This window comes from Paraburkholderia guartelaensis, from assembly GCF_004353905.1.
In the GTDB taxonomy this organism is placed as follows: domain Bacteria; phylum Pseudomonadota; class Gammaproteobacteria; order Burkholderiales; family Burkholderiaceae; genus Paraburkholderia; species Paraburkholderia guartelaensis.
Window position 1 is genome coordinate 171,198 of the sequence record NZ_SMOD01000011.1, and the last position, 57,671, is coordinate 228,868.

Annotated in this window: 48 protein-coding genes (2 of these 48 cut by a window edge); 31 read left to right on the plus strand and 17 right to left on the minus strand. The window is 65.7% G+C overall.

Going from position 1 to position 57,671, the window contains the following annotated elements; translation table 11 throughout:
- Nucleotides 1-51, minus strand: the 5' end (the start) of a protein-coding gene (locus tag E1N52_RS16690) for a malate dehydrogenase (RefSeq protein WP_069261397.1). Its footprint begins 936 nt before the window's first position; 51 of the gene's 987 nt are visible here — the first part of the coding sequence; the start codon lies at nt 49-51; the stop codon falls past the left edge of the window.
- A gap of 602 nt (nt 52-653) precedes the next feature.
- Between E1N52_RS16690 and E1N52_RS16695 the strand changes: the two genes are divergently transcribed.
- The 7 genes from E1N52_RS16695 (at nt 654) to gltA (ending at nt 6,562) form a co-directional block, all read left to right on the plus strand.
- Nucleotides 654-1,451 (plus strand): GntR family transcriptional regulator, encoded by a 798-nt coding sequence (locus E1N52_RS16695; RefSeq protein WP_133183854.1) that lies wholly within the window; start codon nt 654-656, stop codon nt 1,449-1,451.
- A gap of 149 nt (nt 1,452-1,600) precedes the next feature.
- A complete protein-coding gene (sdhC, locus tag E1N52_RS16700; RefSeq protein ID WP_133183855.1) occupies nt 1,601-2,017 on the plus strand; it encodes a succinate dehydrogenase, cytochrome b556 subunit in 417 nt (138 codons plus the stop codon).
- 3 nt (nt 2,018-2,020) lie between these two features.
- Nucleotides 2,021-2,389: a succinate dehydrogenase, hydrophobic membrane anchor protein gene (sdhD, locus tag E1N52_RS16705; RefSeq protein WP_133183856.1), complete on the plus strand. Its 369-nt coding sequence runs from the start codon at nt 2,021-2,023 to the stop codon at nt 2,387-2,389.
- A 4-nt stretch (nt 2,390-2,393) separates the two neighbouring features.
- On the plus strand, nt 2,394-4,169 hold the full coding sequence (gene sdhA / locus E1N52_RS16710) for a succinate dehydrogenase flavoprotein subunit (RefSeq protein ID WP_133183857.1): 1,776 nt from the start codon (nt 2,394-2,396) through the stop codon (nt 4,167-4,169).
- A gap of 28 nt (nt 4,170-4,197) precedes the next feature.
- Nucleotides 4,198-4,899 carry a succinate dehydrogenase iron-sulfur subunit gene (locus E1N52_RS16715; RefSeq protein ID WP_133183858.1) on the plus strand — a complete coding sequence of 234 codons (702 nt, stop codon included), beginning with the start codon at nt 4,198-4,200 and terminating at the stop codon, nt 4,897-4,899.
- A 15-nt stretch (nt 4,900-4,914) separates the two neighbouring features.
- Nucleotides 4,915-5,181, plus strand: a complete 267-nt coding sequence (locus tag E1N52_RS16720) for an FAD assembly factor SdhE (RefSeq protein WP_133183859.1) — start codon at nt 4,915-4,917, stop codon at nt 5,179-5,181.
- Between the two features lie 79 nt (nt 5,182-5,260).
- The gene (gene gltA / locus E1N52_RS16725; protein WP_133183860.1) at nt 5,261-6,562 is read left to right on the plus strand and encodes a citrate synthase; all 1,302 of its coding nucleotides are present in this window, start codon (nt 5,261-5,263) and stop codon (nt 6,560-6,562) included.
- A gap of 116 nt (nt 6,563-6,678) precedes the next feature.
- On the opposite strand, the gene E1N52_RS16730 is transcribed toward gltA, so the two are convergent.
- Entirely contained in the window at nt 6,679-7,143 is a 465-nt protein-coding gene (locus tag E1N52_RS16730; RefSeq protein ID WP_133183861.1) for a VOC family protein, read from the minus strand.
- Nucleotides 7,144-7,306: 163 nt separating this feature from the next.
- Between E1N52_RS16730 and E1N52_RS16735 the strand changes: the two genes are divergently transcribed.
- The 4 genes from E1N52_RS16735 (at nt 7,307) to E1N52_RS16750 (ending at nt 11,029) form a co-directional block, all read left to right on the plus strand.
- Nucleotides 7,307-8,155 carry an alpha/beta fold hydrolase gene (locus E1N52_RS16735; protein WP_133183862.1) on the plus strand — a complete coding sequence of 283 codons (849 nt, stop codon included), beginning with the start codon at nt 7,307-7,309 and terminating at the stop codon, nt 8,153-8,155.
- Between the two features lie 233 nt (nt 8,156-8,388).
- On the plus strand, nt 8,389-8,874 hold the full coding sequence (locus E1N52_RS16740; protein WP_133183863.1) for a hypothetical protein: 486 nt from the start codon (nt 8,389-8,391) through the stop codon (nt 8,872-8,874).
- Between the two features lie 74 nt (nt 8,875-8,948).
- Nucleotides 8,949-10,301 (plus strand): sensor histidine kinase, encoded by a 1,353-nt coding sequence (locus tag E1N52_RS16745; RefSeq protein WP_133183864.1) that lies wholly within the window; start codon nt 8,949-8,951, stop codon nt 10,299-10,301.
- Between the two features lie 71 nt (nt 10,302-10,372).
- On the plus strand, nt 10,373-11,029 hold the full coding sequence (locus E1N52_RS16750; protein ID WP_133183865.1) for a response regulator transcription factor: 657 nt from the start codon (nt 10,373-10,375) through the stop codon (nt 11,027-11,029).
- A 121-nt stretch (nt 11,030-11,150) separates the two neighbouring features.
- Here the strand turns inward: E1N52_RS16750 and E1N52_RS16755 are convergent, their stop codons facing one another.
- The 4 genes from E1N52_RS16755 to E1N52_RS16770 all read right to left on the minus strand — a co-directional run bounded on the left by E1N52_RS16755 (nt 11,151) and on the right by E1N52_RS16770 (nt 14,148).
- On the minus strand, nt 11,151-11,558 hold the full coding sequence (locus tag E1N52_RS16755) for a tellurite resistance TerB family protein (RefSeq protein WP_035512506.1): 408 nt from the start codon (nt 11,556-11,558) through the stop codon (nt 11,151-11,153).
- Between the two features lie 55 nt (nt 11,559-11,613).
- A complete protein-coding gene (locus E1N52_RS16760) occupies nt 11,614-11,988 on the minus strand; it encodes a TFIIB-type zinc ribbon-containing protein (protein ID WP_425468075.1) in 375 nt (124 codons plus the stop codon).
- A gap of 67 nt (nt 11,989-12,055) precedes the next feature.
- Nucleotides 12,056-13,042 carry a TerC family protein gene (locus E1N52_RS16765; RefSeq protein ID WP_133183866.1) on the minus strand — a complete coding sequence of 329 codons (987 nt, stop codon included), beginning with the start codon at nt 13,040-13,042 and terminating at the stop codon, nt 12,056-12,058.
- A 191-nt stretch (nt 13,043-13,233) separates the two neighbouring features.
- Nucleotides 13,234-14,148, minus strand: coding sequence for a MipA/OmpV family protein (locus E1N52_RS16770; protein WP_133183867.1), 915 nt, complete (start codon nt 14,146-14,148; stop codon nt 13,234-13,236).
- Nucleotides 14,149-14,491: 343 nt separating this feature from the next.
- On the opposite strand from E1N52_RS16770, the gene E1N52_RS44070 reads away from it, so the two are divergent.
- From E1N52_RS44070 to leuB, 4 genes are all read left to right on the plus strand, one after another.
- On the plus strand, nt 14,492-14,647 hold the full coding sequence (locus tag E1N52_RS44070; protein WP_165979394.1) for a hypothetical protein: 156 nt from the start codon (nt 14,492-14,494) through the stop codon (nt 14,645-14,647).
- A 143-nt stretch (nt 14,648-14,790) separates the two neighbouring features.
- A complete protein-coding gene (gene leuC, locus E1N52_RS16775; protein WP_133183868.1) occupies nt 14,791-16,200 on the plus strand; it encodes a 3-isopropylmalate dehydratase large subunit in 1,410 nt (469 codons plus the stop codon).
- 18 nt (nt 16,201-16,218) lie between these two features.
- On the plus strand, nt 16,219-16,869 hold the full coding sequence (leuD, locus tag E1N52_RS16780; protein ID WP_133183869.1) for a 3-isopropylmalate dehydratase small subunit: 651 nt from the start codon (nt 16,219-16,221) through the stop codon (nt 16,867-16,869).
- Between the two features lie 44 nt (nt 16,870-16,913).
- Entirely contained in the window at nt 16,914-17,981 is a 1,068-nt protein-coding gene (gene leuB / locus E1N52_RS16785; RefSeq protein WP_133183870.1) for a 3-isopropylmalate dehydrogenase, read from the plus strand.
- 23 nt (nt 17,982-18,004) lie between these two features.
- On the opposite strand, the gene E1N52_RS16790 is transcribed toward leuB, so the two are convergent.
- Nucleotides 18,005-18,244 carry a hypothetical protein gene (locus tag E1N52_RS16790; RefSeq protein WP_133183871.1) on the minus strand — a complete coding sequence of 80 codons (240 nt, stop codon included), beginning with the start codon at nt 18,242-18,244 and terminating at the stop codon, nt 18,005-18,007.
- Between the two features lie 61 nt (nt 18,245-18,305).
- Between E1N52_RS16790 and asd the strand changes: the two genes are divergently transcribed.
- From asd to E1N52_RS16860, 14 genes are all read left to right on the plus strand, one after another.
- Complete coding sequence (asd, locus tag E1N52_RS16795) at nt 18,306-19,427, plus strand: aspartate-semialdehyde dehydrogenase (protein WP_028202917.1); 1,122 nt, start codon at nt 18,306-18,308, stop codon at nt 19,425-19,427.
- Nucleotides 19,428-19,593: 166 nt separating this feature from the next.
- Complete coding sequence (locus tag E1N52_RS16800) at nt 19,594-21,927, plus strand: FimV/HubP family polar landmark protein (RefSeq protein WP_133183872.1); 2,334 nt, start codon at nt 19,594-19,596, stop codon at nt 21,925-21,927.
- 16 nt (nt 21,928-21,943) lie between these two features.
- A complete protein-coding gene (truA, locus tag E1N52_RS16805; RefSeq protein ID WP_133183873.1) occupies nt 21,944-22,759 on the plus strand; it encodes a tRNA pseudouridine(38-40) synthase TruA in 816 nt (271 codons plus the stop codon).
- Between the two features lie 85 nt (nt 22,760-22,844).
- Nucleotides 22,845-23,525 (plus strand): phosphoribosylanthranilate isomerase, encoded by a 681-nt coding sequence (locus E1N52_RS16810; protein WP_133183874.1) that lies wholly within the window; start codon nt 22,845-22,847, stop codon nt 23,523-23,525.
- A 76-nt stretch (nt 23,526-23,601) separates the two neighbouring features.
- The gene (trpB, locus tag E1N52_RS16815) at nt 23,602-24,795 is read left to right on the plus strand and encodes a tryptophan synthase subunit beta (RefSeq protein WP_133183875.1); all 1,194 of its coding nucleotides are present in this window, start codon (nt 23,602-23,604) and stop codon (nt 24,793-24,795) included.
- A gap of 21 nt (nt 24,796-24,816) precedes the next feature.
- Nucleotides 24,817-25,719, plus strand: coding sequence for a DNA-methyltransferase (locus E1N52_RS16820; RefSeq protein ID WP_133183876.1), 903 nt, complete (start codon nt 24,817-24,819; stop codon nt 25,717-25,719).
- Nucleotides 25,720-25,772: 53 nt separating this feature from the next.
- Nucleotides 25,773-26,582 (plus strand): tryptophan synthase subunit alpha, encoded by an 810-nt coding sequence (gene trpA / locus E1N52_RS16825; protein ID WP_133183877.1) that lies wholly within the window; start codon nt 25,773-25,775, stop codon nt 26,580-26,582.
- Between the two features lie 154 nt (nt 26,583-26,736).
- The gene (gene accD, locus E1N52_RS16830; RefSeq protein WP_133183878.1) at nt 26,737-27,609 is read left to right on the plus strand and encodes an acetyl-CoA carboxylase, carboxyltransferase subunit beta; all 873 of its coding nucleotides are present in this window, start codon (nt 26,737-26,739) and stop codon (nt 27,607-27,609) included.
- Between the two features lie 190 nt (nt 27,610-27,799).
- Entirely contained in the window at nt 27,800-29,110 is a 1,311-nt protein-coding gene (folC, locus tag E1N52_RS16835) for a bifunctional tetrahydrofolate synthase/dihydrofolate synthase (RefSeq protein WP_133183879.1), read from the plus strand.
- Nucleotides 29,111-29,171: 61 nt separating this feature from the next.
- Nucleotides 29,172-30,095, plus strand: coding sequence for an SPOR domain-containing protein (locus E1N52_RS16840; protein WP_133183880.1), 924 nt, complete (start codon nt 29,172-29,174; stop codon nt 30,093-30,095).
- Nucleotides 30,096-30,102: 7 nt separating this feature from the next.
- The gene (locus E1N52_RS16845) at nt 30,103-30,597 is read left to right on the plus strand and encodes a CvpA family protein (protein ID WP_028202927.1); all 495 of its coding nucleotides are present in this window, start codon (nt 30,103-30,105) and stop codon (nt 30,595-30,597) included.
- Between the two features lie 125 nt (nt 30,598-30,722).
- Nucleotides 30,723-32,267: an amidophosphoribosyltransferase gene (gene purF, locus E1N52_RS16850; RefSeq protein WP_133183881.1), complete on the plus strand. Its 1,545-nt coding sequence runs from the start codon at nt 30,723-30,725 to the stop codon at nt 32,265-32,267.
- Between the two features lie 139 nt (nt 32,268-32,406).
- Nucleotides 32,407-33,603, plus strand: coding sequence for an O-succinylhomoserine sulfhydrylase (locus tag E1N52_RS16855; RefSeq protein WP_133183882.1), 1,197 nt, complete (start codon nt 32,407-32,409; stop codon nt 33,601-33,603).
- A 79-nt stretch (nt 33,604-33,682) separates the two neighbouring features.
- Complete coding sequence (locus E1N52_RS16860) at nt 33,683-34,558, plus strand: MOSC domain-containing protein (RefSeq protein ID WP_133183883.1); 876 nt, start codon at nt 33,683-33,685, stop codon at nt 34,556-34,558.
- A 15-nt stretch (nt 34,559-34,573) separates the two neighbouring features.
- Here the strand turns inward: E1N52_RS16860 and E1N52_RS16865 are convergent, their stop codons facing one another.
- On the minus strand, nt 34,574-35,377 hold the full coding sequence (locus E1N52_RS16865; RefSeq protein WP_133183884.1) for an AraC family transcriptional regulator: 804 nt from the start codon (nt 35,375-35,377) through the stop codon (nt 34,574-34,576).
- A 54-nt stretch (nt 35,378-35,431) separates the two neighbouring features.
- Nucleotides 35,432-35,773: an FKBP-type peptidyl-prolyl cis-trans isomerase gene (locus E1N52_RS16870; RefSeq protein ID WP_028202932.1), complete on the minus strand. Its 342-nt coding sequence runs from the start codon at nt 35,771-35,773 to the stop codon at nt 35,432-35,434.
- A gap of 155 nt (nt 35,774-35,928) precedes the next feature.
- Between E1N52_RS16870 and E1N52_RS16875 the strand changes: the two genes are divergently transcribed.
- Nucleotides 35,929-36,690, plus strand: coding sequence for a sensor histidine kinase (locus tag E1N52_RS16875; RefSeq protein ID WP_133183885.1), 762 nt, complete (start codon nt 35,929-35,931; stop codon nt 36,688-36,690).
- A 127-nt stretch (nt 36,691-36,817) separates the two neighbouring features.
- Nucleotides 36,818-38,224 (plus strand): hemolysin family protein, encoded by a 1,407-nt coding sequence (locus tag E1N52_RS16880; RefSeq protein ID WP_133183886.1) that lies wholly within the window; start codon nt 36,818-36,820, stop codon nt 38,222-38,224.
- A gap of 9 nt (nt 38,225-38,233) precedes the next feature.
- Here E1N52_RS16880 and treY read toward each other — a convergent pair whose 3' ends face one another.
- From treY to E1N52_RS16920, 8 genes are all read right to left on the minus strand, one after another.
- Nucleotides 38,234-41,131: a malto-oligosyltrehalose synthase gene (gene treY / locus E1N52_RS16885; protein WP_133183887.1), complete on the minus strand. Its 2,898-nt coding sequence runs from the start codon at nt 41,129-41,131 to the stop codon at nt 38,234-38,236.
- Nucleotides 41,128-43,371, minus strand: coding sequence for a 4-alpha-glucanotransferase (gene malQ / locus E1N52_RS16890; protein WP_133183888.1), 2,244 nt, complete (start codon nt 43,369-43,371; stop codon nt 41,128-41,130). The genes treY and malQ overlap by 4 nt, the downstream gene beginning before the upstream one ends.
- Nucleotides 43,368-45,269, minus strand: coding sequence for a malto-oligosyltrehalose trehalohydrolase (gene treZ, locus E1N52_RS16895; protein ID WP_133183889.1), 1,902 nt, complete (start codon nt 45,267-45,269; stop codon nt 43,368-43,370). Before treZ ends, malQ begins: the two co-directional genes overlap by 4 nt.
- 26 nt (nt 45,270-45,295) lie before the next feature.
- On the minus strand, nt 45,296-47,515 hold the full coding sequence (gene glgX, locus E1N52_RS16900; protein ID WP_133183890.1) for a glycogen debranching protein GlgX: 2,220 nt from the start codon (nt 47,513-47,515) through the stop codon (nt 45,296-45,298).
- Between the two features lie 68 nt (nt 47,516-47,583).
- Nucleotides 47,584-49,800 carry a 1,4-alpha-glucan branching protein GlgB gene (gene glgB, locus E1N52_RS16905; protein WP_133183891.1) on the minus strand — a complete coding sequence of 739 codons (2,217 nt, stop codon included), beginning with the start codon at nt 49,798-49,800 and terminating at the stop codon, nt 47,584-47,586.
- A complete protein-coding gene (gene treS / locus E1N52_RS16910; protein WP_425468078.1) occupies nt 49,793-53,125 on the minus strand; it encodes a maltose alpha-D-glucosyltransferase in 3,333 nt (1,110 codons plus the stop codon). The genes glgB and treS overlap by 8 nt, the downstream gene beginning before the upstream one ends.
- Nucleotides 53,126-53,244: 119 nt before the next feature.
- Nucleotides 53,245-56,748: a maltotransferase domain-containing protein gene (locus E1N52_RS16915; protein ID WP_133183893.1), complete on the minus strand. Its 3,504-nt coding sequence runs from the start codon at nt 56,746-56,748 to the stop codon at nt 53,245-53,247.
- 335 nt (nt 56,749-57,083) lie between these two features.
- A protein-coding gene (locus tag E1N52_RS16920; RefSeq protein WP_133183894.1) for a DUF1345 domain-containing protein crosses the window boundary here: on the minus strand, nt 57,084-57,671 show its 3' portion. Its footprint extends 69 nt past the window's final position; the window shows 588 of its 657 coding nt (coding positions 70-657); its start codon lies off the right edge, out of view — the gene reads right to left on this strand; its stop codon occupies nt 57,084-57,086.

Genomic DNA, 57,671 nt, shown 5'->3' on the forward strand with positions numbered 1-57,671 from the left:
GATCTGACCTGCGGCGCCGGTGACGGCAACGCGCTTTGCGGGCTTAGCCATTGAAAATCTCCAGGAAGATGCGTTAGACGCCAGGGTAAAACGCCATTCTATATGCGCGATACACGAAGCGTAGGTGAAACAGGCGGTCTTTATCGCCGGCGTGCGCGCTTCACTGGAACAACCATGACTGACAAGCCGTGAAGCGTGCGCCGCCGGCACGGACCGCCGTGCCGGTAACCTGTGCAACATGGCAAGAGGTGAACGGGGCGCCCTTCGAGGAACGCCAGACGCTGGCCGCTTCGCGTGTGCCGACTCCTGCAACAGCTCGCTTGGGCTCTCCCACAGACGCGCGGCGCGCAACGACTGACGCGCACCGGCTGGGCGGATCGAAACCTCTACTGCGTTTACTGCATGAGGGAACAGCATCGTGCAAGGCGGCTCGCGGCGCATTCGCCACGAGGTGGATGCAGCCGGCGGCGCCTCTTCGTCATGCTGGTTTCATGTCCTGAAATTAGCATGCAGGCCGCCCGCAAACCCTTGCTCGATCGGGAGTGTAGGAGTCGTGAGGGTCAAAGTCAACAGTATCTTATGTCTTATATAAGACATAACTATTGCAGGCAAAATGCTTGATGCGTAGGGGGGTTTATGTTGAAATGCGCGCCATGAGTGCAAACCCGGCCAGCAACGCGAATTCCACCGCTCCCGAGAGCGGGGCTCAAGCGTCTGCGCCCGCGGTTCCGCCGTCCCCGACCTTCAGTCCGCTGTACCAGCAGATCAAGGGGCTCATCACGCAGAGCCTCGAGTCCGGCGAATGGAAGCCCGGCGAAATCATCCCTAGCGAAGTCGAACTGGCCGCCCGTTACAAGGTGAGCCAGGGGACCGTGCGCAAGGCGATCGACGAGCTGGCTGCCGACAATCTGCTGGTGCGCCGCCAGGGCAAGGGCACGTTTGTTGCAACGCACAACGAAGAGCGTGCCCAGTTTCGCTTTCTTAGATTACTCGCCGATGACGGTGCGGAGCACCCGCACGTGAGCAAGCTGCTCGAGTGCCGGCGCCTGCGCGCTTCCGCCGAGATCGCGCGCCAGCTCGAACTCAAGCCCTCGGACCCGGTGGTGCTGATCCGGCGCCTGCTGCAGTTCGACGGCGAGAGCACCGTGCTCGACGAGATCTGGCTGCCCGGCGGGGTGTTCCGCGGGCTGACGATCGAGCGCCTCGCGGAGTACAAAGGCCCGCTCTACGCCATGTTCGAGGCGGAATTCGGCACACGCATGATTCGTGCGACCGAGAAGATCCGCGCCGTGGCCGCGGAGCCCACGGTGGCCGATCTTCTCAAGGTGCCCGCAGGTTTTCCTTTGCTATCGGTCGAGCGAGTGTCCTATACCTATGGAGACCGGCCGGTCGAGGTGCGCCGCGGATGGTATGTCACAACCGGGTACTACTATCAGAATGACTTGAGTTGACGGGCGGCCGCGCGAAAGGCGCGGCGGCCCTCCCCACGTGCCTTTGCTTGCGCGCGCCACCAGCCTTACCCGTCGTGGATTTCGCTGCAGCGCGATATGAAAAGGCGCTAAAATTGCGAATTAGTGTTAACACATAGTAGGGGTCTAGCATGGCAGAAGCCGCAAAAAAACCGAGGCCGGAATACCGGAACATCGGGCTTGGGCAGATATTGTTCGCATACCGCCTGCCTCTGGCCGGCCGTGTGTCGATCGGCCACCGCATCAGCGGTGTGCTGTTGTTCCTGTTCCTGCCTTTCATCTTGTTCCTGTTGGACCAGAGCCTCACTTCGGAGCTTAGCTTCGAGGTATTCAAGGGCTTCCTCTCCAACATCATCGTCAAGCTCATCGTGCTGGTCCTCGGATGGGCGTTCCTGTTTCACTTCTGCGCTGGCGTGCGTCACCTGTGCATGGACTTCAACCATGGCCTCGTGAGCAAGGAAAAAGGCAAGTCGACCTCCCTCGTCGTCGTGATCATCTCCACGGTCCTCACGATCGCCTTTGCGGCAAAACTCTTCGGAGCGTTCTAAAAAATGTCGGCTAATAACGGTATCGGTCCGAAGCGCCTTGTCGTCGGCGCTCACTACGGCATTCGCGACTGGATCGCGCAACGCGCCACCGCCGTGATCATGGCGATCTACACGATCGTGCTGCTCGTCCTGTTCTTCGGCGCGCACGACTTCTCGTATGACGGCTGGGCGTCGATCTTCGCCGCGCAGTGGATGAAGCTCGCCACGTTCGTCACCCTGGTCGCGCTGTTCCTGCACGCGTGGGTCGGTGTGCGTGACATCTGGATGGACTACATCAAGCCGGTCGGCCTGCGCATCACGCTGGACGTCCTCACGATCGCATGGCTGCTGGGCAGCCTCGGCTACGCCGCTCAGATTCTCTGGAGAGTGTAAAAGAATGGCTGCAATCAAGAATTCATTGCCGCGTCGCAAGTTCGACGTGGTCATCGTCGGTGCTGGCGGCTCGGGGATGCGCGCTTCGCTGCAACTCGCGCGCGCTGGCCTGTCGGTTTGTGTGCTCTCGAAGGTGTTCCCCACGCGTTCGCACACGGTGGCGGCGCAGGGCGGCATCGGCGCCTCGCTCGGCAACATGAGCGAAGACAACTGGCACTACCACTTCTACGACACGATCAAGGGCTCCGACTGGCTCGGCGACCAGGACGCGATCGAGTTCATGTGCCGTGAAGCGCCGAACGCCGTGTACGAGCTCGAACACATGGGCATGCCGTTCGACCGTAACGCCGACGGCACGATCTACCAGCGCCCGTTCGGCGGCCACACGGCCAACTACGGCGAGAAGCCGGTTCAGCGCGCCTGTGCTGCTGCTGACCGTACCGGCCACGCGCTGCTGCACACGCTGTACCAGCAGAACGTCGCGGCGAAGACCACGTTCTTCGTCGAATGGATGGCGCTCGACCTGATCCGCGACGCCGACGGCGACGTGCTCGGCGTGACCGCGCTCGAAATGGAAACGGGCGACGTCTATATCCTCGAAGGCAAGACCACGCTGTTCGCCACGGGCGGTGCGGGCCGGATCTTCGCGGCATCGACCAACGCGTTCATCAACACCGGTGACGGCCTTGGCATGGCGGCCCGTTCGGGCATCGCGCTGCAGGACATGGAATTCTGGCAGTTCCACCCGACCGGCGTGGCCGGCGCGGGCGTGCTGATCACGGAAGGCGTGCGCGGCGAAGGCGGCATTCTGCGTAACTCGAACGGCGAGCGCTTCATGGAGCGTTACGCGCCGACCCTGAAGGACCTGGCGCCGCGCGACTTCGTTTCGCGTTCGATGGACCAGGAAATCAAGGAAGGCCGTGGCGTGGGTCCGCACAAGGACCACGTGCTGCTCGACCTTTCGCACATCGGCGCAGAGACGATCATGAAGCGTCTGCCGTCGATCCGCGAAATCGCGCTCAAGTTCGCGAACGTGGACTGTATCAAGGAGCCGATCCCGGTCGTGCCGACCATCCATTACCAGATGGGCGGCATCCCGACGAACATCAACGGCCAGGTCGTTGGCACGCCGAAGGGTCACGAAGAAGTCGTCAACGGCTTCTACGCCGTGGGCGAATGCTCGTGCGTCTCGGTGCACGGCGCAAACCGTCTGGGCACGAACTCGCTGCTCGACCTCGTGGTGTTCGGCCGTGCGGCTGGCAACCACATCGTCAAGCACGTCAAGGAGCTCAAGGAGCACAAGCCGCTGCCGGCCGACGCCGCCGACTTCGCGCTCTCGCGCCTTGCCGAGCTCGACAAGTCGACCTCGGGCGAGTACGCGCAAAGCGTCGCGAACGACATCCGCGGCTCGATGCAGAAGCACGCAGGCGTGTTCCGTACGTCGAAGCTGCTGGAAGACGGTGTGAAGGACATCGCGCAAATCGCTGAGCGCGCGAAGCACATTCACCTGAAGGACAAGTCGAAGGTGTTCAACACGGCGCGCGTGGAAGCGCTCGAAGTGGCGAACCTGGTCGAAGTTGCACGCGCAACGATGGTTTCGGCTGAAGCCCGTAAGGAAAGCCGTGGTGCGCACGCCCAGAGCGACTACGAACATCGCGACGACGAAAACTGGCTGCGCCATACGCTCTGGTTCAGCGAAGGCGACCGACTCGAATACAAGCCGGTCCACATGCAACCGCTGACCGTCGAGTCCGTGCCGCCGAAGGCGCGTACGTTCTAAGGCACACGCCAGTCAAAAGGAATTGGAAATGGCCAAACGCATTTTTGAAGTCTATCGCTACGACCCGGACAAGGACGCGGCGCCGCGCATGCAATCGTACGAGCTGGAAATCACGCACGAGCGCATGCTGCTCGACGCGCTGGTCAAGCTCAAGGAACTGGACGAAACGCTGTCGTTCCGCCGCTCGTGCCGTGAAGGCGTGTGCGGTTCGGACGCCATGAACATCAACGGCAAGAACGGTCTCGCCTGCCTGACGAACCTGAACGACCTGCCGGCGAAGATCGTGCTGCGTCCGCTGCCGGGCCTGCCCGTCGTGCGCGACCTGATCTGCGACTTCACGCAGTTCTTCAACCAGTACCACTCGATCAAGCCGTACCTGATCAACGACACGCCGCCGCCCGAGAAGGAGCGTCTGCAGTCGCCTGAGCAGCGTGACGAACTCGATGGCCTGTACGAGTGTATTCTGTGCGCAAGCTGCTCGACTTCGTGCCCGAGCTTCTGGTGGAACCCGGACAAGTTCGTCGGCCCGGCAGGTCTGCTGCAGGCTTACCGCTTCATCGCAGACAGCCGCGACGAAGCGACCGGCGAGCGCCTCGACAACCTCGAGGACCCGTACCGTCTGTTCCGTTGCCATACGATCATGAACTGCGTCGACGTTTGCCCGAAGGGCCTGAACCCGACGAAGGCGATCGGCAAGATCAAGGAACTGATGTTCCGCCGTGCGGTTTGATGTTGCTGTTCTGAAATGGAATCGCACCAGTCTGACCCTCTTCGCCGCGCGCGCCTTCGCTGGCGCGCGCGGCGCGGCCTGCTCGAAAATGATCTGATTTTTGAGCGGTTTTTCGAGCGCTATGAGCATGATCTCAGCGACGCCGACGTGGGCGCTCTTACGCGCTTGCTCGAGCTGAGCGATAACGACCTGATGGACTTGCTGCTCGCGCGCAAGGAACCAGAAGGCGACCTTGCCGACCCGGACGTGAAGCGGGTGCTGGAGCTGCTTCGGAACGTCTGAGCGCGGCGGCATATGGAGGCGCCGCGCCCGACGTACAAAACTATCGAATCCCGTGTTTATCTTCGATTGAGGATGTGCTATGACCCCGTCTGATGTAAAAGCCACGCTATCGTTCAGCGACAATTCGCCGAGCGTCGAACTGCCGATCTACAAGGGCACGATGGGCCCGGATGTGATCGACATCCGCAAACTGTACGGTCAGACCGGCAAGTTCACGTATGACCCGGGCTTCATGTCGACGGCGTCGTGCAACTCAGCGATCACGTACATCGACGGGGACAAGGGCGAGCTGCTCTACCGCGGCTACCCGATCGACAACCTCGCGCAAAACGCCGACTTCCTCGAAACCTGCTACCTGCTGTACCGCGGCGAACTGCCGAACGCGGCGCAGAAGGAAGAGTTCGTGAAGACCGTCACGCAGCACACGATGGTTCACGAGCAAATGCAGTTCTTCTTCCGCGGCTTCCGTCGCGACGCGCACCCGATGGCGATTCTGGTCGCCGCAGTCGGCGCGCTGTCGGCGTTCTATCACGACTCGCTCGACATCAATAACCCGAAGCATCGTGAAGTTTCGGCGATCCGCATGATCGCGAAGCTGCCGACGCTCGTCGCCATGGCGTACAAGTACTCGATCGGCCAGCCGTTCGTGTATCCGCAGAACAATCTGTCGTACAGCGCGAACTTCATGCGCATGATGTTCTCGAACCCGTGCGAAGAGTACAAGGTCAACGACGTGCTCGTGCGCGCACTCGACCGTATCCTGATCCTGCACGCCGACCACGAGCAGAACGCTTCGACCTCGACGGTGCGTCTGGCTGGTTCGTCGGGCGCGAACCCGTTCGCGTGTATCGCCGCTGGTATCGCCTGTCTGTGGGGCCCGGCGCACGGCGGTGCGAACGAAGCCGCGCTGAACATGCTGGAAGAAATCGGCTCGCCGGACAAGATTCCTGAGTTCATCAAGCAGGTGAAGGACAAGAACTCGGGCGTGAAGCTGATGGGCTTCGGCCACCGCGTGTACAAGAACTACGACCCGCGTGCGAAGCTCATGCGCGAAACGTGCTACGAAGTGCTGAACGAACTCGGTCTGCACGACGATCCGCTCTTCAAGCTCGCCATGCAGCTCGAAAAGATCGCGCTGGAAGACGAATACTTCGTGTCGCGCAAGCTGTACCCGAACGTCGACTTCTACTCGGGCATCGTGCAGCGCGCGCTGGGCATCCCGACCTCGATGTTCACGTGTATCTTCGCGATGGCACGTACGGTGGGCTGGATTGCGCAGTGGAACGAAATGATCGCCGACCCCGAGCAAAAGATCGGCCGTCCGCGTCAGCTGTTCATCGGCGAAACGCCGCGCGAAGCGAAGCCGATCTCGCAACGCTAAGCAGTTTCGCTTTGGCCACGGCGCGCTCGATGGCGCGCCGCGTGCAAGCCTTCATGCAAACGCCCCGACGGGTTATCGCTCGACGGGGCGTTTGCTATTTGAGTCCGCGGTAGCGTTCAAATCCAGCCGTCGATCTTCAGCCCGCTCGCCGCTTCCGCCTCCTCGCGCGTGACCTCGCGCACCGTTTCGCCGAAGCTCCAAACATGGCCTTCGGGGTCGCATGCCACATAGACGCGGTCGCCGTAGAACTGGTCCGCTGGCTCGCGGATGATCTTTGCACCGGCGGCGCGGGCGCGCTCGCAATGCGCGTCGAGGCCGCTTTTCAACTGCACGTGGACCGACTGCGTGTTCTTGCCTTCCAGTTCGGCGGGGCTCGTGTAGGGCATGCCGGGCCAGCCGCCGCAAATCATCACGTAGCCGTCGCCAAAGCGCATTTCCGAGTGGCCGAGCTTCCCGTCCGCGGACGTGACGACGAACTGGCGCGTGAAGCCGAACGCTTTTTCGAGCCAGTCGAGCGCGGCGAACGGGTCGCGATAGTAGATGGCAGACCCAAAGGCCGGGCGCGGCGAGGTGTTGCTCATGCTTGTCTCCTGGGCTGTATGTGTGACGAATCTAGCACCGGCGTGGTGCGATTGCGCGCAGCGCGCTCACGGGCGGCCTTTACCTCCCACGTAATCGTCAGCGCGCACCGCATCGACGACGATGTCGCTCATCGGCACACCCCACCCGCAAGGAGCGACGACCATGGCACGCGACACCTTCAACGCCCGCCAACCCGGCTACATCCACATCGACGACGATACCGCGCTGCACTATCGCGACTGGGGCGACGACGCGCCGCTCGTGTTCCTCTCGGGCTGGACGCTCAATGCCGACATGTGGAACTACCAATGCGCGCCGCTCGCGGACGCGGGTTTTCGCTGCGTGGCCTACGACCGGCGCGGGCATGGACGCTCCAGCGACCCTGGACGCGGCTACGACTACGACACGCTCGCCGACGATCTCGAAGCCGTGCTCTCCGCCCGAGATTTGGCGCGAGTCACGCTGGTCGGCCATTCGTTCGCGAGCGGTGAGATCGTGCGTTATTTGAGCCGTCACGGCTCGCGCCGCGTGGCGGGCATCGTGCTGGTCTCGCCGGCATCGACGCCTTTCTTGCTCAAGACTGCTGACAATCCTGGTGGGCTCGATCCGAGCCTTTTCGAAGCGTCGATCGAAGAGATGCTCACGTCGTTTCCCGACTGGATCTCGCGGCGCGCCGAAGCGTACTTCAGCCCCGGTACGGCGCACACGGTTATCCAGTGGACGGCCGACATGATGCTGGACGCGTCGCTCTACGGCGCGGCGCAACTATCGCGCGTACAGATGATCACCGACTTTCGCCGCGAACTGGCCGCGATCGACGTGCCGGCGCTCGTGCTGCACGGGGATTGCGATGCCTCGGCGCCGCTCGAGATCACCGGACACCCGACTGCTGCCGCGCTCGAAAACGCGGTGCTGAAGGTGTATGAGGGCGGCACGCATGGCATGTACTTCAACCACGCAGCGCGCGTGAACGACGATATCCGCGCGTTCGTTACGCGGTGGCAGGCGTGAAACGCGACACGGCCAGCTAGCGGATAGACGTCTCGGATACAAGTCGTAATCAGGGTCTGGCCGCTCAAACCGGGCGCAAAGGAATAGCGCCCCCGCGCCCCACGTTTTGCAGATGACACGCGGCCAGTGCGAGCCAACGCGCGCGCCGCGTGCCAGGCGTACCGATGGAGTCTTCACGGCCAAGGCGCACAGCCCGTGCGCCACGAGGCCGGTCCGTCGAGAGGGGCGACATCATGCGCAAACTTCTCGCCTTCACTGCGCTGGCCTGTCTGCTGGGCGCCTGCACGACGCCGGTCGCGTCGCAGCAGGCCGCGGACGCAGCCTATTACCCGCCGCCCGACTGCCGCACCGTCACCGGCACCGCCGAGATCGACGGCGCGCCGCAGGTGATCAGCGGTCTCGCCTGCCTGCAGCCCGACGGCACCTGGCAGATCGTGCAGGGTAATGACGGCACGCTCGTCTACCCGATAGCATGGACCGACGCGACGACCTGGTACGCCGGCCCATGGTACGGCTGGTGGCCGCCGGTGTTCGTGGGCGGCGCGTTCGTGTTCGTCGATCACTTCCATCACTTTCATCACATGGATCACGTCTTTCCGGGCGGCCCGCATATGCATCCGGTGCCCGGCATGCACGGCGGATTTCATGGCGGCTTCCACGGTGGTCATGACGGCGTCTGGAGCGGGACGGGGGGCATGCACGGGGGCTCTCATCGCTGAAACACACCGCACGGCCTGATTTGCGCACGGCGAATCCTTTATGATGGAGCGCGCCTTCCCACCCGAGACGCTCCATGTTTTTTGCCGCGCATTCCCTGCATCGCCGCTTGAGCATTGCGATCGGCACGCTCGCGATCCTTGTCGGCGTGCTAGGTGCGCTCGGCACCTTCCTCGTCGTGCGCAGTCTCGCCGCCGAGTTCAACACGACGCTGCGCGACGCAGCAGCGCACGTTCAGACTGGCGTGCCGCATCGCGCGATCGAGCCGCGCGGCGACAGCGACGCCGCCGACAATTTCGTCGTGCAGATCTGGTCCGCTGACGACGGCGCGGTTCCGAGCCGCACGAGCAACGCGCGTATCGCGCTGCCGCGCGCACAAAGCGGTTTCTCGTCCGTCGAATACGACGGCGAGTCCTGGGACGTGTTCGCGCTCGCCGCCGGCGACGAATACATTCAGGTCGCCGAATCGCGCAGCATGCGCAATCGCAACGCCTTGCGCGTGGCGTTCTGGAGCCTGTTGCCGGTACTCGCGCTGCTGCCACTGCTCGCGCTCACGATCGCGGTGACGGTGCGCGTTTCGCTGCGGCCGCTGGAGCGCGTCGGGCGGCGCGCGGCGAAGGTCGATCTACACGACCTCAAGCCGCTCGAAGTGGGGCAGGCGCCCGTCGAATTGCGTCCCTTCGTCGAGTCGATCAATCGCATGATCGAGCGCCTTTCCGTGCTCGTGAACGCCGAGCGCATGTTCATCGCCGATGCCGCGCACGAACTGCGCTCGCCGATCTCCGCCATGCAGTTGCAGATCGACAACCTGCGCAATGCGCCGCCCGAACAGTACCCGGAGCGCTTCGAGGAACTGCGCCGCGGCATCGTGCGCACTGGGGCGCTCGTTTCGCAACTCCTCGGCCTGGCGCGCGCTGAGATCGGCAGCACGCAACGCGTGCTGGCGGAGGTGCCGCTCGCGCAAGTCGTCACGGACGTGCTGGCCGATCTGCTGCCGCTCGCCGACGCGCGCGGTGTCGATCTGGGCGTGACGCGCCTCGACGACGTGACGGTGCGCGCCACCGAAACCGACATGCGCGTGCTCGTGCGCAATCTCGTGGACAATGCGATTCGCTATAGCCACGCCGGCGCGAACGTGGACGTGGCAGTGCGCCGCGAGGACAAAGGTGTCGTCATCGACGTGACCGACAACGGGCCCGGCATTGCCGAAGCCGATTTGCCGCGCGTGTTCGACCGGTTTTTCCGCGCGGGTGGTCAGCGGGGTGACCAGCAGAATGACCATGACTCGCACGGCAGCGGCCTCGGCCTCGCCATCGCGCAGGCGGTGGCGCGCAGCTATCGCGGGTGCGTGACGCTCGCGAACCGGCGCGACGGACAAAGCGGCATCGTCGCGCGTATCGAACTACCGCGCGAGTTGCTGCGCGCGTGAGTGTCGCGTCGATCTAGCAAACGCAGGTCAGGCAAAATCCAGGGAAGCATGCGAAACAAAGGACGGACACGATGCGCATTCTGCTGATCGAAGACGATCTGCTGATCGGCCCAGCGCTGCTGCGAGCGTTGAAGGACGCGTCATACAGCGTCGACTGGGTGCGCACGGGCGAGAGCGGTCGCGACGCCATTCGCGACGGCTCGTACACGGCAGTGCTTCTCGACCTGGGTCTCGGCGACATGAGCGGGCTCGACGTGCTGCGCGCGCTGCGCGAGTCGGCGGACGCCACGCCCGTGCTCATCATCACCGCGCGCGACGACGTGGACACGCGCGTGGAAGGCCTCGATCTCGGCGCCGACGACTATCTCGTGAAGCCATTCGAGAGCAAGGAACTGCTCGCGCGCATCCGCGCCGTGGTGCGGCGCAAGTCGGGCTTTGCCTCGCCGACCATGGGCAGCGGCCGCGTCACGCTCGACATGAACGCGCGCCGCCTCACGTTCGATGGCCAGTCCGACGATCTCTCCGCGCGCGAATATGCACTCATGCTCGCGCTGCTCGAGCGGCCAGGCGCGATTCTGTCGCGTCAGCAAATCGAGGAGCGCCTGTATGGCTGGGGCGAGGAAGTGGAAAGCAACGCGGTGGATGCCGTGATCTACAGCGTGCGCCGCAAGTTCGGCCACGCGGTGATCCGCAATGTGCGCGGGCTCGGCTGGGCCGTGTGCGTGTGAGCGCCGGAACAATCGAAGATAAAAAAAGCGCGCAAAAAGCTGCGCGCTGTAAAAGCTGCGGCGAGCGCGGGGCTCGCCGCGTGGCGCGATGCGCGGGGGAAGGCACGCATCGCGCTCGAACTTACGCCAGCAGGCGCTGCCAGGGTTCCTTCTGCCATGCGCGACTAAGCGAGGCGAGCAGCGCGACTTCGCTTTCGGCCACGTGCCGGTCCGAATACACGGCCACATGGCACAGATTCAGCACTTCGGCACGCAGCGCGGGATCGTCGAGTTCGCGCATCACCTGCTGCATCACGTCGGAGTCGAGCTTGCACGCATCGCTCCAGTTCAGGTGCGAAGTGGTTTGCAAGTCTTCGCACAGGCCCTTGAGGATGTCGCCGAATTCACCGGGCGCGAGGCCGAGCCGGTCGGCAAGGCGCGCGCGATGGACTGCCGCAAGCTCCTCGCTGCTCAGGTGGCCGTCTGCGAGAAGCGCGACGGCGACGATCCGGCCCGCGGCTTGCGGGCTGTTGCAGGTATAGGTACGCATGGTCAGGAATCCTCTAAAAACGTGATGTCGATAAAACGGCAAGCGGAGCAGCGGCTCAGTCGAAGATGTCCTGTAGCCACGATTTGCGGCGATGGCTATTGCCGCGGTAGCTTTCGTGAGCGCGGCGCGGGGCATAGTCGCCGTGTTGCGCGCCGTGCTTCGGGCCGTGCTGGCGGAATGCCTGTGCATCGTCTTCGTTGCGATAGTGCCGGTTGCCGCTGCGTTCGATCAGCTTGTCGAGTTCGCCGCGATCGAGCCAGACGCCGCGACACTGCGGGCAGTAGTCGAGTTCGACGCCCTGACGCTCAGTGAGCGAGAGGGTGACGTCAGGGCAGTTGGGGCATTTCATGATGCGCTCCATGATGAGTGACAGGTCATCGAGGCCCTTGCCGTCTTGCGTGAAGGGCAGTGCGGCCTCGATGGAAACCATCCTGACAGAGCAAAATGAGCGAAGAATGAGGAGCGCACGGGGCGCTCCGTTTGCGTCGGCTTCGGCCTCAGGGCGTGCCGAGCGTCTCCTTCGGCTTCTGCGTCTTGACGAGCGACACCAACACGCCGCCCGCGAGCAGCGCGGTGGTCACGCCAAGGCTGAATAGCGCGGGAATCTTGCCGATGATGCCCACCAGAAAGATCTTCGCGCCGATGAACACCAGCACGAGCGCGAGCGCATGCTTGAGGTAGTGGAAGCGATGCGCCATGGCCGCGAGCGCAAAGTAGAGCGCGCGCAGGCCGAGCACGGCGAAGATGTTGCTCGTATAGACGATGAACGGATCGGTCGTGATCGAGAAAATCGCCGGGATCGAATCGACGGCGAAGATCAGGTCGGCGAACTCGATCATCAGGAGCGCGAGGAGGAGCGGCGTGGCGAGCAGCGCGGGCTTGCCGGTGCGCGGATGCGCCCGCCGCACGAGGAACGCGCGGCCCTCGTGCTGCGGCGTGACGGGCAGCTTGCGGCGCAGCCAGCGCAAGAGGGCGCTGTCGTCCACGCCGGGCTCTTCCTTCGAGCCCAGCAGCATCTTCACGCCGGTCACGGCGAGAAATACGCCGAACACGTACAGCATCCACTCGAACTGCGCGACGAGCGCGGCGCCGAGCCCGACCATCAATGCACGCAGCACCAGCACGCCGACAATGCCCCAGAACAGCACGCGATGCTGAAGGTGGCGCGGCACCGCAAGCGCGCCGAAAATCGACGCGATCACGAACACGTTATCGAGCGACAGCGACTTTTCGATCAGATAGCCGGTGATGTATTCGGTCGCGGGCTGCGCGCCGAGCTGCCACCAGACGAAGCCGCCGAACAGGACGCCCACGGCGACATAGCCGAGCGAGAGCCAGAGACTTTCACGGATGCCGATTTCGTGGTCGTCACGGTGCAGCACGCCGAGGTCGAGTACGAGCAGCACGATCACCACCGCGAGGAAGGCGATCCAGAGCCACGCGGGCTGACCGAGGAAGGAGGCCGTAGCGATCGGCGCGAGCATGGTCGATCCTTTGAACGTAGAGTGAAACGTGGCCCTGGTGCGCGTTTTTTGCGAGCACAGCCGGCCGACTGGGCTTGGCGCCCATACGGTCAAGGATATTGGCGAAGAATGAGCGGTGAATGAGCGGTGCCGGGCAGGCGCTTTCTCTAGCGCCATGCGTTGGCTCGACACCGGTCAGGCGACCGGCCGCACTAGAACTGGTAATTGATCGAGACGTCGCAAACGCCGCCCGTCTTCGACTGGATGATCGGGCTGTGCGAGGCGCTCCCGAGCAGGCGCTTGATGGCGCCGTCCGCGCTCACGAACCAATGTTTGTTGACGAAGTACACCATCGTGATGCCGAAGCCGGCCGACTTGAGGCCCGCGCTCGCGTCGTACTGACGGTAACCCGATGCTGCCGCCTGCTGCGGCGTCACGCCGAACCAGCTCTGCATGTAGTTCGAGTCGGCGAACGTGACCGAGGGGCCGGCGAACCAGTAGAAGTTCTGGTTGCTGCCCGGCAGCGGCATGTAGGCGCCGAGGTCCGCGATCCAGCCATTCGAGCCGCCGAAGCTGCGCGTGAAGGCGGTGCGAAACACGAGAGGAAAGTCCTTTGAAATCACGTACTCGCCGGCGATCTTTAATTCTGGCGCCGGGTTGATGTTGCCCATGCCGTGCAGCCGCGTCGGGTCGTCCTGGCCGCGCCGCCCGAGGTCGTAGACCCCGGCGACGCTCACGCGCCAGTTCGGGCCCTGCAGAACGTTGACGCCGAAGCCTTCGCCCGTCGAACCGAACAGGATGTCCTTGTAGCGCAGGTCGATGCTCGGCCCGACCAGCGTGTGATAGCGGTCCGAGCCGTCGTAGCGCGGTTCGAAGGTCGCGCCCACGCCGAGCCGCGCTTCGAAGTCGGGACGGTTCGGCTGAAACATCTTTTCGAGCGGAATGCCTGCGGAATACTGCCATTCGCCGAGCGGCGAGGGGGTCTGCGCCTCGGCGCGCGGCGCGAGCGCGGCGAGGGCGCATGCCGCGGCGGCGAGAGACGCACGCTGCGTGGCTCGCGAACGGCGCGGCGCCGCTGGTTTTGTTGTGCTTTTTCTTTGTTGCGCAGTGCGGATTGCGAGTGGCATGAAGCCTCCGAGTTTGCCGGGTCGGCCGCGGCGTCGTTTGTTGAGTGCGACGCACTCACAACGGAACTCCGCGCGGCCGGGCTCGTCTCGCAAACCTCGTGCCTGACATATGCATGACCGGGAGGCGTCCGCCCCGGCGTCTCGCCGCGTCCGCCGCAAGCGATGGCTATCAAACGCGGGAAATGAGCCCGGATAATCAGGATTGCGAAATTAATTGCGAAGGCTCCGGCGCACCGTTTTGGAGCACCGCATTCGCCCCGATTAAACCCTGGCGCCAATTTGCCGTTAGACAGCTATGGACCTCGGCGATGCGGCCCCCCCTGTGTCGCGGAACCCGAAGCCCATGTTTGACCGTTCTCACAGCGGTAACCAACTTGCGCCGGTCGTGGTCGGGCCGGCGCATCTCTTTTTTGCATCCCCGAATCCTTTCAGCGAGCGGCAAAGCGGCGCTGGCTACGGCGTGGCGCAGATCCGCGCCGACGACGCGCACGACGGGTAACGCTGATACAGGTATCGCGACTACCACCCAACTCCCTGTTTTTTATCGCTTTTTTTCGGAAAAGGCCCTGTGGCGAGCGGATTTCGCGTGGCATAATCGATTCACACCGTATTGCCCCGCAGTCAAACATTTCCCCGCACATCATGGCAAAGACGCTCTACGACAAATTGTGGGACACGCATGTGGTCCACACGGAAGACGATGGCACGACGATTCTCTACATCGACCGTCATCTGTTGCACGAAGTCACCAGTCCGCAGGCTTTCGAAGGCCTGAAGATGCACGAGCGCCCGGTGTGGCGCATCAGCGCGAACCTGGCCGTTTCCGACCACAACGTGCCGACCACGGACCGCAGCCACGGCATTGCCGACCCGGTCTCGAAGCTGCAGGTGGACACGCTCGATTCGAACTGCGATTCCTTCGGCATCACGCAGTTCAAGATGGCCGACCAGCGCCAGGGCATCGTGCACATCGTCGGTCCGGAACAGGGCGCGACGCTGCCCGGCATGACCATCGTCTGCGGCGACTCGCACACGTCCACGCACGGCGCGTTCGGTGCGCTCGCGCACGGCATCGGCACGTCTGAAGTCGAGCACGTGCTGGCCACGCAAACGCTGCTGCAAAAGAAGAGCAAGAACATGCTCGTGAAGGTCGAGGGCCAACTGCCGCGCGGCTGCACCGCGAAGGACATCGTGCTCGCCATCATCGGCAAGATCGGCACGGCAGGCGGCACGGGCTACGCCATGGAGTTCGGCGGCTCGATGATCCGCAGCCTCACGATGGAAGGCCGCATGACCGTGTGCAACATGGCGATCGAAGGCGGCGCGCGCGCCGGCATGGTCGCCGTGGACGACACCACGATCGAATATCTCAAGGGCCGTCCGTACTCGCCGCAAGGCGCGGAGTGGGATCAGGCCGTCGAATACTGGAAGAACTTCCGCACTGACGAAGGCGCGCACTTCGACCGCGTGGTCGAACTGAGCGCGGCCGACATCGTGCCGCAGGTCACGTGGGGCACGTCGCCGGAAATGGTCACGTCAGTCGACAGCCGTGTGCCGGATCCCGAGCGTGAGAAGGACCCGGTCAAGCGCGACGCGATGGAACGCGCGCTGCAGTACATGGCGCTCGAACCGAATACGCCGATCGAGTCGATCAAGCCGGACAAGATTTTCATCGGTTCGTGCACGAATGCGCGCATCGAAGACCTGCGCTCCGCCGCTTACGTCGTGAAGAAGCTCGGCCGCCGCGTGGCGCCGAATATCCGCCTCGCGATGGTCGTACCGGGCTCGGGTCTCGTGAAGGCGCAAGCCGAGCGCGAAGGCCTCGACAAGGTGTTCACCGAAGCCGGCTTCGAATGGCGCGAGCCGGGCTGCTCGATGTGTCTCGCGATGAACGCCGACCGGCTGGAGCCGGGCGAGCGCTGCGCGTCGACCTCGAACCGCAACTTCGAAGGCCGTCAGGGCGCGGGCGGCCGCACGCACCTCGTGAGCCCGGCCATGGCAGCCGCCGCGGCAATCGAAGGCCATTTCGTCGACATTCGCAAGCTGGGCTGAGCTGAGGCTACACGGATCATGGAAAAATTCATCGTACACACCGGCGTCGTGGCGCCGCTCGATCGCGAGAATGTCGATACCGACGCGATCATTCCCAAGCAGTTCCTCAAGTCGATCAAGCGCACCGGCTTCGGCCCGAATGCCTTCGACGAATGGCGTTACCTCGACCACGGCGAGCCGGGCCAGGACAACTCGAAGCGTCCGCTGAACCCGGACTTCGTGCTGAACCAGCCGCGTTATCAGGGCGCCTCGGTGCTGCTCACGCGCAAGAACTTCGGCTGCGGCAGTTCGCGCGAGCACGCGCCTTGGGCACTCGACCAGTACGGCTTCCGCGCGATCATCGCGCCGAGCTTCGCGGACATTTTCTATAACAACTGCTTCAAGAACGGCCTGCTGCCGATCGTGCTTTCCGAAGCGGATGTGGATCACCTGTTCAACGAGACGTACGCGTTCAACGGCTTCCAGGTCACGATCGATCTGGACAAGCAGGTCGTGCGCAAGACGGACGGCTCGAAGGAATATCCGTTCGAAGTGGCCGCGTTCCGCCGCTACTGTCTCCTGAACGGCTTCGACGACATCGGCCTCACGCTGCGTCACGCCGACAAGATCCGCCAGTACGAAGCCGAGCGCCTCGCGCGCCAGCCGTGGCTGAACAACCGCGTGCTCTGATACCTGCACATACGCACATTGAACAAACAGCGAGGAATCACAGGATGAAGATTGCAGTGCTGCCGGGCGACGGCATCGGTCCCGAGATCGTCAAGGAAGCCGTGAAGGTGCTCAACGCACTCGGCGAAAAGTTCGAGCTGGAAGAGGCGCCGGTTGGTGGCGCGGGCTACGAGGCTAGCGGCCATCCGCTGCCCGAGGCAACGCTCGCGCTGGCGAAGTCGGCCGACGCGATCCTGTTCGGCGCCGTGGGCGACTGGAAGTACGACAAGCTCGAGCGCGCGCTGCGTCCCGAGCAGGCTATTCTCGGCCTGCGCAAGCATCTGGAACTGTTCGCGAATTTCCGTCCGGCGATCTGCTATCCGCAACTCACGGGTGCGTCGTCGCTGAAGCCGGAAATCGTTTCGGGCCTCGACATCCTGATCGTGCGCGAACTGAACGGTGACATCTACTTCGGTCAGCCGCGCGGTACGCGCGAAGCGCCGGACGGCAACTTCAAGGGCGCGCGCGAAGGCTTCGACACGATGCGCTATGCGGAGCCCGAAGTGCGCCGCATCGCTCACGTGGCGTTCCAGGCCGCGCAAAAGCGCCAGAAGAAGCTCACTTCTGTCGACAAGGCCAACGTGCTCGAAACGTCGCAGTTCTGGAAGGACATCATGATCGATGTCTCGAAGGAATATCCGGATGTCGAGCTGTCGCACATGTATGTCGACAACGCGGCCATGCAACTCGTGAAGGCGCCGAAGGCGTTCGACGTGGTGGTGACCGGCAACATGTTCGGCGACATTCTCTCGGACGAAGCCGCGATGCTCACGGGCTCGATCGGCATGCTGCCCTCGGCCTCGCTCGACAAGAACAACAAGGGTCTGTATGAGCCGTCGCACGGTTCAGCGCCGGATATCGCGGGCAAGGGCATCGCCAACCCGCTCGCCACGATCCTCTCGGCGGCCATGATGCTGCGCTATTCGCTGGGCCGCCCGGAACAGGCGGACCGCATCGAGAGCGCGGTGAAGAAGGTGCTGGAACAAGGCTATCGCACCGCCGATATCATCACGCCGGACTGCAAGCAGGTCGGCACGGTGGCAATGGGCGATGCGGTGATCGCAGCGCTGTAAAGTCGCACGAAGGGCACGTCGTTTCAGGCGTGCCCTTTTTTGTTTCGCGCGCCAGAACGGGCGTCCAAATAGCGGAAAGTATGGTTTTTTCCGCGCAAATTAACTGTTTCGTGTATATTGCTTCGATGGCGAAGATCTCCCAGATCACGACTGTTACGAACATCCACGGCATGAAAGCCCGTGCGATTTCGCTCGCCATCACCACGAAAACGACGATTATCAAAACGATCACCATTCGTTGATCGCTCGTCGTGCCCGCTCATCTTCCCCGCGCGGCCACGCCGGGCGAGCGAAGCGGGGAAGTGTCCATCTCAAGGGTTAGTCATGAACGTAGGTCTCGTAGGTTGGCGCGGCATGGTCGGCAGCGTGCTGATGCAGCGCATGCAGGAAGAACGTGATTTCGACCTGATCGAACCGGTGTTTTTCAGCACCAGCAACGCAGGCGGCGCAGCTCCGTCGTTCGCCAAAAACGAGACAAAGCTCAAGGACGCGAACAGCGTCGACGAGCTCAAGAAGTGCGACATCATCATCACCTGCCAGGGCGGCGACTACACCAACGAGGTGTATCCGAAGCTGCGCGCGGCAGGCTGGAACGGCTACTGGATCGACGCGGCCTCGGCGCTGCGCATGAAGGACGACGCGGTCATCATCCTCGACCCGGTCAACCTCGACGTCATCAAGGATGCGCTCGTCAAGGGTCAGAAGGATTTCGTCGGCGGCAACTGCACGGTCAGCCTCATGCTGATGGCGCTGGGCGGCCTGTTCCGCGAGAACCTCGTCGACTGGATGACGGCCATGACGTACCAGGCCGCTTCGGGCGCGGGCGCGCAGAACATGCGCGAACTGCTCTCGCAGATGGGCGCGCTCAACGCTTCGGTCGCGAGCGATCTGGCGAATCCGTCGTCGGCGATCCTCGACATCGACCGCAAGGTGCTGGCCACCATGAACAGCGACGCGATGCCGACCGAACACTTCGGCGTGCCGCTCGCGGGCTCGCTGATTCCGTGGATCGACAAGGATCTCGGCAACGGCATGTCGAAGGAAGAATGGAAGGGCGGCGCGGAAACCAACAAGATTCTCGGCAAGCCGGCCATGGGCCAGCCGGGCTCGATTCCGGTCGACGGCCTGTGCGTGCGTATCGGCGCGATGCGCTGCCACTCGCAGGCGCTCACGATCAAGCTGAAGAAAGACGTGCCGCTCGACGAGATCGACGGCATCCTTGCGTCGGCCAACGACTGGGTCAAGGTCGTCCCGAACCAGCGCGAGGCTTCGATGCGCGATCTGTCGCCGGCCGTGGTCACGGGCACGCTGTCGGTGCCGGTGGGCCGTCTGCGCAAGCTGGCGATGGGCGGCGAGTATCTTTCGGCCTTCACGGTGGGCGATCAGCTCCTGTGGGGTGCGGCTGAACCGCTGCGCCGCATGTTGCGCATTCTGCTCGACAAGTGAATGAATTAAACTACGCGGCTAATGACGCGTAGACAGGGTGAAAAGCGCCGCGCCAGTCGCGGCGCTTTTTTTATTGCATGCTTTTTATTGCATGCATCGATGCAATCGCCCCGAAGCACACACCTATTTGATCGACAGCCGCAAGAGCGGTATGCCAGGGCAACTGATGATCGTTCGATTTGATTCTGTTTCCGCCGCGCCTCGCGCGAAGCGCGCCCAAGGGCGGCGCGCCATCCGCGCCACTGTGGCGGCGGCGAGTTTCCTGTTCTGCGGCCTCGCCGCTGCGCAGGGCGGCGCGAGTGCGACGCAAGGTGCCGCAGGTGCCAGCGCTCCCAGTGCTGCGTCGGCTGCCGCGGCTGCGGTGAGCATCGCGGGGCAATACACGGTTCGTCCCGGCCAGTCGTTGCACGACGTGGCCGTCGACCTTACGCAGTCGCACGACAAGACCACGCTCGCGCGCATGAGCCAGGCGATCTTCGATGCGAACCCCAATGCGTTCATCAAGCAGGATCCCAGCCGCATGCGCGTGGGTGCCACGCTGAACGTGCCGGCTACGCCGGACGTTTCTAGTGCGGCGGAGGGCATGACGGCGGCATCGGGTGGGGCGGCTGCGGCTTCGTCTGCCGCCAGCACACCCGCCACGGCGGCGACCGCGCCTGCTGCACCTGCCAGCACACCGGCCGCTGCTTCGAGCGCTGCTGCCCAGGCTGTAGCGGCTGCATCGTCGGCTGCTGCCGCCGCAACGGGTGGCGCGAGTTCAGCCAGCGCTGCCGCGCCGACAGCGGGCGCTGCCTCGGCAGTCGCAGCGAGCGGCCCCGAAGCGGCCGCGCAAGGCGCTTCTGGCGCCGCAGCGGTGGGCGCTAGCGCCGCAGCGCCGGCGTCGGCGGCCAGCGATTCGCACGTGTGGAGCGGTTCGATCCAGCAGGCCCCGGCCAGCGGCGCATCGGCACAAGGCGCGAAGGCGCCCGTGACGGTCTCCAGCCTGCAGCAGCTCCTCGCATTGAAGAACCGCGTGCTGATGGCGTTGCAGCAGCACGGCATCGGCAAGCCCGCGCAGACGGCGGGCGGCGCGTCCGCAGGTGCGCCTGCTGCGCAAGGCGGCGCGCCTGTGCAGAACGGCGCGGCAAACGCCAGCCCGGCTGGCGGTCAACCGGAAGTCTCGCCGATCGCCATGGGTGCCGTGGCGGCGATCGTCGTTGTGCTGCTGGCGTTGTTTGTGCGCCTGCTTACGCGCAAACGCAAGAAACCGGCTGAGCAGGCTCCTGAGGTCTCGCCCGAAGCGCACGAGCCGACGCCGTCTGCATCGGCTGCCGCCGCCGTTGCCGCCACGCCTGTGGCCGAAGAGCCGCCGGTATTGCATGAGCCGATTTCGCACGCCGGGGATAAACCGGGCGTGAACGAAGTCGCGCCTCTCGAGGAAGCGGAGTTTGTGCCGCCGGTTGCGCCGGCTGAACCCGCTGCGGACGAAGTCGCGATCACGCCGGTGCCCACGCCGGCCGTCTCTTCCGCGCCGCTCGAACACGACGAAGCGCTGCCGCCGACGCTCACCGACACGCTGCACCCGGGTACCCCGCAAGCGCCTTCGGGTACCCAGGAGGCTCACGCGGCACACGAACTGCCGCACGGCGTCGAACCGGGCGAACCGCAGACGCTTGCTGACGCGACCGAAGCCGCCAGCCTCGCCGCCGCGGCGGAACTCGGCGCGGATGCGCTGCCGCCAGAAAGTCTCGGTGCGCCGCGTACAGCCGAAGACGCCGAAGCGCTTGCGCGCACGCTGGAGGAACCGGCGCACGCCCAAAAGCCCGCTACGCCCGATATCGCGCTCGACTTCGGCGACGGCGCACCGCAAGCCGCGCAACCGCAGCAAGCTGCGCAAGCATCGCAGGCTGAACCGCCCGTCGCGCAGACGCCGCCCATCACCGAAGCCTTCGAGCGCCCGCCGGCGCCGCTTACCGCACCTGAAATTCCGTCAGTACCCGCAGTCACCGCAGAAGACATGAGCTACGCCGAAGTCCCGATCGCGTTCCCGCAAGATGCAGTAGACGCGCTGGGCGGCCTCGACCTGCCCCTGCCGCCGCGCATCGGGGAGCCGGTCATGCCCACGGCACCGCTCTCGACCGAACCGGCCGCCACGCCCGAAGCGTCGGCGCGTCTTGCGTCGCCGTTCTTCGAGCCGCCTCCGCCGCTGGCGGGCCAGGCCATCGAGGCGGGTACGGCGGGCGCAGGCGCGCTCGCGGGCCTCGGCGCGCCGCGCTTTGGCGCGCTCACGCTCGACTTCGACCTGAACCTGCCGCCCGATTCGGCCGAGCCGCTGCCGGTCTTCACGCCCGAGCAGCTCGCGCGCATCGCGCGCAACAAGCTCGACCTCGCGCACGAATACATCGCGCTTGGCGACGTGTCCGGCGCCCGCTCGCTGATCAACGAAGTGATCGAGTCGAACGACCCCGCCACGCGCAGCGACGCGCAGGCGCTGCTGTCGACGCTCGCGCCGCTTTCGTGACGCTGCTGCAAGCCGTATGCGTATCGCGCTAGGAATCCAGTACGACGGCGCCGCGTTCTGCGGCTGGCAGTCTCAGCCGCACGGCAAGACGGTGCAGGACGCGCTCGAGCGCGCACTGCGCGAGTTCGCCACCGTGCCGCTGTCCACCATCGTCGCAGGCCGCACCGACACGGGCGTGCACGGACTCGGCCAGGTGGTGCACTTCGACACCGACCTCGACCGCACGCCGTTTTCGTGGGTGCGCGGCACCAACGCGTTCCTGCTCTCCACGGTGGCCGTGCAGTGGGCGAAGCCGATGCCCGAGACGTTCCACGCGCGCTTCGCGGCGTTCGAACGCACCTACTACTACGTGCTCTACGTGAACCCCGTGCGCTCGCCGATGCTGGCGGCCCGCGCGGGCTGGATCCATACGCCGCTCGACGTCGATGCCATGCGCCAGGCGGCAGCGCACCTCATCGGCGAGCACGATTTTTCGTCGTTTCGCTCGTCGGAATGCCAGGCGAAGACGCCGGTCAAGCACCTGTACCAGATCGACATCCGGCCGCAGGGCGACTTCATCCACTTCCGCTTTCGCGCCAACGCGTTCCTGCACCACATGGTGCGCAACCTCATGGGTTGCCTCGTGGCGGTGGGGCGAGGGCGCTATCCGGCCGCGTGGATGGCCGAGGTGCTGGCGGGCCGAGACCGCACGGTGGCCGCGCCGACGTTCATGCCCGATGGCCTCTATCTCGCCCAGGTAGGCTATCCTGATGAGTTCGCAGTACCCGCTCCGCATACCGCCAGCGTGCCGTGGAGCGTGATCTGGAGCGACGCGCCCGAAGGCCGTGCCTGAGGCTGCTCCGCGGATCGCACCAGCAATCACGGAGCGATTGAAGCATCGGGATTGAATCATCGAGACCAACACCGCATCGAGAACCATGACGTCAGCCGAGCAACTCGCCCCCGCGCACCGCACCCGCATCAAGCTGTGCGGACTTTCGACGCCCGAGGCGGTTGCGCACGCCGTCGACCTCGGCGCCGACGCCGTCGGTTTCGTGTTCTATCCGCCGAGCCCGCGTTCCGTGAGCGTGGCGCAGGCGGTCGAGCTGACGCACGACCTGCCGCCGTTCGTTTCGGTCGTCGGTCTCTTCGTGAACGCCACGCCGCAGTGGATGAGCGAAGTGGCGAGCAATGTCTCGCTCACCATGCTGCAGTTCCACGGCGACGAAACGCCGGAGCAGTGCGAGTCGCTTGCCTCCGTTGCCGGTTTGCCCTGGTTGCGCGCGCTGCGAGTGGCGGCCGATACTCAGCAGGCCGATTTGATAGAATCGGCTAATCGTTATTCATCAGCCAGCGGCCTGTTGTTCGACACCCATGTCGACGGTTACGGCGGCGGCGGAAAGGTCTTCGATTGGTCACTTATTCCCGCAGGGCTCGCGCGTCGGGCCGTTTTGAGTGGTGGCTTGAACGCGCAAAACGTCGGTGATGCGATTCGCCAGGTGCGTCCGTTCGCTGTCGATGTCTCCAGTGGCATCGAAGTGCCGGGCGCAAAGGGCGTGAAGGATCACGCCCGCATGGCGGCGTTCGTGCGCGCAGTGCGCGAAGCGGACGCGGGATGAATCCGGGGCGAATGCCCCTTTGGCCGGCACGGCCCGCGCAATGCGGTCCTCCCAAGCCCGGCCGAGCGAGTGACTTATGTACAATTTGCCAGATGAACGTGGCCATTTCGGCCCTTATGGCGGCGTATTCGCTGCCGAAACCCTCATGCAGGCGATCGACGAGCTGCGCGACGCCTACGCGAAATTCAAGGACGATCCCGACTTCCGCGCCGAATATGAGCGCGAGTTGAAGCATTTTGTCGGCCGTCCGTCGCCGATTTATCACGCGCAGCGGTGGAGCGAGCTGCTGGGCGGCGCGCAGATCTATCTCAAGCGCGAAGACCTGAATCACACCGGCGCGCACAAGGTGAACAACGTGATCGGCCAGGCGCTGCTCGCCAAGCGCATGGGCAAGCCGCGCGTGATCGCGGAAACCGGTGCGGGCCAGCACGGCGTTGCAACGGCAACGATCGCGGCGCGTTTCGGCATGGAGTGCGTGGTCTACATGGGCGCCGAAGACGTGCGCCGCCAGGCCGCCAACGTCTACCGCATGAAGCTGCTGGGCGCGACCGTCGTTCCGGTCGAATCGGGCTCGCGCACGCTCAAGGACGCGCTCAACGAAGCCATGCGCGACTGGGTTACCAACGTCGAAAACACCTTCTACATCATCGGCACCGTGGCGGGCCCGCACCCGTACCCGATGATGGTGCGCGACTTCCAGCGCGTGATCGGCGACGAATGCCGCGTGCAGATGCCTGAAATGACCGGCCGCCAGCCCGACTCCGTGATCGCCTGCGTGGGCGGCGGATCGAACGCGATGGGGATCTTTTACCCGTATATCGAGGACACTTCCGTGCAGTTGATCGGTGTCGAGCCTGCCGGCGACGGCATGGACACGGGCCGTCACGCTGCCTCGCTCGCGGCGGGCACCGTGGGCGTGCTGCACGGCAACCGCACGTACCTGCTGCAGGACGAGAACGGGCAGATCATCGAGACGCATTCGGTCTCGGCGGGCCTCGACTATCCGGGCGTCGGTCCCGAGCACGCGTGGCTCAAGGACAGCGGCCGCGCGCAGTACGTCACCATCGACGACGAGGAAGCGCTCAAGGCCTTCCACGACTGCTGCCGCATCGAAGGCATCATTCCCGCGCTCGAATCGAGCCACGCGCTCGCGTACGCGGCGAAGCTCGCACCGACATTGCCGAAGGAGAAAATCCTGCTGGTGAACCTGTCGGGCCGCGGCGACAAGGACATGCATACGGTCGCTGAGCGATCGGGCATCCAGTTCTGAACGCCCGGAGCGACGTAAGCGATGCATGACGAGTTCGACGAGCCGCAGATGCCGGCGCCGGTGGGCGAGGTGAACGCCGAAGTGGCTGCTCTGGAGGCCGCTGAGGTGGTCGCCAATGCAGCCGCCGAGTTACCCACACTCGCCACGGTGCCGGAAACCATCCGGCTCCTGAACCGCGATTTTCTGACCGATGCAGCCAACCTGCCCGACGCCTCAATCGATCTGATCGTCGCCGACCCGCCCTACGGGCTCGGCAAGGACTACGGCAACGACTCCGACATGCGCTCGGGCGAGGACTTCCTCGCCTGGACGTATGAATGGCTCGACCTGGCGATTCCGAAGCTCAAGCCCACGGGCTCGCTCTACGTGTTCTGCACGTGGCAGTACGCGCCCGAGATCTTCGTCTATCTCAAGTCGAAACTCACGATGATCAACGAGATCGTCTGGGATCGTCGCGTACCCAGCATGGGTGGCACGACGCGCCGCTTTACCTCGGTGCACGACAACATCGGTTTCTTCGCGGTGTCGAAGGATTATTACTTCGATCTCGATCCCGTCCGCATCCCGTACGATGCCGCCACGAAGAAGGCGCGTTCGCGCAAGTTGTTCGAAGGCAGCAAGTGGCTGGAGCTCGGCTACAACCCCAAGGACGTCTGGTCCGTCTCGCGGCTGCATCGCCAGCACGCGGAGCGCGTGGATCATCCCACCCAGAAGCCCCTGGAAATCGTCGAGCGCATGGTGCTCGCGAGCTGCCCGCCGGGCGGCCGCGTGCTGGACCCGTTCATGGGCAGCGGCACCACGGCAGTGGCTTGCGCACGTCAGCAGCGCGAATTCGTCGGCTATGAAATTAACGAAAGTTACTGCGCGATCGCGCGCGAACGCGTGAGCGCGGCCGCCGCAAGCGCCGTTGCGGCCGGCGCCTGATGCGCCGCCGCCGGACCCACGCGCAGTAACGCCTAAAAGCTGAGGACCCTGAAATGTCCCGTATCAAGACTACGTTCGAGGCGCTCGCCGCCCAAGGCCGCAAAGGCCTGATCCCGTTCATGACGGCCGGCGACCCCGATCCCGCGCGCACCGTCGAGTTCATGCACGCGCTGGTCGCAGGCGGCTCCGATGTCATCGAGCTGGGCGTGCCGTTTTCCGACCCGATGGCCGACGGCCCGGTGATCCAGCAGTCGTCCGAGCGCGCGCTCGAGAAGGGCGTGACGCTCAAGAGCGTGCTCGCCGACGTGAAGCGTTTTCGCGAAACCGACAACAAGACGCCCGTCGTGCTGATGGGCTACGCGAACCCCATCGAGCGTATGGGCGCCGATGCATTCGCGCAGGCCGCGAAGGAAGCGGGCGTGGACGGCGTGCTCGTGGTGGACTATCCGCCCGAGGAGTCGGTCGAGTTCGCGGCGAAGATGAAGGCTGCCGACATCGATCCGATCTTCCTGCTCGCGCCGACTTCGACCGATGAGCGCATCGCCGAAGTGGGGCGCGCCGCGAGCGGCTATGTTTACTACGTCTCGCTCAAGGGCGTGACGGGCGCTGCGAATCTGGACGTTTCGAGCATCGCGGGTAAAATCCCGGCGATCAAGAAGCATGTCTCGCTGCCCGTGGGTGTGGGCTTCGGCATCCGCGACGCGCAAACGGCGGCTGCCGTCGCGCAGGTTTCGGACGCCGTGGTGATCGGCAGCCGCATCGTTCAGCTGCTCGAACAGGCAGCGCCGGAGACGGCTGCCGACACGCTCACGCAGTTCATCACGAGCATTCGGGTGGCGCTGGACGAAGTCTCCGCCGGGTAACGCTGCGGCTAGCGTAGTTGGCTAGATTCGAGACTGCTGTAAAATCCACTTTTCGCCATGCGCGGTCGGGGTCGGAACCCGGTCGGTTTTACCGATCGGACGATGAAACGGTCCGCCGCGCCCGCGCATCACGAAGGTCAAGGAAGGAACATCAATGAGCTGGCTCGATAAACTGCTGCCGCCCAAGATCAAGCAAACCGATCCGAAAAGCCGCAAGAGCATTCCGGAAGGGTTGTGGATCAAGTGCCCGTCGTGCGAAGCGGTTCTGTACCGCAACGACGTCGAGGCGAATCTCCACGTCTGCCCGAAATGCGATCACCACATGCGCATCAACGCGCGCGAGCGTCTTGACGGCCTGCTCGATCCGGAAGGCCGCTACGAGATCGGCCAGGAGATCGTTCCGGTCGACGCGCTCAAGTTCAAGGACAGCCGCAAGTATCCGGACCGCCTGAAAGAGGCGATGGACGAAACCGGCGAAACCGACGCCATGGTGGTGATGGGCGGCGCGATCCGCACGCTGCCCGTGGTGGTGGCCTGCTTCGAGTTCTCGTTCATGGGCGGCTCGATGGGCTCGGTGGTGGGCGAACGCTTCGCGCGCGGCGCGCAAAACGCGCTCGAGCAGCAAGTGCCGTTCATCTGCTTCACGGCATCGGGCGGCGCGCGCATGCAGGAAAGCCTGCTGTCGCTCATGCAGATGGCCAAGACCACGGCCATGCTGACCAAGCTCGCCGAAGCCAAGCTGCCGTTCATCTCCGTGCTGACCGACCCGACGATGGGCGGCGTTTCGGCGAGCTTCGCGTTCCTTGGCGACGTAGTGATCGCCGAGCCGAAGGCGCTGATCGGCTTTGCCGGCCCGCGCGTGATCGAGCAGACCGTGCGCGAAAAGCTGCCGGAAGGCTTCCAGCGCGCCGAATTCCTGCTGCAGAAGGGCGCGATCGACATGATCCTGGACCGCCGCAAGCTGCGCGACGAAATCGCGCAAATGCTGGCGCTGCTGCAGCGTCAGCCCGCCGACGCGGTGGCTTGAACGCTGCTTTGAGCGATCTGCGGCGCTGCGTGCGCCGCAAGCCGCAACGCTATACCCAACGCGCCGCGAGCGAAAGCAAGCGGCGCGTTGTCATTTCCGCGATAATGCCGTTCTTTCGAAGCGGATCATTCGTGTGAACCCTCCGCCGTTGGCGGCGTCTCACGCGCAGCACCTGGCAATTTCTATCCTGATGAGTACCTTTCCCACCCTCGACGCGTGGCTCACGCACCTCGAAACTGCGCATCCGGTCGGCATCGACATGGGGCTGGACCGCATCCGTCAGGTGAAGGACGCGCTGGACCTCAAGTTCGCATGCCCGATCATCACGGTGGGCGGCACGAACGGGAAGGGCTCGACCTGCGCGATCCTCGAAACGATCCTGCTCAAGGCGGGCTATCACGTGGGCTGCCACACCTCGCCGCATCTGCTCGAATTCAACGAGCGCGCGCGCGTCGACGGCCAGCAGGCCAGTGACGCCGAGCTGCTGCCGCACTTCGAGGCCGTGGAAGCCGCGCGCAATTCGCTCGCCAAGCCCGTTACGCTCACGTACTTCGAGTTCACGACGCTCGCGATCATGCATCTGTTCGCCTCGCGCGGGCTCGACGCCGTGATCTTCGAGGTGGGTCTGGGCGGGCGCCTGGATGCCGTCAACGTGCTCGACACCGACTGCGCGATCATCACGAGCATCGACCTCGATCACACGGAATACCTCGGCGACACGCGCGAGAAGATCGGCTTCGAAAAGGCCGGTATCTTCCGCCCGGGCAAGCCCGCGATCTGCGCCGATCCGATGGCGCCGCAGTCGCTCATCGACCATGCTGAGGCGATCGGCGCCGAACTGTGGCTCTTCGGCCGCGATTTCCGCTACGAAGGGCAGCCCGGCAACGAGCGCCAGCAGTGGAGCTACGTGGGTCCGACGATGCGGCGCTCGGCGCTCGCCTATCCGGCGCTGCGCGGCGCCAACCAGTTGATCAACACGTCGGCTGCGCTCGCGGGCCTCGAGTCGCTGCGCGACCGCCTGCCGGTTTCCGCGCAGGACATTCGCCTCGGCCTCGCCAACGTCGAACTGCCTGGGCGCTTCCAGGTGCTGCCGGGCAAGCCCTCGATTATCCTCGACGTCGGCCACAACCCGCATGCGGCTGCCGTGCTTGCGCAAAACCTCGGCAGCATGGGCTATTTCCCGTACACCTACGCGGTGTTCGGCGCAATGCGCGACAAGGACATCACGGGCGTGATCGAGCACCTGAAGGGCGAGATCGACCACTGGTGTGTGACCGACCTGCCGCTGCCGCGCGCGGCCACGGCCGAACAGCTCGAAGAAGTGCTGCGCGATGCGGGCGTGACGGACGGCGCCGACAGCAGCGTCACACGCTATGAAAATCCCGCTGCCGCCTTCCAAGATGCGCTAAAACGTGCAACCGAAAATGATAGAATTATTGTTTTCGGAAGTTTTCTGACGGTTGCCGGGGTGATGGCCTGGCGAAAGTCGCAGCAACACTGACCGCCCGGCACCGTACGCCGCCCACGTAAGACAGGCCAGGTAGGCCAACAGCAAGCCATACATGGGAATTTTCTCGTTCGGCAAGAAAGATGACGCTGACGCGCCCCGCCGGCGCGGCACCGAGTCCGGCTCCAGCCGGCGCAGCAATCAGAGCACGCGCGTGGAACGGCGCAGCCGCCGGCCGGACCGGTCGGGCGACGCCGAGGCAATGCTGCTCGACCCCACACTCCCTGAAAAGCAACGCGCGCGCCGCCGTCTCGTCGGCGCGATCGCGCTCGTGCTCGCGGCCATCGTGATCCTGCCGATGGTGCTCGATTCGCACCCGAAGCCCGTCACCGACGACATCGCGATCGACATTCCGAGCCGCCCGGCCGACAAGGCCGCTGCGCGCCAACACGACGCCGAAGACACGCAAGCCGGCGTCGCCCCCGACAATCCCGCAGCCGCTGAAGCGACGCCTGGCGCGTCGGGCCTCGCGGCCGCTTCGGGCGCCGCGGCCACGCAGAGCGCACAAAGCGCGGACAACGCGCCGGCAACGGCCGCCAAAAAGCCCGCACAGGCGGCAGCCGCTCCCGCCCAATCGACGCAAACCGCCCAGACGCAAAAGCCCGCTGCCAAGCCGGCCGCGTCGGCCAGCGCGACCGTCGCCGCGAACAGCAAGCAAACGACTGCCGCAAATGACACCGCCGACACCAGCGGCGCAAATGGCGCGAAGGCCGAGTCCAGCGCCCCGGCGACGCCCCCGGGCGCGCGTTTCGCGGTGCAGCTCGGCGCGTTCTCGAACGGCACGACAGCGAACAACTGGGTAACGAAGTTGAAAGCTGCGGGTGTGCCCGCATATACCGAACAGCGTAAGGAAGCAGACGGCACGACGCGCACACTGCTGCGCGCGGGCCCGTTCCCGGACCGCGCCTCGGCCACGGCGGCGATCGCCAAGGTGCGCGGCGCCGGCCTGATGGCGGGCTCGAACGCCAACGCGGAATAAGCCGTCGATGTTGACCGCATTCGACTACGCTGTAATGGCGGTGATAGGCCTGTCGGCGCTGCGCGGCGCATGGCGGGGCTTGATCGGCGAGATTTTTGGATTGATTGGCTGGATCGCGGCGTTGCTCGTGGCCTGCCGCTACGTGGACCGCGTAGTGCCCTGGATTCCGGCGAACTGGCCGGGCGGGGCGCTGACCCAGTGGCTGATCGCCTTCGCGCTGATCGTCATTGCCGTGGTGCTCGTGGCCGGCGTGGGCAACGCACTGATCGGCCGTCTGGTGCAGGTGAGCGGATTGTCCGGCGTGGACCGTTCGCTCGGGATGATGTTCGGCCTCGTGCGAGGCGTCGTGCTGGTGCTGATCCTCGTCGTCCTCGGCGGGCTGACCGAGCTGCCCCAGCAGGACTTCTGGCGCCACGCGCTGCTGCGGCCTTATGCCGTGCAGGGCGTGCTCGAACTGAAACCGCTGTTGCCCGAGGCGCTCGCGGCCTACGTTCACGTCTGATCAGAAACTGATCGGACGCGATGCGAGGCGCAGCTTCCCGGCAACACTGCCCATTTGCGGCGCTCGACCGGTGTTGATGAAGCCGGGTGATCCGCGACCGATTTCGCTTTTTTGAAGGACCTGCCATGTGCGGCATCGTAGGCGTAGTTTCCCGCTCTCCCGTCAACCAGCTCCTCTATGACGCGCTGCTGCTCCTGCAGCATCGTGGTCAGGACGCGGCCGGCATTGCCACCGCGAACGGCAGCACGTTCCACATGCACAAGGCCAACGGCATGGTGCGCGACGTGTTCCGCACGCGCAACATGCGCAGCCTCCCCGGCACCAGCGGCATCGGCCAGGTGCGCTACCCGACGGCCGGCTCGGCGTCGAGCGAAGAAGAAGCCCAGCCGTTCTACGTGAACGCGCCGTTCGGCATCGTCCTCGCTCACAACGGCAATCTCACGAACTGGCAACAGCTCAAAGAAGAGATGTTCCGCGTGGATCGCCGCCACATCAACACGCATTCCGACACTGAAGTGCTGCTCAACGTGCTCGCGCACGAAGTGCAGCTCGCGACCTCGGGCCTCGAGCTCGACCCGGCCGCGCTCTTCAAGGCGGTTGCGGGTGTGCACCGCCGCCTGCGTGGCTCGTACGCGATCGTCTCGCTGATCTCCGGATACGGCCTGCTCGCGTTCCGCGACCCGTTCGGCATTCGCCCGCTGTGCATCGGCAAGATGGAAACGCCGGAAGGTACCGAGTGGATGCTCGCTTCGGAATCGGTGGCGCTCGAAGGCATCGGTTTCGAGTTCGTGCGCGACGTTCGCCCGGGCGAAGCGGTGTTCATCGACTTCGACGGTAACTTCTACTCGCAGCAATGCGCCACGGCGCCGACGCTCAATCCCTGCATCTTCGAACTCGTGTATCTCGCGCGTCCGGACTCGGTCCTCGACGGCGTGCCCGTGTACAACGCGCGTCTGCGCATGGGCGACTATCTCGCCGAGAAGATCAAGCGCGAGCTGCCCGACGTGAAGATCGACGTGGTCATGCCGATTCCCGATTCGTCGCGTCCCGCGGCCATGCAGGTCGCGAACAAGCTCGGCGTGGAATATCGCGAAGGCTTCTTCAAGAACCGCTACGTGGGCCGCACCTTCATCATGCCGGGCCAGGCCATGCGCAAGAAGTCGGTGCGCCAGAAGCTCAACGCCATGGGCATCGAGTTCAAGGGCAAGAACGTGCTGATCATCGACGACTCGATCGTGCGCGGCACCACCTCGCAGGAAATCGTGCAGATGGCGCGTGACGCCGGCGCGACCAAGGTGATCTTCGCTTCGGCGGCGCCGCCCGTGAAGTACCCGAACGTCTACGGCATCGACATGCCCACGCGCGGCGAGCTCGTCGCGCATGGCCGTACCGATGACGAAGTGGCGCGCATCATCGGCGCCGATTACCTCGTGTATCAGGACGTGGAATCGCTCAAGCAGGCAGTGCGCGACATCAATCCGGAGTTGAAGGAGTTCGAAGCTTCGTGCTTCGACGGCGACTACATCACCGGCGACATCACGAGCACATACCTCGACAACATCGAGACGGCGCGCCTCGCGCCCCAGGCGCAGTCGGATCGCGACGCTGCAAGTGACGCGATGGACGGTGGCACCCGCTCGCAGTTGCACCTGCAGCTCTCGGTGGAGTGACCCTTCGGCAAACGCGAGTGTGAGACTCGCGTTTCCGCCGATTCCGAAAGCCCGCTTTCTGCCCACGCAAAAGCGGGCTTTTTTGCGCCTGCGCGTGCAGGATTGAAGCCTGATTGTTCAGCACACGGAGAACACGAACATGGACGACACCTTCAACTTCGACACGCTAGCCGTCCGCTCGGGCACGCTGCGCAGCGAGTTCAACGAACATTCGGAAGCACTCTACCTCACGTCGAGCTTCTGTTTCGGCAGCGCCGCCGAAGCCGCCGAGCGCTTCAAGAACTCCGAAACCGCCTATACGTACGCGCGTTTCTCGAATCCGACCGTCACCATGTTCCAGGAGCGCCTCGCTACGCTTGAAGGCGGCGAAGCGTGCATGGCCACGGCTTCGGGCATGGCCGCGATCATGTCGGTGGTGATGGCCGCGCTTCAGGCGGGCGACCACATCGTCAGCTCGCAGAGCATTTTCGGCTCGACGCTCGCCATGTTCTCGCAGATCTTCAGCAAGTTCGGCATCGCGACCACCTTCGTCGATCCGACCGATCTCGACGCGTGGAAGAACGCCGTGCGCCCCGAAACGAAGATGTTTTTCCTCGAAACGCCGTCGAACCCGCTCACCGAGGTGGCCGACATCGAAGCCGTGAGCAAGATCGCCCGGGCGGCGGGCGCGCTCCTCGTGGTCGACAACTGCTTTTGCAGCCCGGCGCTCCAGCAACCGCTCAAGTTCGGCGCGGACGTGGTGATGCATTCGGCCACCAAGTTCCTCGACGGTCAGGGACGTGTGCTGGGCGGTGCGCTCGTGGGCTCGAAGGCGTTCATCATGGAGAAGGTGTTTCCGTTCGTGCGCACCGCGGGCCCGACGCTATCCGCGTTCAACGCGTGGGTGCTGCTCAAGGGCATGGAAACGCTGTCGCTGCGCGTTGAGAAGCAGTCGGACAATGCGCTCGAAATCGCGCGCTGGCTGGAGACGCATCCGGCCATCGAGCGCGTTTTCTATCCGGGCCTCGAGTCGCACCCGCAGCATGCGCTCGCCATGCGCCAGCAGAAGCGGGGCGGCGCGATCGTCTCGTTCGAAGTGAAGGGCGACACGCCCGAGCAGCAGCGCGCGAATGCCTGGCGCGTGATCGACGGCACGAAGATCTGCTCGATCACCGGCAATCTCGGCGATACGCGTACGACCATCACGCACCCGGCCACGACGACGCACGGCCGTATCACGCCTGAAGCGCGCGCGGCGGCTGGCATCACCGAAGGGCTGATCCGCCTGGCCGTTGGCCTCGAAAATGCGCAGGACGTGCGTAACGATCTCGCGCGCGGGCTCGATGCGGCGCAGTAAGCGGTTTTAAGCAGCGGTTGTATGATCATGGGTCGGGCGTTGCCCGGCCCATTTCCTTTTTCTTTCCCGTGAGTTCGCCATGCCCATCGTTCGTGCGTTGTTCGTCTATCCCGTGAAGTCATGCGGCGCGATCGCGCTCGACGATGCGCAGCTCGGCCTGAAGGGCATCGAGTGGGACCGCCACTGGATGGTCGCCGACGAGAACGGCCGGCTCGTCACACAACGACAGTACGCCGCCATGGCGCGCATCGTGCCCGCGTTCGTAGAAGGCGGCGTGCGCCTCACCATGGAAGGCATGAGCGAAGCGCTCCATCTGCCGTTCGCGCCGCGCGGCGGCGAGGCACGCGTGCCGGCGACGGTCTGGGACGACAATTTCGAGGCGCTCGACGAAGGCGATCACGCGGCCCAGTGGTTCACGCAGGCGATAGGCGTGCCCGTGCGCCTGCTGCGCTTCGCGCACGACGTGACGCGTCTCGCGAGCAAGAAGTGGACGAACGGCGAAGACGCGCCCACCCAATTCGCCGACGGCTTTCCGATTCTCGTGACGAGCGAGGCGTCGCTCGCGGAACTCAACGAGCGCCTCGCGGCGAAGGGCGCACCGCCCGTGCCGATGACGCGCTTTCGTCCGAACATCGTCGTCGGCGACATTGGCGACGCGTTCGAGGAAGACTTCATCGACACGCTCGCCATCGAATCCGCGACGGGCGGCGAAGAGATCGTGCTGCGCTTCGTGAAGCCCTGCGCGCGCTGCCCGATCACGACGATCGATCAGCTATCGGGCGAGCGCGACGCGCAATGGCCCACCGAACCGCTCGACACGCTTGCCGCGTTTCGCGCCGATCCGCGCGTGGACGGCGGCCTCACATTCGGTCAGAACGCGATGGTCGTGACGGGAGCCGGCAAGCACGTGGCGGTCGGCGCACGCGCCGAGTGGGAATACCGCTTCGACGAATGAGGCTCGCTTGCGTGCTCAGTGTGACGGCAGCGCGCGCCACTGGCCGGGCGCGAGCCCGAAGCGCCGCGTGAACGCATGCGTGAACGCGCTCTGGTCGCCGAAGCCCACTTCGAGCGCGATGTCGGTGAGCGACGCGCGCGGGTCGGCGAGCAGCGTGAGCGCAGTGTCGAGCCGCAGCCGCTGCAGGTAGCGATGCGGCGTCTCGCCGAACGCCTCGATAAAAAGCTGATGAAAGCGCCGCATGCCGAAGCCGCAATGCGCGGCGAGATCGGCAATACGCAGCGGCTGGGCGAGATGCGCGCGCAGCCAACGGTCGATGCGGGCGAAGTCCAACCCGGCAGCCGCGCTGAATTCGGCGCTTGCCGCCACGCCGGTTTGTGCGATGAATGCCGCGCACAGGCGCGCGGAGGCGTCCCAGTGAAAGCGGCGCGCGCGCAGGTCGGCGCTGTCGCGCGGCGGCGTGGCCGCGGCGGCGCACTGCGCGATCTGGCTCACGAGCTGCGTGAGCGCGGGGTCGAGGCGCACGGCGCGCGCGGTGTCGAAAAGCCGTTCGGGCACTGCGAGCGTTGCCGCGGGCAGGTCGAGCACGAGCTGGCGGTTATCGCCAATGCCCATGTAGTCGTGCCGCGCGCCCGACGGAATGAGCCACGCGGAACAACTGTCGATGCGCTCGCCCTGACCGTTCACGGTCATCTCCATCTCGCCGTCGAGACCGAGCACGATCTGGTGAAAATCGTGCAGATCGGTTTCCTCGATCGCGCCATAGCGGCGCAGTTCGACGCCGGGCGCGGTGACGGGAGCGTGGTGATGCGGATTCATGATGACCGGTTACGGTTGCAAATAAGGCGAGCGCCGTGAAGCGTCAAGCGAGAATCAGACGTCGAGCAGCTCGACTTCGAACACGAGCGTCGCGTTCGGCGGAATCACGCCGCCCGCGCCACGCACGCCGTAGCCCAGTTGCGGCGGAATCGTCAGCTTGCGCACGCCGCCCACCTTCATGCCCTGCACGCCTTCGTCCCAGCCCTTGATGACCATGCCGCCGCCCAGCACGAAGGCGAACGGGTCGTTGCGGTCCTTGCTCGAATCGAACTTCTGGCCGTCCGTCAGCCAGCCGGTGTAGTGCACGCTGACGGTCTGGCCGGCCTTGGCTTCTGCGCCGGTGCCTTCGGTCAGGTCCTCGTACTTGAGGCCGGATTCGGTGGTCACGATAGACATGGAAAAACTCCTGATTCGGATAGGTTGGACCCGTTATTGTAGGCGCTTTGCAGGGCCGGGCGCGCGTGGCCTTGTCAGGCACGCGGGATGCTCGCTACCCGCTGCCTATAATGGGGGACCGCTCGCCCGGCTTGTGGCGAAATACGAGGAATCAGATGTCGACTTCGCAAAACCGTACCGAGCGCACGGCGCGCCTGTGCGCCGAAGCAGCGCTGTTCATGCGCGACCACGTGCTCTCGCGCGTCTCGCATGATCTGCGCAGCCCGCTCAATGCAATCCATAGCTGGGCTTACGTGCTCGAACGCAAGATCGACAGCGCCGACGCCGCCGCGCAACGCGCGCTGGGCGGCATTCGCACGGGCGTGGAGCAGCAGGTTCAACTGCTCGAAACACTCGTCGATGCCACGCGCGCCGAGACGCGCAAGCTGCGCATCGAGCGCGCGCCGTTCGCCGTCGCGGCGCTGCTCGGCGAGGCCGTGGATGACGCCCGCGCCGCGCTCGGCGATGCGCGCGGCGTGACGTTTGAGGTGCAGGACACGGCCGGCGGGGCGACGCTCGACGGCGACCGCGAACGCATTGCGCAGGCGCTCTGGCTGATGCTGGTGTTCGCCGCGGAAACGGGTGCTCAGGGCGCCAGTGTGACGCTCGCATCGAGCGCGAGCGCGACTGCCGCGCAGCTGGAAGTGAAATGGCTCGCCACGCGTGCGGCGCTCACCGACGACGCGCTCTCGCACGTGCTGGAACCGTTCGCGCGCGCTCAGGCGAAAGAGCAGCAGGAAGCGGGGCGCTACGCCTGGGTGCTGGCGCTGTGCCACCGTGTGGCCGAGGCGCATGGCGGCCGCTTCGAGGCGCCGGCTCTCGTGGGCGAAGGCGAGGAGATGGCGCTTGTGCTGAATGTGCCGCTGAGTCGCCCGTGAGCGGCGGTCGATTCCGGTCCCACGCGAGCGACTGCCGCGTGGGCGGCGGCTCGTATTGAGCCCGCCCGCGCCTTTCATCCACCTTGCACCCTTATACTGAGCGCTTCGTCTCACGGAGCCATGTGTCTTGATCCAGCTTCTCGCCCTTATCGGGGCGTTCCTGCTCGTTGCCCTCAACGGTTTCTTCGTCGCGGCCGAATTCGGCCTCGTCAAGCTGCGCGCTACGCGCGTGCAGAGCCTCGCGCACCAGCACGGCCTGCGCGGGCGCCTGCTCGCCAAGGTTCATGGCCAGCTCGATGCCTACCTTTCCGCGTGCCAGCTCGGCATCACGCTCGCTTCGCTCGGCCTCGGCTGGATCGGCGAGCCGGCTTTTGCGAAATTGCTCTCCCCGGTGTTCGAACTGCTGGGTGTGCAATCGGCGCAACTCGTGCATGCCATTTCGCTGGTGTTCGCGTTCACGGTCATTTCGTTCCTGCACATCGTGGTGGGCGAACTTGCGCCGAAGTCGCTCGCCATTCGCCAGGCCGAGAAGATTTCGCTGTGGACGGCCATGCCGCTCTACGGCTTCTACTGGACCATGTATCCCGCGATCTGGGTGCTCAATTCGAGCGCGAACGCGGTGCTGCGTCTCGCGGGCCTTTCGTCGGAGCACGGCCACGACACGCACTATTCAACCGACGAACTCAAGCTGATCCTGCGCAGCCGCCGCGCCGCCGCTCAGGCCGAGGCGCACGAAGCGAAGCAGGAGCAGCGCGGCGCAAAAGGCGCAAGCGGCGCGGTGCCGCTGCTCCCCGCGCCGGCCGCGAACGCATATAACGCCGACGAATGGAACACGCTCGCCCATTCGCTCGACTTCTCGCGCCTCACGATTTCCGACCTCATGCGGCCGACGCACGAAATGGTGGGCCTGCGCCGCGACCTGTCGCTGCGCGAGAACATGCAGATCGTGGCGCGCCATCGTTTCAGCCGCTACCCGCTGTTCGAAGACGCCGCGGGTGAACGCGTGGCGGGCCTCATCCACCTGAAGGACCTTCTGCTCGCGCGCGAGGCGGGCAACGCGCTCAGCGATCTCGGCAAGTTCGTGCGCCCCGTGCAGTACGTGCGGCCCGACACACCCGCACTCGCGCTGTTCCGCCGCTTTCGCAAGGGCGCGCCGCATTTCGCGCTGGTGGGGCACAAGGGCGCCCGCCCGGTCGGTTTTCTCACGCTCGACAATCTGCTCGGCGCGCTCGTGGGCCAGATTCACGATGAGTTTCACCAGGCCGACACCGACTGGACCCGCATGGACGACGGCACGCTGATGGGCCGCGGCAGCCTGCCTGTGGTGTCGCTGGAGCAGGCGCTCGGCATCGACATCGACGAAGGGCGCGCGGAGTCGGTGGGCGGTCTCGTGATTCATGCGCTCAACGACCTGCCCACCGAAGGGCAGCGCGTCGAGTTCGACCGCTTCGACATCGTCGTGAAGAAAATGAGGGGGCCGCGCATCGTGCTCGTGCGCGTGTATCCCAAAGATCTCGAGGACGAGGGCGGCTGAGCGCGCCGCTTAGTTGCGTGTGAGCGTGGAGAGCACGGCGACGGGCATTGCGCCCAGGATGTCGCGCAGTGCGAGCGTGCCGCCTTCGCGCACCGTGTGCGTGGCGTCGCTGAGCCAGTCGTGCAGCGTGGCTTGCGCGCATCCTTTGGGCAACTCGACCGTCGTATCTTCCCAGCGCTCGGGCGCGACGAGCGGCATGTCGCCATCCAGCAAGCCCGCCGCGAGGCGTGTGCCGATCACGATGGCCCACGCGTTGCCGTGATGGCGCGCGAACGCGATCACATGCGAGGCCTGCGCGCCGCTTGCTGTGAGCGGCAGATAGTCGCCTTCGCGCAGCAGTTCGGGCGCGCTCGCACGCAGCGCTAGCAGGCGGTGCACGGTGGCGAGCTTCACCTGCGCGTTGCGCCAATCCTTCAGCTTCGCGGCGGGCGCTTGCTCGTCGAGCGCGGCGGCGCGGGCGGCGTAATCGACAGGCCGCCGGTTATCCGGATCGACGAGGCTGAAGTCCCATAGCTCGGTGCCCTGATAGAGGTCGGGCACGCCCGGCGAGGTGAGCCGCAGCACCGTTTGCAGCAGCGTATTGAGCGCCCCAGCGGGCGCCACGCGCGCGACGAATTCGGCCAGCGCCTGCAGGAAGCCGTCGCGCCGTTGCGGAGCGAGGATATCGAAGAGAAATGCCTGGCACTCCGACTCATAGGTCTCGTCGGGCGAGAGCCAGTTCGTGCGCAGCTTCGCTTCGCGCAACGCTTTGAGCAGCCACTTCGAGACGCGCTCCGCCAGCGCACGCACGCCCGCTTCGTCGCCCGGGTCCAGTTCGGGAGGCCAGCAGCCCACCAGGGTTTGATACAGCATCGCCTCGGCGGCCGGTCCCGGCGACCAGACCGCGCCGGCCGCCGTGTCGTTGCGGCGATGCGTCTGGTTCAGCGTCGACCAGGCGCGCAGCGTCCCGCTCCAGTCGCCCGCAATTTCGCTCAAAACGGCGAGCCGCGCGCGCACGTCCTCGCCGCGCTTGTGGTCGTGCGTGGCCGTGGCGAGCAGTCCATAAGGACGCCGCTGGCGTACCCGGTTCGTCGCGTGAAAGTCGTGTGGCGTGCGGGCGAAATCGTCGGGGTCCGCGCCCACTTCGTTACGCGAGAGCAAGCGGCCATAGCGATAGAGCGCGGTGTCCTCCGTGGCCTTTGCCGCGAGCGGCGCGGTGAGCTGCGAGAACAGCGCGAGCGCCGTGCGTTGCGCGATGAGCGCGTGGCTGAGCGGAGTGTTCGCCTGGTTGGCGCCCGCACTCGCGTTCGCGTTTGCGCCGGCTGGTGCGGTGCGTGGCGTCCTGCCGCTGCCGCCACCGCCACTGCCACTGTTGCCGCTACCGCTACTGGCGTTGTTCGCGGCCGGTTCGGGGGCGCGTCCGCCGAGCCAGCCGTCGACGAGGTCGAGCGCCGCAAGGCTCGCGCGCGGCAGAGCGCGTCGCGCGGCGTCGAGCGCAACGTCGAAATAACGGTTGTCGAGCGCGCTGCGCAAACCGTTCGCCGGATAGATCCGGTAGATCGGGAAGTACATGGCCAGATGCGCAGCCACGCGATGCACCGACGCATAGGTGGTGTCGCGCGTGCCCGGAAGTTCGCGCGCGATGCGGTGCAGCGCGCGCGTCACGTGGTCGAGTTCCGCGGGGAGATACGCGGCCAGCATTTCGCGGCGCGCGTCGAGCGCGTAGGCCGCGAACGGCCGGTCGTCGCCGGAGATAGCGGCCCACGCTTCGGCGAGCGGCGCTGCGCCCGCCGGATCGTGCAGCAACGCGCCCACGTCGTTCATGAAGTCGTAGCCGGTCGTGCCTTGCACGGGCCAGTCGTCGCGCAGCGTTTCGCCTTGCGCGAGGATCTTCTCGACCACGATAAAGGGCGGTGTGGCGCGCAGCGCCGCGAGCCGTTGCCGCAGGCGCTCGCAGTACTCGCGCGGGTCCGCGAGCCCGTCGATATGGTCAATGCGCAGGCCGTCGATTACGCCGTCGGCGTAGAGGCGAAACATGAGCTTGTGCACGGCCTCGAACACGTCGTGACGTTCCACGCGCACGCCGGCGAGCGCGGTGATGTCGAAGAAGCGCCGCCAGTTGATCTCGTCGGTGGCGGTGCGCCACCACGCGAGCCGGAAGTGCTGGCGCTCCAGCAGGCGGTGCAGCCGCTCGCGCGGCACTGGATCGGCACTTGAATAGGATTCCAGAACGAACTCGATGGGGGCCGTGCCGACACGCTCGACGAACGCGCGCAGCGCGTCGCGCCCGGCGGCGGCGCGCGCCTGATCGTCGGGCTGGGTCGTAATGCCCTGGAACGGCCCGGCGAGCGTGTTGAGATCGGCGCGGTTCGCGGACTGCAGGAGCGTCGCGTAATCGGCCGGGCAGATCGGGCATACGTGCGGTCCGTACTGTACGTAAAAGCGCGCGGCGGCGGGGTCGAACTTCAGCTCGATGCGGCCTGCGGCGAGTTCTTCGCCGTACTGTGCGCCGAGAAAGGGCATCAACACCTTGCCGCGCAGGGCGGGGTCGGGCGAGTGCCAGTCCACATCGAAGTGGCGCGCGTACGCGCTGTGACGTCCCCATTCGAGGATGTCCAGCCACCAGGCGTTATGGCCGCCACCCACGCCCATATGATTCGGCACGAAGTCGGCGATGATGCCCATTCCGTGCTCGTGCACTTTCGCGGCGAAGCGGCGCAGCGCGCCTTCGCCGCCCAGTTCCGCGCTTACGGTCCCGTAGTCGACGGTGTCGTAGCCGTGCATCGATCCGGGCTGCGCGGTCGTGACGGGGGACAGGTAGAGATGGCTTACGCCGAGCGCGGCGAAGTAGTCGAGGTGCGCGAGCGCGTCGACGAACGTGAAGCCGTGATGGAGTTGCAGGCGCAGCGTCGCGCGAGGGTGTGTCATGGCGTCGGCTTCTTTTCGGGCGCACCTGGCACCGAGCTGGCGGTTGAGTTGGCGTCGCTCGCGCCTGCACCGGCGCTCGGGTCGGCCTGCGTGCGCGCGACGGCCTCGCGTGCGCGTATGACGGCTTCGACGCGCGCGGCGACGGCGGGATCGGCGAACAGCGACTCGACGGGCAGCGGCAGGCGGCGGCGCCAGTTCGGATGCTCGTCGATCGAGCCGGGCAGATTCGGCTGGTCGGACAACGCGAGCAGGTCTTCGAGCGGGCAGGTGACGAGCGGGCTGTGCGTTGCCGCGACATAGGCGAGCGCGGCGTTCACGGGCGGATCGTCGCCTGGCGGCGGGTCGGTGTCGCGCGGCGCGAGCCCGCTGTGCTGCAACGCATGCCAGAGCGCGACGCGATCTGTCGCGCGCCGCGCGTGGTCGAGCGCGACAGGATCGCGCCCATCGGCGCGCGGGAGCGTCTGGCCGATGCGGTTGCGCCAGTCGATGTCCGCGCCGCTCCACCAGCCCGCGACGGTCGGCAGATCATGCGTGGTGGTCGTCGCGACGCCGTGCGGGTCCCAGCGTGTGGGCGCGAGAAAGCCCTTGCCGTCGTGCTCGAACCAGAGCACGCGAATGCCATACAGCCCGTGCGCGGCGAGCCGCTCGCGTAGCCCCGGCGGCACGGTGCCGAGGTCTTCGCCAATCACGATCGCGCGATGCCGCCACGATTCGAGCGCGATGAGCCGCACGAGGTCGTCGAATGGATAGCGCAGATACGCGCCGTGGCGCGCGCTTTCGCCTTCGGGCACGAGCCAGAGCCTGCGCAGCCCAAGGATATGGTCGATGCGCACGCCGCCCGCATGGGCGAAGGCCGCGCGCAGCATGTCGATGAACGCGCGAAAGCCGTTGTTGTGCATGGCGCGCGGCGAGAACGTCGTGAGGCCCCAGCTTTGCCCGGCCTGGTTGAAGATGTCGGGCGGTGCGCCAACCGAAACGCGTTGCAGCATGTCCTGCGGCAGCGACCACGCGTGCGAGCCGGCGCCGTCGCAGCCCACGGCGAGATCGGCGACGAGACCGATCGCCATGCCGGCCTCGCGCGCGCTGCGCTGCGCGCTCGAGAGCCCAAGCGCTGCGAGCCATTGCAGGAAGCAGTGAAAGTCGACTTCGCGCCGGTGCTCCTGCGCGAACGTCGCCACGTCGGCGCTGCGCGGGTCGCGCAGCGGCTCGGGCCAGTCGCGCCAGTGGCGCTCGCCGCCGGGGCCGCGCAGCATGGCTTCCTGCAGCGCCTCGAAACGCGCGTGGTCTTCGAGTGCCTCGCCACCCTGCGCGCAGAATGCGTCGAAGGCGGCGGCGTGCGGCGAACCGCTCGCACGCTCCTGCGTATCGAAGCGCTCGAACAGCGCACGCAGCACCTTGAGCTTGAGCGGCAATGCGCGCTGCCAGTCCACGAGCGGCGCGGATTCGAGTTCGCGCCAGGCGTCGCCCGCGTCGGCGGCCACGCTCGCGTCGTGTGCGGCCTTGGCGCCGAATACCGCAGCGGGATCGATATGCGCGATATTGACCCACAGGCGCGACGAAGGCGAATAGGGGCTGAAGTGGCCCGGCTCGGCGCTGAACATCGCATGGGTCGGGCTCACCGCGAGCGCTTGTGCGCCGCGCCGCGCGCTTTCCGTGGCAAGCGTGGCGAGCGCGGTGTAGTCGCCGATGCCGCCGTCGCCATTACGTCGGAGTCCGTACAATTGCGCGGCGAGGCCCCACAGCGGCGGTACCGCACCGCTTTCGCCGTGACGTGCGCGCCAGGCGTCGGCGACGGTATGGCAGCGCGGCGGCGCGACCGCAATCGTCAAGCGATGGTCGTTGACGGTGAGCGTGTGGTAGCCCGGCTCCGCAAGCGGCGCGAGCAGCGCGCTCTCGCCGCGCGGCGAGGTGAAGCGGCCCTCGATATGCTCGCCGCTTTCGAGGTCGATGCGATAGTGACTGCCCGCGCGTACGGCCGAAGGCGGCAGCTCGATCGCGCTGTCGTATTCGGCGGTGATGAGCGGCGGCAGTCGCCGCGCCGACTGTTCCGCATTGAGCGCGGAGCTGCTCTGGCGAATTTGCGTGGCATTGGCGCAAGGCAGGCCCGTGCATTCCAGCAGGGCGGCGAGCGTACTGTCAGGCACGCGCTGCACGGCGCCGTGCGCGTCTGTCCATTCGACCTCGAAGCCCGCACGTGCGGCGAGGGTCGCGAGCGTTTCGCTGCGGCGCGCCGTGCTCATGCGTTGGGCTCCTCGCGATGGACGACACGCGCGTCGTGTTCGCTCGAATACTCGGGCACGTCGCCAGTGAGCCATGCGATGCACGCGCTCTCGGGCAGCACGCCATTGTCGGCATAATCGCGCGCACGCGGCGGTGTTTCGAAGATCACCATGCCCTCGGGCTGCGGATCGAGCCGCACGCCGTCGCGGCCCAGGTTCAGCGCGATCGTGAGCGTTTCGCCATCGTCGAGGCGCCAGCGCGCGACGAGCGCGGCGAGGCCGTTCGCGGCGTCGTCGGCGAGCACGGTTGCGCCGAGCGCGCGTGCGTGGCGCAGGCGCGGCATGAGCAAATGTGCACGCACGCACAGCGCCGACTTGTAGAAGTGCATCCATTCGAGCCGTTCGCCGTCGAGTGGCGCGTCGGCCGGCGGCGACGAATTCACGAAGGTCTGCAGATCGTTCGGATCGGGAATGCGCGCGCGGCTCGCTTCGTCGTTGAACGCGCTGAATGCCTTGAATTCGCGGCGGCGGCCTTCGCGCACTGCATCGGCGAGCTGGCCGGTGAAGGCCGTGAAGAACTGGAACGGCTGCGTCGAGCCGTATTCCTCTTCCATGAAGAGCAGCGGAATTTGCGGCGAAAGCAGCAGCATTGCCGTGGCCGCGCGCAGGGCGTCGTCGTCGGCCAGTGTGCGCAGCCGGTCGCCCATTGCGCGGTTGCCGATCTGGTCGTGGTTCTGCAGGAACATCACGAATGCGGTGGGCGGCAGGTGCGCGCTCGGTTCGCCGCGCGGTTTGCCCGCATGCACGGGCGACGGGTCGCCCTGGTACACGAAGCCTTCGCCGAGCACGCGCGCGAGTTTGCCGATGGGGGAATCCGTGAAGGCGCGATAGTAGCCTTCCGATTCGCCGGTCAGCAGCACGTGAAAGCAGTGATGCGCGTCGTCGTTCCATTGTGCGCTGAAGTGCGATTCGAGCAGATTGGCTTCGTTGTGCTCGTTTTCGAGCACGAGGTGCACATGCCGTCCGGGCTCCACACGCGCCGTCACGTGGTCGGCCAGCTCGCGCAGCCAGTCGGTGTTGCCGATCGCGTGCGCAGCGTCGATGCGCAGACCGTCGAAGCGATATTCCTTGAGCCAGTAGAGCGCGTTGTCGCAGTAGAAGTCGCGCACTTCGAAGCGGTCGAAGTCGAGCGCTTCGCCCCATGGCGTCTTCACGTCCTGGCGGAAAAACGGCTTGGCATACTGGCCGAGCCAGTTCCCGTCGGGACCGAAGTGGTTGTACACGACGTCGATGAACATCTGCAGCCCCAGCCCGTGCGCGGCATCGACCAGCGCCTTCAGTTCGTCAGGACTGCCATAGGCCGCGTGCGGCGCGTAAGGCAGCACGACGTCGTAGCCCCAGCCGCGCTCGCCCGGATAGTCGTTGAGCGGCATGAGTTCGACGGCCGTCACGCCGAGCGCCGCGAGCGCGGGCAGACGTTTCATTACACCCTGATAGCCGCCCAGCGCGCCCACGTGCAGCTCGTAGATCACGGTCTCTTCCCAGGGGCGTCCTTGCCAGTGCGCATGCTGCCAGGCGTACGCGCGCGGGTCGAGCACTTCGCTCGGCCCATGCACGCCCTGCGGCTGGAAGCGCGATGCGGGGTCGGGTACGCGTTGCTGGCCGTCGATGCAGTAGCGGTACAGCGTGCCCGGCCCGCACGGCGCCTGCGCTTCGAACCAGCCGTTGCCGCTCGGCGTCATGTCGAGCGGCGGCGCATCTCTCGCGTTCTCGAATACGACCTGCACCGATTGACACGACGGCGCCCAGAAGCGAAAGCGTGTATGCGGCTGCGTGTGCGCCGCGCCGATCAACTGCGCGCCGAAAGGCAGGCAATGCATGTACTGGCGGGCGTGCGGATCGTGCGAAAGCGGGGACATGGTGGATTCCTGGTTGCGTCCTGTTCCTATCCAGCGGCGGCTGCGTCCGGGCCCGCGGGGGAGCCCGACTCGGGCGCGCCCGGCGTGCGGCGCGGGTCCGGCGTCGGCGCGTCGCCGCGCGCGCCCGTTGGCCGGTGCGTATCGGCACGCGCCGGTCGGGCGCAGAGCACGGCGAGCGCTCGCGCAGCCAGCTCGTACGTCGTGTCGGGCAGCGTGTAGGGCACCGCGTCGGGACGCGCGGTATCGAGCAGCACCTCCCATGCCATGCGCGGCGCGGGCGCGACGAACGTCACCGCGCCCTGCGAAGCGTTCAGCATCATTAACAATACTTCCATTTGGCCGTGGAGTCCCGCTCCCGCGCGCCGCATGGTGAATGCGCTCGCCTCCGGGTCGTGCCAGGCCTCGGGCGAGAGAGGCTCGCCGCGTTCGTCGAACCAGTCGATGTCGTGCACGCCGGGCATCAATTCGCGCTCGCCGAACAGAAAGCGCGTTTCGTGCAGCAGCGGATGTTCGCGGCGCAGCGCGATCACGCGCGCGGCGAAGCGCGTCATGGCCTTGCCTTGGGGCGTTTCGGCGAGCGCCCAGTCGAACCACGAAATGTCGTTGTCCTGGCAGTACGCGTTGTTGTTGCCGCGTTGCGTGCGGCAGGCCTCGTCGCCCGCGAGCAGCATGGGTGTGCCGAGCGCGATGAGGAGCGTGGCCATCATCGAGCGGCCTACGCGTGCGCGCGTGGCGAGGATGGCGGGGTCGTCGGTCGGGCCTTCCACGCCCCAGTTCGCGCTCCAGTTTTCATTGTGGCCGTCGCGGTTTTCTTCACCGTTGGCCTCGTTGTGCTTGCGTTCGTACGAAACGAGGTCGGCCAGTGTGAAGCCGTCGTGCGAGGTGATGAAATTGATCGACGCCCATGGCCGGCGCTTGCGTTTGTCGAACAGATCCGCACTGCCGGTCAGGCGTGCCGCGAGGTCGGCGCGCTGGCCCGGCGCGCCGCGCCAGTAGCGCCGCACGCTGTCGCGAAAGCGATCGTTCCATTCGGAAAAGCCGGGCGGGTGATTGCCAAGCTGATAGCCGCCCGGGCCCACGTCCCACGGCTCGGAAATCAGCTTGCATTGTGAAAGCACGGGGTCCTGGCGCAGCACGTCGAAGAAGCCCCCGTTCGGGTCGAAGCCCGCGGGCTCGCGCCCGAGCGTGACGCCAAGGTCGAAGCGAAAGCCGTCGATGCCGTATGACGTGACCCAGTGGCGCAGCGAATCGGAGACCATCTGCAGCACGCGCGGATGCGCAAAGTCGAGCGTGTTGCCGCAGCCCGTGTCGTTGATGAAGTGGCGCTCGTCGCCAGGCACGCAGCGGTAATAGCTGGCGTTGTCGAGGCCGCGCCACGAGACGGTGGGGCCCATTTCGCCGCCTTCGCAGGTGTGGTTGTAGACCACGTCGAGAAAGACTTCGATACCCGCCGCATGAAGCTGCCGCACGGCAATGCGCATTTCGTCGGTATCGTAGCCCACGAGATAGCTGGGCTCGGGCGCGAAGAACGCGGCCGAGTTGTAGCCCCAGTAGTTGCGCAGTCCGCGATCGATCAGAAAGCGCTCGGAGAGAAACGCGTGTACCGGCAGGATCTCGATGGCCGTCACGCCGAGGTTGTGCAGATGCTCGATGAAACGCGGCGCGGCCAGCCCGGCAAAGGTGCCCCGCATGTGCGTGCGCAAATCGTAACGCTGCATCGACAGACCGCGCAGATGCGCTTCGTAGATGATGGTGTCGCCCCACGGCGTATTGGGCCGCCGGTCGCGAGACCAGTCGAAGTTGTCGTTCACGACCACGCACTTGGGCATCGCCGGTGCGGAATCGCGCCGGTCGATCGAGAGGTCCACGCGGTTCGAATGCGCGCGGTAGCCATAGAGCGTGTCAGACCAGCGGAACTGGCCGATAAGCTGTTTCGCGTAGGGGTCCAGCAGCAGCTTGTGCGGATTGAAGCGATGCCCCAGATGCGGCTGATAGGGTCCATGCGCGCGCAAGCCATAGACGGTCCCGGGATGCGCGCCCGGCAAATAGCCGTGCCATACCTCATCGGTGCATTCGGGCAAGGTGTAGCGAATGCGCTCCTTGCGGCCGGTGGGGTCGAAGAGGCACAGCTCGATGCGCCACGCGTGGGCCGAGAACACGGCGAAGTTGGTGCCGAGGCCGTCCCACGTCGCCCCGAGCGGCCAGGGGGAGCCGGGCAGCAGGCGCTCAGGCGGACCGTTTGCCATGACGATGCTCCATCTGTTGTTCTTCGTTTTGCATCGGTTTCCTGATCAAATCCCGCCGCTGCGCCGGCTTAGCGGCGCAGGCGCAGGATCAGCGTGCCGAGCGGAGGCAGGACGAGTGCGGCCGACTGCGGCTTGCCGTGGCTCGCCACGCTCTCCGTGTTGACGAGGCCCCCGTTGCCTATGTTCGAGCCGCCATACACTTCGGCGTCGGTGTTGAGCGCCTCTTCCCACTGTCCCGGCTGCGGCATGCCGATACGGTAGCCGTGGCGCGGCACCGGCGTGAAGTTGCAGATCACGACGATCTCGCGGCCCGATCCGTCCACGCGGCGCCATGCGAGCACGCTGTTTTCGCTGTCGTCGGAAACCAGCCATTCGAAGCCGCCGGGTTCCGAGTCGAGCGTGTAGAGCGCGGGCTCGCTCGCGTAGAGGCGGTTGAGGTCGCGCACGAGCGTTTGCACCCCGCGGTGCAGCGGGTCGTCGAGCAGGTTCCAGTGCGGCGTGCCGTCGTGATCGAACTCGGCCATCTGCCCGAACTCGCCGCCCATGAACAGCAGCTTCTTGCCCGGGTGCGCCCACATGAAGCCGAAATACGCGCGCAGGTTCGCGAACTTCTGCCAGCGGTCGCCCGGCATCTTGCCTAGCAGCGACCCTTTGCCGTGCACCACTTCGTCGTGCGACAGCGGCAGCACGAAGCGCTCGGACCACGCGTAGACCATCGCGAACGTCATCAGGTGATGGTGATAGCGGCGATAAACAGGGTCTTCGTGCATGTAGTGCAGCGTGTCGTGCATCCAGCCCATGTTCCACTTGAACTGGAAGCCGAGGCCGCCATCCTCGGGGCGCGCCGTGACGCCCGGCCATGCTGTGGATTCCTCAGCAATGGTGATGACGCCGGGGCGCTGCGGAACGTATTGCGTTTCGTGATTGAGGCGCTTGAGAAACGCAATCGATTCGAGGTTCTCGCGGCCGCCGTAGATGTTGGGCACCCACTCGCCTTGCGCGCGCGAATAATCGCGGTACAGCATCGAGGCGACCGCGTCCACGCGCAGCCCATCCACGTGATAGCGCATGAGCCACGCTAGGCCCGACGCAATCAGGAACGCGCTCACCTCGCGGCGTCCCAGGTTGTAGATCATCGTGTTCCAGTCGGGGTGATAGCCCTCGCGCGGATCGGCATGCTCGTAGAGCGCCGTGCCGTCGAAATCGACGAGACCGTGCGCGTCGTTCGGGAAGTGCGCGGGCACCCAGTCGAGAATCACGCCCAGTCCCGCTTCGTGCGCGCGGTCGACGAACGCCGCGAAGTCGACCGGGGCGCCAAGACGCGCGGTGGGCGCGAACTGCGAGAGCGGCTGATAGCCCCACGAGCCGCCAAACGGATGCTCCGCCACAGGCAGCAATTCGATGTGCGTGAAGCCCATGCCCTGCGCGTACGGGATCAGGCGCTCGGCGAGCGCGCTCCAGTCCGGAGCAGGGGCGTCGGCGCCTTGCGTGGGCAACCATGAGGGCGCATGCACCTCGTAGACCGACATGGCCGCGCGCGCGTTCTGCCGTTCGGCGCGCGTTTGCAGCCACTCCTGATCGCGCCACGCGTAGTGGTCGATCGCTTCGGCGGGGGCGACGATCGAAGCCGTGCCCGGCGGGCTTTCCGTCTGCAGCGCGCAAGGATCGGCCTTGAGCGGCAGGACCACGCCGCGCGCGCCGAGTATCTCGTACTTGTAGCGCGCACCGGGCGCCACACGCGGAATGAACAGCTCCCAGACGCCTGCTTCGTGGCGCAGCCGCATGGGGTGACGCCGCCCGTCCCATGCGTTGAAGTCGCCCACTACGGAGACGCGCTTCGCATTCGGCGCCCAGACCGCAAAGCGCACGCCGGGTACGCCATCGCAGGTCAAAGGCCGCGCGCCAAGGCATTCGAGCACCGCGTAAGGGTCGCCGTCCGCGAGACGTACGAGCGCCTCGTGCGAAAGCTGCGCGCCGAATGAATAGGTATCCTCGATTTCCTGGCTCACGCCATGCCAGTCGACCACGAGCCGGTAGGGCACCGCTTCCGCGAGTGGCCCCGCGTAGAGGCCTGCGGGATGCACGAGCGAGAGTTCGCCGAGCGTGTGGGCGCGGTCGCGCGCCACCACGCTCGCGCCCGACGCGTTGGGCAGCCAGGCGCGCACGTAGGGGGCGCCGTCCACCCAGTGCAGTCCGAGCACGGAGAAAGGATCGGAATGGTACGCACCGGCGAGTGCGTCGGCGTCGTGGGGATTCAGCCCGGCCTGGGGCGCGCGTTCAACCATGGCCACCTCCGCCGGAATGCGATTGTGTGGACTGTGTGGGCGTGAGTCCGAGCACGCGTGCCGCGAGCGCCGCGAGACCGCGCACCGGCAGTGCGAGCCAGGTGGGGCGGTTGGCTGCCTCGTAGCGGATCTCGTAAGCCGCCTTCTCGATCAGGAACAGGTCGAGCAGCGCCTGCTCGTGCGAAGCGCTGACGAGCGTGAGCGGACCTTCCGCCACGGCCGCCCGATACTGGCTCAGGAACGCTTCGGCCGCGTAGCCGCGGAAGCGTTCGAAGAGGGCACGCTTGCGATCGACGACTTGCTGCGGCGCGCTTTCGAGCGTCGATTGCGCGGCGGCGCCCGCATACGAGAGCGAGCGCAGCAAGCCCGCCACGTCGCGCAGCGGCGAGGCCTTTGCGCGCCGGTATTCGAGCGCTCGCGCGGGCTCGCCTTCGAAGTCGATCAAATACGCGTCGCCCTGGGACAGCAGCACCTGGCCCAGGTGAAAATCGCCGTGTATGCGGATGCGCGCGGCCTTCGTGTCGTTCGGCACGAGTTCGTCGATCTTCGCGACGAGTGCCTTGCGCCGATCGATCAGGCTGCGGGCGAGATCGCGTGCGTCGTCGTCGAGCGTTTGTTCGTCTTCGCCCGTATGCTGCGCGACGATGTCGAGCGCCTCGTTGAGCATGGTCTTCGCGTCGGCAATCCAGTTGCGCACATCGTCGGGCGTGGCGGCAACGGGCGCGAAGGCTTCGTCGTCGCTGGGTCGGGAGAGCATCGCGTGCAGCTCGCCCAGGCGCTTGCCGATGGTGCCGATCACTGTGCAGTAGCCCTGCACGGCTTCTTCCTCGTGCGCCTGGTCGACGCTCGTGTCGTCGTCCACGGCGAGCGCGAGTTCGTCGATCGTGCGGCGCAGATAGTCGAGCGCCCAATCCCACGCATTGCCCTGGTTGTCGATGAAACCCTGCACGATGATGAGCGTATGCGGCACGCCTGCAGGATCGACGCGCACCACTTCGCCATAGAGCGGCGCGGTGTTCGCGTAACCGAGCTTCGTGAGGTAGCGGCTCATTTCCGCTTCGGGGTGCACGCCCGCCATCAGCCGGCGCACGATCTTGAGCACGAGCGTTTCCGCGATCACGAGCGAGCTGTTGCTCTGCTCGGCCGCGAGCCAGCGCACTTCCGGCGTGTCGCCAAGATCGAGTTCGTCGAGGCGCTCGGTTGGCTCGAAGCGGATCGTGCTCTGCTGCACGGTAGGCACCGTGGCGCGCTCGCGCAGCTTGCGCAGCACGCCATAGGCGAACCACGGCAGCGAGAACGCATCCGTGAGATAGCCCACCGTGCGGCCGCGCCGCACGCGCGAGAGTGCGAGCTGAATGTGCAGCGGCGTGGTGATCTCGGTGCCCCACGTAATGGCGATTGGGAGTACGTAGCGCTCGCTCGTGCCATCCGCCAACTCGGCCTCGATCTCCGTGAACGCGAAGCCCGCGCCGTAGATCGTCGTGAGCGCCGCGAGGCGCACGGCGCGCAGCGGCTTGTCCTTGGAGGCGAACCAGCGGCGACGCGAGAGCCACGAAGGCAGCACTTCCGATTCGAGCAGCCGCACGTTTTCGGGCGTCGCACCGGTTTGACCTTCGCGGATCACCACGGTCACGAACTCGGGCAATTGCTCCGAGGTCGGCTGGCTCCACGAAGGCCGCTGATCGCCGGGGCTCAGCAGGAACCACAGGAAGCCGTAGGGCGGGAAAGTCAGCAGATAAGGCAGCTGCCCGATGGCCGGAAACACGGAGTCGGCCGTCATTTCGACGGGGGACGTGCCCGCGAATTCGGAAAGATCGAGTTCCACCGCCTGCGGCGCGCGCGACAGATTCGCCACGCACAGGATCGGCGCTTCGTCGGGCATTTCGCGCAGGTACGCGAGGATCTTGCGGTTCGCGGGGCGCAGGAAGCGAATCGTGCCGCGCCCGAACGCCTGCTTGGCACGGCGCGTGGCGAGCATGCGGCGCGTCCAGTTGAGCAGCGAATGCGGATCGCGGCTTTGCGCTTCGACGTTGATGGCGTCGTAGCCGTAGAGCGAGCCCATGAGCGGCGGCAGTACGAGCTGTTCGGGGTCGGCGCGCGAGAAGCCGCCATTGCGGTCCGACGACCACTGCATCGGCGTGCGCACGCCGTCGCGGTCGCCCAGGTGAATGTTGTCGCCCATGCCGAGTTCGTCGCCGTAATAGATCACCGGCGTGCCGGGCATGGAGAGCAGCAGCGAGTTGATGAGTTCGATGCGGCGGCGGTCGCGTTCCATGAGCGGCGCGAGACGGCGGCGAATGCCGAGGTTCAGGCGCGCGCGCCGGTCGCTCGCGTAGGTGTTCCAGAGGTAATCGCGCTCGGAGTCCGTCACCATTTCGAGCGTGAGTTCGTCGTGATTGCGCAGGAAGATCGCCCACTGGCAGCTCGGCAGCAAGTCAGGCGTCTGCTTCATGATGTCGAGAATCGGGAAGCGGTCCTCGCTCGCAATCGCCATGTAGAGGCGCGGCATGAGCGGGAAGTGGAACGCCATGTGGCATTCGTCTTCGTTGCCGAAGTACTCCTGCACATCTTCCGGCCACTGGTTCGCTTCGGCCAGCAGCATGCGGTTCGGGTAGTGCTCGTCGATGGCCGCGCGTATGCGTTTGAGAATGCCGTGCGTTTCGGGCAGGTTCTCGTTGTTCGTGCCTTCGCGCTCCACGAGATAGGGCACGGCGTCCAGCCGCAGCCCGTCTATGCCCATGTCGAGCCAGAAGCGCATGACCTGCAGCACTTCGCGCAGCACGGCCGGATTGTCGAAATTCAGGTCGGGCTGGTGCGAATAGAAGCGGTGCCAGTAGTACGCGCCGGCCACCGGGTCGTGCGTCCAGTTGGACGGCTCGGTGTCGATGAAGATGATGCGCGTGCCTTGGTACTTCTGATCGGTATCGGACCACACGTAATAGTTGCGATGATTCGAGCCCGGCTTGGCGCGGCGCGCGCGCTGGAACCACGGGTGCTGGTCCGAGGTGTGGTTGATGACCAGTTCGGTGATCACGCGCATGCCGCGCGCATGCGCTTCCTGAATGAAGCGGCGCACGTCGGCGAGCTGGCCGTAGTCGGGGTGCACGTTGCGATAGTCCGCGATGTCGTAGCCATCGTCGCGACGCGGCGAGGGGTAGAACGGCAGCAGCCAGATCGCCGTGACCCCGAGGCCGGCAATGTAATCGAGTTTCGCGAGCAGGCCAGGGAAGTCGCCCACGCCATCGTTGTTCGCATCGAAGAACGATTTTACGTGCACCTGGTAGATGATCGCGTCCTTGTACCAGAGAGGGTCGTCGGAAAGCATCGACGGCTTGCCGCGCCGTTGCGTGCCGCGTTCCTCGTGATGTGGATCGTGCGCGGTCGAGTCTCGCGTGACGGTCTGCACGTTCGTTGTCACAGGCTCGTGCGTAGCGGGGTCGCGTTTCATGTCGCTCCTCCGGGCGGGAAGTCGGCGTCGAGTTCGGGATGGCCTTCGATGTGCTCGTCGTGCTCTTCGGCGTGTTCAGGCAGCGGTTCTTCGCGCGGCAGACCCTTCGCGGGCTCGATGCGCCAGATCGCAAACGCTCGCGCATGCGGATCGAGCCGCACGTGCTGCCAGCGCCCTCGCCACTCGAAGCGCTCGCCGGTCATTTCGTCGATCACATTGAGGGGGGCGTGATCGTCGAGGTGCCAGCGCTGGAACGTCGTCCACGAAAGTTCGAAGTCGGCGCCCTGCTCATTGAAGGCATCGAGGTTGATGGCCACGACGAGCACGTTGTCGCGTGCGGGCGTGGCCTTCTCGAAGCAGAGCAGCGAGTCGTTGCGCGCGTCGAGGAACGTGATGCCGAGATGCGTGTGCAGCGCCGGGTTGGCGCGCCGAATGCGGTTGAGCGTCGCGATCTCCGCGACGATGTTGCCGGGGCGGTGCCAGTCCCATGCGCGCAGCTGATATTTTTCGGAGTCCAGATATTCCTCCGAATTGGGCATGGCGCGTCCTTCGCACAGTTCGAAGCCGCAATACACGCCCCACAGCCCCGAAAGCGTCGCGGCTAGCGCGGCGCGGATCAGGAAGCTCGAGCGCGCGCCGGTCTGCAAATGGCGCGGATTGATGTCGGGCGTATTGACGAAGAAGTTCGGCCGATAGAAGTCGCGCACGTCGGTTTGCGTGAGTTCCGTGAGGTACTCGGTGAAATCGCGCTTCGATTCGCGCCACGTGAAATACGTGTACGACTGCGAGAAGCCGAGCTTGGCGAGCCGGTACATGAGGCGTGGCCGCGTGAAGGCTTCGGAGAGGAAGATCACATCGGGGTGGCGCGCGCGCACGTCGGCGATCATCCATTCCCAGAACGGCAGCGGCTTCGTGTGCGGGTTGTCCACGCGGAAAATGCGCACGCCTGTGTCCACCCAGAACAGGATCGCGTCGCGCAGCGCGAGCCATAAATCAGGCTTCGAGTCGTGCGCGTAGAACTCGGGGTTCACGATGTCCTGGTACTTCTTCGGCGGGTTTTCGGCATAGCGCAGCGTGCCGTCGGGCCGCCATGCGAACCAGGTGGGGTGCGCCTTCAACCACGGGTGGTCAGGCGAGCATTGAATCGCGAAATCGAGCGCGATTTCGAGGCCTTGTTCGTGCGCCGCGGCAAGCATGCGGCAGAAGTCCTCGAGCGTGCCCAGTTGCGGGTGCACCGCGGTATGGCCGCCTTCGGCCGCGCCGATCGCGTAGGGGCTGCCCACGTCGCCGGGCTGCGCATTGAGCGTGTTGTTGCGCCCCTTGCGGTTCGCGAGGCCAATGGGGTGGATCGGCGGGAAGTACAGCACGTCGAAGCCCATTTCGCGAATGCGCGGCATCTTCGCGATCACGTCGTCGAAGGTGCCGTGGCGCGATTCGTCGTCGCTCATCGAGCGCGGGAATATCTCGTACCAGCTCGCGAAGCGCGCGGCGCCGCGCTCCGCATCCACGCGATTGACGATCGTGTCGCGCGAGAGAAACGGGCGGTGGCGCGCGGCGCGCACGGCCGCAGCCGTCGAAGGCGCGGCGATGATCGCGCAACGTGTTTCGGTGTCCGCACCAATGAAGCGTTTGACGATGGCGTCGAGCGTTTCGTTGGTGGTCTTCTGATTCTCGTCGCTCGTGCCCGATGTTTCCGCGGTGGCGAGCACGAGCGCGAACAGCCGGCTCGCTTCCTCCAACTCCAGATCGACGGGCTGGTTCGCCGCGCGCTTCTTGTGCAGATGTTCCGCGAGCGAGGCGAAGTCGTCGCGCCACGCGATCACGACGTACTCGTAGCGTCCGATGCGATCGAGCGGAATGTGGCCTGCCCAAAGGTCGGTTCCCGGGGGCGGCACGGGCGACATCGGCGACTCGTGCCAGGCGGTTTCGTCGGCGGCGCGCCAGAGCACGGCGGCGTCGATGCGGTCGTGGCCCTCGGCAAAGATCGCCGCACGCACTTCACAGCGTTCGCCCACGGTGCGCTTCGCGGCGAAGCGGCCGTGATCGACCGACGGCTGCGCGCTCTCGATGGCAATGCGCGGAGCGGCGATCGCCTCGAGCACGCTCTTGTGTCCGCTCGTATCCGACTTGCCGCGATCTTCGGGCGGCGCGAGTACCACGAGCGGGCTCGCGAGCGCGCGGAACATCCAGCATGCGCCCGCGGGCAGCGTGAACGTCTCGGGGATCGCACTCGCGTCGCGCGCCGCGGGCAGGCGTGCGCCGCGCAGCGTTTCGGCGTCGAGCGGCGCGAAGCGTGTGAAGCCGCCAGGCGCACCGTCGAGCAGGCGCGAGAGATCCACGCGCACAGGCGCGGCCAGCGCGGGATTGATGAGCGTGAGGATGGCGTCCTCCGCGTCGCGCAGGTCCGCGCGGTCGCCGCGCATGAGCGCCGCGACGCTAGCTCCAGGCCCATTGAGCGCGCGCAGTTCACCGTTGGTCTGCAGCGTCCACGTTTCGCGTTGCAACGCGTTGGCGTGCGCGACATCGGCGCTCAGATCGAATGGTGCGCGCGCCTTCGCGGCTTCCCACGCCTGCACGCTGTTGCCGCTGTGCGAGGTCGCCTCGTCCACGCCGTATTCGAAACCCATCGGCATGAGCCAGCCGGTGCCGAGCGCGGCTGCCGCGCGCAGCATGCGGCGATAGGCGCGCTCGACCGCGCGTGCATCGGCGGCGCCCTCCTGGTCGTGCGCGTAGCGCGCGCCATAGGGTGCTTCTGGAAACGTTATCGGTGAGCCCACGCGACGCAATGCGGCGTGCTCCTCGACCATCCAGCTCGACGAGAAGTCCCACCACCGCAGCGAGGAGAAGGCCGCGTCGAAGCCCGCACCTTCGAGGTGCGTGATCGCCTCGCGCGGCAGGCCAGGCGTAGCGGCGAGCCAGCGCGCTTGCGGAAAGCGCGCGCGTACGGCATCGAAGATCGCGCGCAGCACATGGGGCGGCGTGCGGTGCGGCGAGTCCACACGAAAGCCGCCGATGCCCGCTTCGACGAGCGCGATGGCGCGCGCCGTCCACCATGCGATGAGCGGGGCGCTCGCGCGCTCGAAATCGGCGTAGGCCACGTTGGCTTCGCTGTGGCCGTGGCGTGGGTCGAGGCGCGCGTCTTCGGGCTCGAAGGGGTGGAACCATTCGGGATGCGCGGCGTAGAGCGCGCCGTCCGCAGCGCTGCGATCGAGCACGAGATCGGCGAGCAGCGTGACGCCGCGCGATTGCGCCGTGAGCGCGAGTTCGCGTATGGCGTCGTCTGCGGAAAGCTGGCTGCGAAAGGCCGCGTTCAGGCGCGCATGGTCGGCGACGATGCGATCGTCGCCCGACGCGCCGGCGGCGAACAGCGCGCCGATCAGGACGTGATCGAAGCCGAGCGACGCCGCGCGGGCGATGTGCGCCGGCCACGCGTCGAGCGGTCCTGCAAGGACGGAATGGACGAAGTAGATCCGCGGCGCATAGGCGTGGGGAGGTTCCATCGGTCGTATTCCAGGTACGTCAGGCGAAGGGGATGCAAGACGGGGTTAGCCGAAATGCGATCGCGCCGCCCGGGGGCTGCCGGAGCGTGCCGCGCTGCGCTTGGTGGACAGGCACCTGTTCAGAGTAGTGCAAGAGCAGGCCGGAACCAAACCGCGTGCGCCGCGTGGCGACTTGCGGGGGAAGGGAGCAAGGCACATGCCCATGAGCGTGCGGGCGTGCGGCGCCTCGCGCACGCGCACGTTCGCAAAGGCTGGGCGCAAAGATCGGTGATTCGACCGGAGAAACCGGCGGCGATTGCCGGTATCCGTTGCAGCGACGAAAAAGGGAGAAGCGCTCAGCTACCGACCATGCTCGCGGCGATGTTCACGCACAGGCCTAGCACAGAAACGTTGAAATAGAACGACAAAATCGATTGCGCGAGCACGCCGCGCCGCGCGCTGCGCCCCCGCAGGCCGATATCGGCGGTTTGCGACGCGCAGGCGATTGTGAACGAGAAGTACAGAAAGTCCCAGTAATTCGGCGTGAGCTTTCTGTCGGGAAACACGAGGGCGGGCTCGTTGGGATCGGAACCGTAGAAGAGGCGCGCGTAGTGCAGCGTGAAGATGGTGGGAATGAGAAACCACGCCCCAATGAGCGTGAGCCCCGTGAGCAGCGAATGCAGCACTTTCGTGGCTGTGCCGAGATCCTTCGTCGTGCCCAATTCGATGACGATGGCGACGATGCTCGCCACCGTTGCGGTGCAGATGAGAAACAACACCGTGCCCGCGTTTTCGTCTTCGCGGCGGGCGTTCGCGCGCACGCTCTCTTCGTTTGCGAACACCATGTGCACCCAGATCAGCACGAGGTAGGTCCACACCGTCGCGTCCCAGCCGAGCAGGACGCGCGTGGAAGTGTGGAGCGACGCGGGCACGAGGAGGCCGAG

Excerpts from the sequence above, each read along its gene's own strand:
- E1N52_RS16695 (WP_133183854.1), top strand. The coding sequence starts at position 654 with ATGAGTGCAAACCCGGCCAGCAACGCGAATTCCACCGCTCCCGAGAGC.
- sdhC (WP_133183855.1), top strand. The coding sequence starts at position 1,601 with ATGGCAGAAGCCGCAAAAAAACCGAGGCCGGAATACCGGAACATCGGG.
- sdhD (WP_133183856.1), top strand. The coding sequence starts at position 2,021 with ATGTCGGCTAATAACGGTATCGGTCCGAAGCGCCTTGTCGTCGGCGCT.
- sdhA (WP_133183857.1), top strand. The coding sequence starts at position 2,394 with ATGGCTGCAATCAAGAATTCATTGCCGCGTCGCAAGTTCGACGTGGTC.
- E1N52_RS16715 (WP_133183858.1), top strand. The coding sequence starts at position 4,198 with ATGGCCAAACGCATTTTTGAAGTCTATCGCTACGACCCGGACAAGGAC.
- E1N52_RS16720 (WP_133183859.1), top strand. The coding sequence starts at position 4,915 with ATGGAATCGCACCAGTCTGACCCTCTTCGCCGCGCGCGCCTTCGCTGG.
- gltA (WP_133183860.1), top strand. The coding sequence starts at position 5,261 with ATGACCCCGTCTGATGTAAAAGCCACGCTATCGTTCAGCGACAATTCG.
- E1N52_RS16730 (WP_133183861.1), bottom strand. The coding sequence starts at position 7,143 with ATGAGCAACACCTCGCCGCGCCCGGCCTTTGGGTCTGCCATCTACTAT.
- E1N52_RS16735 (WP_133183862.1), top strand. The coding sequence starts at position 7,307 with ATGGCACGCGACACCTTCAACGCCCGCCAACCCGGCTACATCCACATC.
- E1N52_RS16740 (WP_133183863.1), top strand. The coding sequence starts at position 8,389 with ATGCGCAAACTTCTCGCCTTCACTGCGCTGGCCTGTCTGCTGGGCGCC.
- E1N52_RS16745 (WP_133183864.1), top strand. The coding sequence starts at position 8,949 with ATGTTTTTTGCCGCGCATTCCCTGCATCGCCGCTTGAGCATTGCGATC.
- E1N52_RS16750 (WP_133183865.1), top strand. The coding sequence starts at position 10,373 with ATGCGCATTCTGCTGATCGAAGACGATCTGCTGATCGGCCCAGCGCTG.
- E1N52_RS16755 (WP_035512506.1), bottom strand. The coding sequence starts at position 11,558 with ATGCGTACCTATACCTGCAACAGCCCGCAAGCCGCGGGCCGGATCGTC.
- E1N52_RS16760 (WP_425468075.1), bottom strand. The coding sequence starts at position 11,988 with ATGGTTTCCATCGAGGCCGCACTGCCCTTCACGCAAGACGGCAAGGGC.
- E1N52_RS16765 (WP_133183866.1), bottom strand. The coding sequence starts at position 13,042 with ATGCTCGCGCCGATCGCTACGGCCTCCTTCCTCGGTCAGCCCGCGTGG.
- E1N52_RS16770 (WP_133183867.1), bottom strand. The coding sequence starts at position 14,148 with ATGCCACTCGCAATCCGCACTGCGCAACAAAGAAAAAGCACAACAAAA.
- E1N52_RS44070 (WP_165979394.1), top strand. The coding sequence starts at position 14,492 with ATGTTTGACCGTTCTCACAGCGGTAACCAACTTGCGCCGGTCGTGGTC.
- leuC (WP_133183868.1), top strand. The coding sequence starts at position 14,791 with ATGGCAAAGACGCTCTACGACAAATTGTGGGACACGCATGTGGTCCAC.
- leuD (WP_133183869.1), top strand. The coding sequence starts at position 16,219 with ATGGAAAAATTCATCGTACACACCGGCGTCGTGGCGCCGCTCGATCGC.
- leuB (WP_133183870.1), top strand. The coding sequence starts at position 16,914 with ATGAAGATTGCAGTGCTGCCGGGCGACGGCATCGGTCCCGAGATCGTC.
- E1N52_RS16790 (WP_133183871.1), bottom strand. The coding sequence starts at position 18,244 with ATGAGCGGGCACGACGAGCGATCAACGAATGGTGATCGTTTTGATAAT.
- asd (WP_028202917.1), top strand. The coding sequence starts at position 18,306 with ATGAACGTAGGTCTCGTAGGTTGGCGCGGCATGGTCGGCAGCGTGCTG.
- E1N52_RS16800 (WP_133183872.1), top strand. The coding sequence starts at position 19,594 with ATGATCGTTCGATTTGATTCTGTTTCCGCCGCGCCTCGCGCGAAGCGC.
- truA (WP_133183873.1), top strand. The coding sequence starts at position 21,944 with ATGCGTATCGCGCTAGGAATCCAGTACGACGGCGCCGCGTTCTGCGGC.
- E1N52_RS16810 (WP_133183874.1), top strand. The coding sequence starts at position 22,845 with ATGACGTCAGCCGAGCAACTCGCCCCCGCGCACCGCACCCGCATCAAG.
- trpB (WP_133183875.1), top strand. The coding sequence starts at position 23,602 with ATGTACAATTTGCCAGATGAACGTGGCCATTTCGGCCCTTATGGCGGC.
- E1N52_RS16820 (WP_133183876.1), top strand. The coding sequence starts at position 24,817 with ATGCATGACGAGTTCGACGAGCCGCAGATGCCGGCGCCGGTGGGCGAG.
- trpA (WP_133183877.1), top strand. The coding sequence starts at position 25,773 with ATGTCCCGTATCAAGACTACGTTCGAGGCGCTCGCCGCCCAAGGCCGC.
- accD (WP_133183878.1), top strand. The coding sequence starts at position 26,737 with ATGAGCTGGCTCGATAAACTGCTGCCGCCCAAGATCAAGCAAACCGAT.
- folC (WP_133183879.1), top strand. The coding sequence starts at position 27,800 with ATGAGTACCTTTCCCACCCTCGACGCGTGGCTCACGCACCTCGAAACT.
- E1N52_RS16840 (WP_133183880.1), top strand. The coding sequence starts at position 29,172 with ATGGGAATTTTCTCGTTCGGCAAGAAAGATGACGCTGACGCGCCCCGC.
- E1N52_RS16845 (WP_028202927.1), top strand. The coding sequence starts at position 30,103 with ATGTTGACCGCATTCGACTACGCTGTAATGGCGGTGATAGGCCTGTCG.
- purF (WP_133183881.1), top strand. The coding sequence starts at position 30,723 with ATGTGCGGCATCGTAGGCGTAGTTTCCCGCTCTCCCGTCAACCAGCTC.
- E1N52_RS16855 (WP_133183882.1), top strand. The coding sequence starts at position 32,407 with ATGGACGACACCTTCAACTTCGACACGCTAGCCGTCCGCTCGGGCACG.
- E1N52_RS16860 (WP_133183883.1), top strand. The coding sequence starts at position 33,683 with ATGCCCATCGTTCGTGCGTTGTTCGTCTATCCCGTGAAGTCATGCGGC.
- E1N52_RS16865 (WP_133183884.1), bottom strand. The coding sequence starts at position 35,377 with ATGAATCCGCATCACCACGCTCCCGTCACCGCGCCCGGCGTCGAACTG.
- E1N52_RS16870 (WP_028202932.1), bottom strand. The coding sequence starts at position 35,773 with ATGTCTATCGTGACCACCGAATCCGGCCTCAAGTACGAGGACCTGACC.
- E1N52_RS16875 (WP_133183885.1), top strand. The coding sequence starts at position 35,929 with ATGTCGACTTCGCAAAACCGTACCGAGCGCACGGCGCGCCTGTGCGCC.
- treY (WP_133183887.1), bottom strand. The coding sequence starts at position 41,131 with ATGACACACCCTCGCGCGACGCTGCGCCTGCAACTCCATCACGGCTTC.
- malQ (WP_133183888.1), bottom strand. The coding sequence starts at position 43,371 with ATGAGCACGGCGCGCCGCAGCGAAACGCTCGCGACCCTCGCCGCACGT.
- treZ (WP_133183889.1), bottom strand. The coding sequence starts at position 45,269 with ATGTCCCCGCTTTCGCACGATCCGCACGCCCGCCAGTACATGCATTGC.
- glgX (WP_133183890.1), bottom strand. The coding sequence starts at position 47,515 with ATGGCAAACGGTCCGCCTGAGCGCCTGCTGCCCGGCTCCCCCTGGCCG.
- glgB (WP_133183891.1), bottom strand. The coding sequence starts at position 49,800 with ATGGTTGAACGCGCGCCCCAGGCCGGGCTGAATCCCCACGACGCCGAC.
- treS (WP_425468078.1), bottom strand. The coding sequence starts at position 53,125 with ATGCTTTCCGACGACCCTCTCTGGTACAAGGACGCGATCATCTACCAG.
- E1N52_RS16915 (WP_133183893.1), bottom strand. The coding sequence starts at position 56,748 with ATGGAACCTCCCCACGCCTATGCGCCGCGGATCTACTTCGTCCATTCC.